This window comes from Lutibacter sp. (genome assembly GCF_030692605.1).
Classification (GTDB): Bacteria; Bacteroidota; Bacteroidia; order Flavobacteriales; family Flavobacteriaceae; genus Lutibacter.
On sequence record NZ_JAUYUD010000027.1, the window covers coordinates 1 to 57,671 of the forward strand.

The 57,671-nt window shown below is 30.3% G+C and carries 60 protein-coding genes and 1 pseudogene (1 of these 61 running past the window's edge); 33 read left to right on the top strand and 28 right to left on the bottom strand.

Annotated features, from left to right (window positions below; genetic code table 11):
- Positions 1–136: 136 nt before the first annotated feature.
- The gene (locus Q8S45_RS02280; RefSeq protein ID WP_305600852.1) at positions 137–325 is read right to left on the bottom strand and encodes a hypothetical protein; all 189 of its coding nucleotides are present in this window, start codon (positions 323–325) and stop codon (positions 137–139) included.
- Between the two features lie 213 nt (positions 326–538).
- Entirely contained in the window at positions 539–1,015 is a 477-nt protein-coding gene (locus Q8S45_RS02285) for an Hsp20/alpha crystallin family protein (RefSeq protein ID WP_305600854.1), read from the bottom strand.
- Between the two features lie 476 nt (positions 1,016–1,491).
- Between Q8S45_RS02285 and xdhC the strand changes: the two genes are divergently transcribed.
- Both xdhC and Q8S45_RS02295 read left to right on the top strand, forming a co-directional pair.
- Entirely contained in the window at positions 1,492–2,253 is a 762-nt protein-coding gene (gene xdhC / locus Q8S45_RS02290; protein ID WP_305600856.1) for a xanthine dehydrogenase accessory protein XdhC, read from the top strand.
- A complete protein-coding gene (locus Q8S45_RS02295) occupies positions 2,243–2,875 on the top strand; it encodes an NTP transferase domain-containing protein (RefSeq protein WP_305600857.1) in 633 nt (210 codons plus the stop codon). The genes xdhC and Q8S45_RS02295 overlap by 11 nt, the downstream gene beginning before the upstream one ends.
- Here Q8S45_RS02295 and Q8S45_RS02300 read toward each other — a convergent pair.
- Both Q8S45_RS02300 and Q8S45_RS02305 read right to left on the bottom strand, forming a co-directional pair.
- The gene (locus Q8S45_RS02300) at positions 2,835–4,472 is read right to left on the bottom strand and encodes a SulP family inorganic anion transporter (RefSeq protein ID WP_305600858.1); all 1,638 of its coding nucleotides are present in this window, start codon (positions 4,470–4,472) and stop codon (positions 2,835–2,837) included. The two genes, Q8S45_RS02295 and Q8S45_RS02300, sit on opposite strands and share 41 nt — an antisense overlap.
- A gap of 174 nt (positions 4,473–4,646) precedes the next feature.
- Positions 4,647–5,192 (bottom strand): NUDIX hydrolase, encoded by a 546-nt coding sequence (locus Q8S45_RS02305; RefSeq protein WP_305600859.1) that lies wholly within the window; start codon positions 5,190–5,192, stop codon positions 4,647–4,649.
- A gap of 43 nt (positions 5,193–5,235) precedes the next feature.
- Here Q8S45_RS02305 and pyrE point away from each other — a divergent pair, with 43 nt between their 5' ends.
- Together pyrE and Q8S45_RS02315 are read left to right on the top strand one after the other, a co-directional pair.
- Positions 5,236–5,877, top strand: coding sequence for an orotate phosphoribosyltransferase (pyrE, locus tag Q8S45_RS02310; protein WP_305600861.1), 642 nt, complete (start codon positions 5,236–5,238; stop codon positions 5,875–5,877).
- A gap of 12 nt (positions 5,878–5,889) precedes the next feature.
- A complete protein-coding gene (locus Q8S45_RS02315) occupies positions 5,890–6,279 on the top strand; it encodes an SRPBCC family protein (protein WP_305600863.1) in 390 nt (129 codons plus the stop codon).
- 16 nt (positions 6,280–6,295) lie between these two features.
- Here Q8S45_RS02315 and Q8S45_RS02320 read toward each other — a convergent pair whose 3' ends face one another.
- Positions 6,296–7,033 (bottom strand): biotin--[acetyl-CoA-carboxylase] ligase, encoded by a 738-nt coding sequence (locus Q8S45_RS02320; RefSeq protein WP_305600864.1) that lies wholly within the window; start codon positions 7,031–7,033, stop codon positions 6,296–6,298.
- 88 nt (positions 7,034–7,121) lie between these two features.
- Here Q8S45_RS02320 and rsfS point away from each other — a divergent pair, with 88 nt between their 5' ends.
- From rsfS to Q8S45_RS02355, 7 genes are all read left to right on the top strand, one after another.
- The gene (gene rsfS, locus Q8S45_RS02325; protein WP_305600866.1) at positions 7,122–7,493 is read left to right on the top strand and encodes a ribosome silencing factor; all 372 of its coding nucleotides are present in this window, start codon (positions 7,122–7,124) and stop codon (positions 7,491–7,493) included.
- 28 nt (positions 7,494–7,521) lie between these two features.
- On the top strand, positions 7,522–9,576 hold the full coding sequence (gene ftsH, locus Q8S45_RS02330) for an ATP-dependent zinc metalloprotease FtsH (protein ID WP_305600868.1): 2,055 nt from the start codon (positions 7,522–7,524) through the stop codon (positions 9,574–9,576).
- Positions 9,577–9,619: 43 nt separating this feature from the next.
- Positions 9,620–10,207: a hypothetical protein gene (locus Q8S45_RS02335; RefSeq protein WP_305600870.1), complete on the top strand. Its 588-nt coding sequence runs from the start codon at positions 9,620–9,622 to the stop codon at positions 10,205–10,207.
- Positions 10,208–10,210: 3 nt separating this feature from the next.
- Positions 10,211–11,026 (top strand): phosphatidate cytidylyltransferase, encoded by an 816-nt coding sequence (locus Q8S45_RS02340; RefSeq protein ID WP_305600872.1) that lies wholly within the window; start codon positions 10,211–10,213, stop codon positions 11,024–11,026.
- Positions 11,027–11,028: 2 nt separating this feature from the next.
- Positions 11,029–11,679: a phosphatidylserine decarboxylase family protein gene (locus Q8S45_RS02345; RefSeq protein WP_305600874.1), complete on the top strand. Its 651-nt coding sequence runs from the start codon at positions 11,029–11,031 to the stop codon at positions 11,677–11,679.
- Positions 11,680–11,688: 9 nt separating this feature from the next.
- Entirely contained in the window at positions 11,689–11,952 is a 264-nt protein-coding gene (locus tag Q8S45_RS02350) for an acyl-CoA-binding protein (protein ID WP_305600875.1), read from the top strand.
- A 113-nt stretch (positions 11,953–12,065) separates the two neighbouring features.
- The gene (locus Q8S45_RS02355; RefSeq protein WP_305600975.1) at positions 12,066–12,575 is read left to right on the top strand and encodes a YceI family protein; all 510 of its coding nucleotides are present in this window, start codon (positions 12,066–12,068) and stop codon (positions 12,573–12,575) included.
- A gap of 24 nt (positions 12,576–12,599) precedes the next feature.
- Here the strand turns inward: Q8S45_RS02355 and Q8S45_RS02360 are convergent, their stop codons facing one another.
- The 5 genes from Q8S45_RS02360 to Q8S45_RS02380 all read right to left on the bottom strand — a co-directional run bounded on the left by Q8S45_RS02360 (position 12,600) and on the right by Q8S45_RS02380 (position 18,702).
- Positions 12,600–14,501, bottom strand: a complete 1,902-nt coding sequence (locus Q8S45_RS02360) for a DUF349 domain-containing protein (protein WP_305600877.1) — start codon at positions 14,499–14,501, stop codon at positions 12,600–12,602.
- Positions 14,502–14,613: 112 nt separating this feature from the next.
- On the bottom strand, positions 14,614–15,360 hold the full coding sequence (locus tag Q8S45_RS02365; RefSeq protein ID WP_305600879.1) for a shikimate dehydrogenase: 747 nt from the start codon (positions 15,358–15,360) through the stop codon (positions 14,614–14,616).
- A complete protein-coding gene (locus Q8S45_RS02370; RefSeq protein ID WP_305600881.1) occupies positions 15,353–16,375 on the bottom strand; it encodes a DUF368 domain-containing protein in 1,023 nt (340 codons plus the stop codon). Before Q8S45_RS02370 ends, Q8S45_RS02365 begins: the two co-directional genes overlap by 8 nt.
- Before the next feature lie 3 nt (positions 16,376–16,378).
- Positions 16,379–17,320: a DUF368 domain-containing protein gene (locus Q8S45_RS02375; RefSeq protein WP_305600882.1), complete on the bottom strand. Its 942-nt coding sequence runs from the start codon at positions 17,318–17,320 to the stop codon at positions 16,379–16,381.
- A gap of 38 nt (positions 17,321–17,358) precedes the next feature.
- Complete coding sequence (locus Q8S45_RS02380) at positions 17,359–18,702, bottom strand: lipopolysaccharide assembly protein LapB (RefSeq protein ID WP_305600884.1); 1,344 nt, start codon at positions 18,700–18,702, stop codon at positions 17,359–17,361.
- 186 nt (positions 18,703–18,888) lie between these two features.
- Here Q8S45_RS02380 and pyrR point away from each other — a divergent pair, with 186 nt between their 5' ends.
- From pyrR to Q8S45_RS02405, 5 genes are read left to right on the top strand one after another with little or no spacing between them, the layout of a single operon-like run.
- Complete coding sequence (gene pyrR / locus Q8S45_RS02385) at positions 18,889–19,428, top strand: bifunctional pyr operon transcriptional regulator/uracil phosphoribosyltransferase PyrR (protein WP_305600886.1); 540 nt, start codon at positions 18,889–18,891, stop codon at positions 19,426–19,428.
- A gap of 4 nt (positions 19,429–19,432) precedes the next feature.
- Positions 19,433–20,365, top strand: a complete 933-nt coding sequence (locus Q8S45_RS02390) for an aspartate carbamoyltransferase catalytic subunit (protein WP_305600888.1) — start codon at positions 19,433–19,435, stop codon at positions 20,363–20,365.
- A gap of 2 nt (positions 20,366–20,367) precedes the next feature.
- Entirely contained in the window at positions 20,368–20,700 is a 333-nt protein-coding gene (locus Q8S45_RS02395) for a hypothetical protein (RefSeq protein ID WP_305600890.1), read from the top strand.
- 16 nt (positions 20,701–20,716) lie between these two features.
- Complete coding sequence (locus tag Q8S45_RS02400; RefSeq protein ID WP_305600892.1) at positions 20,717–21,076, top strand: T9SS type A sorting domain-containing protein; 360 nt, start codon at positions 20,717–20,719, stop codon at positions 21,074–21,076.
- Positions 21,073–21,990: a ribonuclease Z gene (locus Q8S45_RS02405; protein ID WP_305600894.1), complete on the top strand. Its 918-nt coding sequence runs from the start codon at positions 21,073–21,075 to the stop codon at positions 21,988–21,990. Before Q8S45_RS02400 ends, Q8S45_RS02405 begins: the two co-directional genes overlap by 4 nt.
- A gap of 120 nt (positions 21,991–22,110) precedes the next feature.
- On the opposite strand, the gene Q8S45_RS02410 is transcribed toward Q8S45_RS02405, so the two are convergent.
- The 10 genes from Q8S45_RS02410 to Q8S45_RS02455 form a co-directional block, all read right to left on the bottom strand.
- Positions 22,111–22,689: a hypothetical protein gene (locus Q8S45_RS02410; RefSeq protein ID WP_305600895.1), complete on the bottom strand. Its 579-nt coding sequence runs from the start codon at positions 22,687–22,689 to the stop codon at positions 22,111–22,113.
- 815 nt (positions 22,690–23,504) lie between these two features.
- Entirely contained in the window at positions 23,505–24,074 is a 570-nt protein-coding gene (locus tag Q8S45_RS02415; protein WP_305600897.1) for a hypothetical protein, read from the bottom strand.
- A 508-nt stretch (positions 24,075–24,582) separates the two neighbouring features.
- Entirely contained in the window at positions 24,583–25,221 is a 639-nt protein-coding gene (locus Q8S45_RS02420; RefSeq protein ID WP_305600899.1) for a hypothetical protein, read from the bottom strand.
- Positions 25,222–25,286: 65 nt separating this feature from the next.
- Entirely contained in the window at positions 25,287–25,754 is a 468-nt protein-coding gene (locus tag Q8S45_RS02425) for a hypothetical protein (protein WP_305600901.1), read from the bottom strand.
- Positions 25,754–26,293, bottom strand: a complete 540-nt coding sequence (locus Q8S45_RS02430; RefSeq protein WP_305600903.1) for a hypothetical protein — start codon at positions 26,291–26,293, stop codon at positions 25,754–25,756. Before Q8S45_RS02430 ends, Q8S45_RS02425 begins: the two co-directional genes overlap by 1 nt.
- A gap of 293 nt (positions 26,294–26,586) precedes the next feature.
- Positions 26,587–29,247 (bottom strand): hypothetical protein, encoded by a 2,661-nt coding sequence (locus Q8S45_RS02435; protein WP_305600905.1) that lies wholly within the window; start codon positions 29,245–29,247, stop codon positions 26,587–26,589.
- Between the two features lie 118 nt (positions 29,248–29,365).
- The gene (locus Q8S45_RS02440) at positions 29,366–30,148 is read right to left on the bottom strand and encodes a hypothetical protein (RefSeq protein WP_305600907.1); all 783 of its coding nucleotides are present in this window, start codon (positions 30,146–30,148) and stop codon (positions 29,366–29,368) included.
- Between the two features lie 50 nt (positions 30,149–30,198).
- Positions 30,199–30,915 carry a LytTR family DNA-binding domain-containing protein gene (locus Q8S45_RS02445; protein ID WP_305600976.1) on the bottom strand — a complete coding sequence of 239 codons (717 nt, stop codon included), beginning with the start codon at positions 30,913–30,915 and terminating at the stop codon, positions 30,199–30,201.
- Between the two features lie 67 nt (positions 30,916–30,982).
- Positions 30,983–31,696, bottom strand: a complete 714-nt coding sequence (locus Q8S45_RS02450; RefSeq protein ID WP_305600909.1) for an ATP-binding protein — start codon at positions 31,694–31,696, stop codon at positions 30,983–30,985.
- 10 nt (positions 31,697–31,706) lie between these two features.
- Complete coding sequence (locus tag Q8S45_RS02455; protein WP_305600911.1) at positions 31,707–32,120, bottom strand: response regulator; 414 nt, start codon at positions 32,118–32,120, stop codon at positions 31,707–31,709.
- Between the two features lie 218 nt (positions 32,121–32,338).
- Between Q8S45_RS02455 and Q8S45_RS02460 the strand changes: the two genes are divergently transcribed.
- Positions 32,339–32,821 carry a hypothetical protein gene (locus Q8S45_RS02460; RefSeq protein ID WP_305600912.1) on the top strand — a complete coding sequence of 161 codons (483 nt, stop codon included), beginning with the start codon at positions 32,339–32,341 and terminating at the stop codon, positions 32,819–32,821.
- Between the two features lie 115 nt (positions 32,822–32,936).
- Complete coding sequence (locus Q8S45_RS02465) at positions 32,937–33,893, top strand: tRNA-dihydrouridine synthase (protein WP_305600914.1); 957 nt, start codon at positions 32,937–32,939, stop codon at positions 33,891–33,893.
- A 2-nt stretch (positions 33,894–33,895) separates the two neighbouring features.
- Here the strand turns inward: Q8S45_RS02465 and Q8S45_RS02470 are convergent, their stop codons facing one another.
- On the bottom strand, positions 33,896–34,609 hold the full coding sequence (locus tag Q8S45_RS02470) for a hypothetical protein (RefSeq protein WP_305600915.1): 714 nt from the start codon (positions 34,607–34,609) through the stop codon (positions 33,896–33,898).
- Positions 34,610–34,739: 130 nt separating this feature from the next.
- On the opposite strand from Q8S45_RS02470, the gene ggt reads away from it, so the two are divergent.
- The 3 genes from ggt (at position 34,740) to Q8S45_RS02485 (ending at position 37,982) form a co-directional block, all read left to right on the top strand.
- Positions 34,740–36,443: a gamma-glutamyltransferase gene (gene ggt / locus Q8S45_RS02475; RefSeq protein WP_305600916.1), complete on the top strand. Its 1,704-nt coding sequence runs from the start codon at positions 34,740–34,742 to the stop codon at positions 36,441–36,443.
- 478 nt (positions 36,444–36,921) lie between these two features.
- The gene (locus Q8S45_RS02480) at positions 36,922–37,392 is read left to right on the top strand and encodes a DUF3667 domain-containing protein (RefSeq protein ID WP_305600918.1); all 471 of its coding nucleotides are present in this window, start codon (positions 36,922–36,924) and stop codon (positions 37,390–37,392) included.
- Complete coding sequence (locus Q8S45_RS02485) at positions 37,389–37,982, top strand: hypothetical protein (protein WP_305600920.1); 594 nt, start codon at positions 37,389–37,391, stop codon at positions 37,980–37,982. The genes Q8S45_RS02480 and Q8S45_RS02485 overlap by 4 nt, the downstream gene beginning before the upstream one ends.
- Before the next feature lie 192 nt (positions 37,983–38,174).
- Here Q8S45_RS02485 and Q8S45_RS02490 read toward each other — a convergent pair whose 3' ends face one another.
- Complete coding sequence (locus Q8S45_RS02490; RefSeq protein WP_305600922.1) at positions 38,175–38,537, bottom strand: CoA-binding protein; 363 nt, start codon at positions 38,535–38,537, stop codon at positions 38,175–38,177.
- A gap of 156 nt (positions 38,538–38,693) precedes the next feature.
- Here Q8S45_RS02490 and Q8S45_RS02495 point away from each other — a divergent pair, with 156 nt between their 5' ends.
- Positions 38,694–38,822: a hypothetical protein gene (locus Q8S45_RS02495; RefSeq protein WP_305600924.1), complete on the top strand. Its 129-nt coding sequence runs from the start codon at positions 38,694–38,696 to the stop codon at positions 38,820–38,822.
- 308 nt (positions 38,823–39,130) lie between these two features.
- Here the strand turns inward: Q8S45_RS02495 and Q8S45_RS02500 are convergent, their stop codons facing one another.
- On the bottom strand, positions 39,131–40,138 hold the full coding sequence (locus Q8S45_RS02500) for a 3-oxoacyl-ACP synthase III family protein (protein ID WP_305600927.1): 1,008 nt from the start codon (positions 40,136–40,138) through the stop codon (positions 39,131–39,133).
- Positions 40,139–40,319: 181 nt separating this feature from the next.
- Between Q8S45_RS02500 and Q8S45_RS02505 the strand changes: the two genes are divergently transcribed.
- A complete protein-coding gene (locus tag Q8S45_RS02505; RefSeq protein WP_305600929.1) occupies positions 40,320–40,847 on the top strand; it encodes a GNAT family N-acetyltransferase in 528 nt (175 codons plus the stop codon).
- Between the two features lie 214 nt (positions 40,848–41,061).
- Positions 41,062–43,516 (top strand): annotated as a pseudogene (locus Q8S45_RS02510) (prolyl oligopeptidase family serine peptidase).
- 33 nt (positions 43,517–43,549) lie between these two features.
- Here the strand turns inward: Q8S45_RS02510 and Q8S45_RS02515 are convergent.
- Complete coding sequence (locus tag Q8S45_RS02515; RefSeq protein WP_305600931.1) at positions 43,550–44,239, bottom strand: nitroreductase family protein; 690 nt, start codon at positions 44,237–44,239, stop codon at positions 43,550–43,552.
- A 10-nt stretch (positions 44,240–44,249) separates the two neighbouring features.
- Entirely contained in the window at positions 44,250–45,818 is a 1,569-nt protein-coding gene (locus Q8S45_RS02520) for a GMC oxidoreductase (RefSeq protein ID WP_305600933.1), read from the bottom strand.
- Positions 45,819–45,960: 142 nt separating this feature from the next.
- Between Q8S45_RS02520 and htpG the strand changes: the two genes are divergently transcribed.
- The 4 genes from htpG to Q8S45_RS02540 all read left to right on the top strand — a co-directional run bounded on the left by htpG (position 45,961) and on the right by Q8S45_RS02540 (position 50,082).
- Entirely contained in the window at positions 45,961–47,850 is a 1,890-nt protein-coding gene (gene htpG / locus Q8S45_RS02525) for a molecular chaperone HtpG (RefSeq protein WP_305600935.1), read from the top strand.
- Between the two features lie 140 nt (positions 47,851–47,990).
- Positions 47,991–48,677: a hypothetical protein gene (locus Q8S45_RS02530; protein WP_305600937.1), complete on the top strand. Its 687-nt coding sequence runs from the start codon at positions 47,991–47,993 to the stop codon at positions 48,675–48,677.
- Between the two features lie 6 nt (positions 48,678–48,683).
- A complete protein-coding gene (locus Q8S45_RS02535) occupies positions 48,684–49,067 on the top strand; it encodes an NUDIX hydrolase (protein ID WP_305600939.1) in 384 nt (127 codons plus the stop codon).
- Positions 49,068–49,347: 280 nt separating this feature from the next.
- Positions 49,348–50,082 (top strand): RluA family pseudouridine synthase, encoded by a 735-nt coding sequence (locus Q8S45_RS02540; RefSeq protein WP_305600941.1) that lies wholly within the window; start codon positions 49,348–49,350, stop codon positions 50,080–50,082.
- Between the two features lie 64 nt (positions 50,083–50,146).
- Here Q8S45_RS02540 and Q8S45_RS02545 read toward each other — a convergent pair whose 3' ends face one another.
- A complete protein-coding gene (locus Q8S45_RS02545) occupies positions 50,147–50,935 on the bottom strand; it encodes a S1/P1 nuclease (RefSeq protein ID WP_305600943.1) in 789 nt (262 codons plus the stop codon).
- A gap of 112 nt (positions 50,936–51,047) precedes the next feature.
- On the opposite strand from Q8S45_RS02545, the gene Q8S45_RS02550 reads away from it, so the two are divergent.
- The 5 genes from Q8S45_RS02550 to Q8S45_RS02570 all read left to right on the top strand — a co-directional run bounded on the left by Q8S45_RS02550 (position 51,048) and on the right by Q8S45_RS02570 (position 53,775).
- Entirely contained in the window at positions 51,048–51,908 is an 861-nt protein-coding gene (locus Q8S45_RS02550; protein WP_305600944.1) for an SPFH domain-containing protein, read from the top strand.
- A 78-nt stretch (positions 51,909–51,986) separates the two neighbouring features.
- Positions 51,987–52,154 (top strand): DUF4177 domain-containing protein, encoded by a 168-nt coding sequence (locus tag Q8S45_RS02555; protein ID WP_305600945.1) that lies wholly within the window; start codon positions 51,987–51,989, stop codon positions 52,152–52,154.
- 1 nt (position 52,155) lies between these two features.
- Positions 52,156–52,668 (top strand): hypothetical protein, encoded by a 513-nt coding sequence (locus Q8S45_RS02560; protein WP_305600947.1) that lies wholly within the window; start codon positions 52,156–52,158, stop codon positions 52,666–52,668.
- Positions 52,658–53,605, top strand: coding sequence for a carboxylesterase (locus tag Q8S45_RS02565; RefSeq protein WP_305600949.1), 948 nt, complete (start codon positions 52,658–52,660; stop codon positions 53,603–53,605). The genes Q8S45_RS02560 and Q8S45_RS02565 overlap by 11 nt, the downstream gene beginning before the upstream one ends.
- 2 nt (positions 53,606–53,607) lie before the next feature.
- Entirely contained in the window at positions 53,608–53,775 is a 168-nt protein-coding gene (locus Q8S45_RS02570; RefSeq protein ID WP_305600951.1) for an Arc family DNA binding domain-containing protein, read from the top strand.
- Between the two features lie 67 nt (positions 53,776–53,842).
- On the opposite strand, the gene Q8S45_RS02575 is transcribed toward Q8S45_RS02570, so the two are convergent.
- Together Q8S45_RS02575 and Q8S45_RS02580 are read right to left on the bottom strand one after the other, a co-directional pair.
- A complete protein-coding gene (locus tag Q8S45_RS02575) occupies positions 53,843–56,023 on the bottom strand; it encodes a S46 family peptidase (RefSeq protein WP_371132968.1) in 2,181 nt (726 codons plus the stop codon).
- Positions 56,024–56,049: 26 nt separating this feature from the next.
- Positions 56,050–57,671, bottom strand: the 3' portion of a protein-coding gene (locus Q8S45_RS02580; protein WP_371132969.1) for a S46 family peptidase. 583 nt of this gene lie beyond the right edge of the window; the window shows 1,622 of its 2,205 coding nt (coding positions 584–2,205); the start codon falls outside the window, past its right edge; the stop codon is at positions 56,050–56,052.

The window sequence follows — 57,671 nt, forward strand, 5'->3', positions numbered from 1 at the left end:
TTAGGGCTATTCCGATGAAGGTATTCCAATACCTCAATCTCTTCATTTTTAAGTGTTATATATCTCATAATGAGATAAATATACGAAAATTATTATATATACGCAATAAAATACGACATTATTTTATTCTTATTACTTAGATACTATCATATCTGATTAAATTTCCATTTTTATCAAATTCTTTGTTGACTTTCCAAGAACCTTTCGGTTGTTTGGCTATCGTTTTTTGGTTTTCTTCTACTTCTTCTTTCTTTATATCATCTTTTTGACCATTACAATTTAGGGCTAACAAGCCTATTATTAAAAATAAAATATATTTTTTCATTGTTTTATGCTTTTAGTTAAACTATATTAAGACTCTACTATTTTGCGTATCAGTCATAATTAATTCAAGCCTTATGCTTCAATCAATTTTATCTATTTATTTGGTTTTATAATTCCAATTAAAAAAATTATCAATTAAATATTGATTATAAGAGTGGAGGCTGGCTTTGCAGCCTCCACTCTTAATTAAATCATAAAAATTTAAATAAAACAATTAAGATATCTTAACTATTCTAGCTGGTTTTTGTTTTGCTTCTTCTTTTTTTGGTAAAAGAATACTCAAAATACCATCTTTATAGGTCGCATTAATCTTATCATCATTTACACTTTCAGGTAATGTGAAGGTTCTTTTGAACGAAGAATAACCGAACTCTCTACGAGTAAAATTTTCGTCTTTGTGTTCATTTTCTTCCTTCATCTCAGTAGAGATTGATAATAATAGATTGTCAAGGTCAATGTGGAAATCTGATTTTTTAAGACCTGGAACTGCCATTTCTACTAGAAAACCATCTGTAGTTTCTCTAATATTTACTTTTGGTAAAGTAATACCTGTATTAAAATTTGAAGTAAATACTGAAGGTAGGTCTCTGCTAAAAATATCATCTAACCAATTAGACCAAGTTGGGAAGTTTAAGTTCGAACTAGTGTTTGCTAAACCCCCGCTTTTAGGAACATTAACTAAATTGTTCATAATTACAAATTTTTAAATTAAACATTATTTCAAATTTGAAATCTTGATTGATTTCAAAATCAATTACACAAATGAAATGCCAAAATAAAAAAAACTTTATTTTTAAAAAAATCAATAAAAATGTCAGATTTCTTTTTTAATTAACAAACAATTTGACATTTTTCACTCCTATAAAATGTCAAATTGACATTTTATAAACTTTAATATTTAATAAAAAAAAGAAGATACGAATAGGTAAAAAGACTAAAAAAATCGAATAATAAATTTAATGAATCCATTTAAGATATTGAAAATCAATGCACACAACAGATTGAATATTTAATTGTTAGTCCTTGCCTACATACTTAAATTGTTACCAGTTCACCCCACCAGCATTTTACGGATTTTATGTTCGGTTTTTATTTACTAAATTAGTTGTTTAAACAAAAAACAAATCAAACACAAACCGTTAGAAGAATAAATAAATTAACGTTTTAATGAATAATTGGATAGAATTACTTCTAAATTTTAAACTTAAAAAGCAACCCATTGCATTAGTAACTATTACAAAAGTTTTAGGTTCTGCGCCTTGCAAAGTTGCTTCAAAAATGATTGTTACCAAGCAAAAAGAACTATTTGGCACCATTGGAGGCGGTAAATTAGAATTTCAAGTAATAGAGGAAGCAGTTATTGCAATTAACGAAAATAAAATTAAAGCATTTTCATACACTTTAGGTCCTGAATTTGAACAATGTTGCGGAGGTAAAGTGGAATTAATTATTGAACCTATGAATCAAACTCCTGAATTATTCCTTTTTGGCGCTGGACATATTGGCGTAGAAATTTGTCATATTTTAAAAGACACACCTTTCACTATTACCTTATTAGATACACGAAAAAACTGGAGAAATACTATTGAAATTGACAAAAGTATTACATTTAGTGATATTGAATTCGATTTGTACAAAAAATACATAAATTGGGGTTCCAATTGTTATGTGGTAATTATGACACACGATCATAAACTCGATTTTGAAATTACTGCTTTAGCTTTGCATTCTGAAACCAAGTATATTGGATTAATTGGCAGTAAAACCAAAAAGAATAAATTCAATAATATGCTTAAAAATGAATTGAATTTTGAAGCAGGAATTTCACCTGTGCATTGTCCGGTTGGTATAGATATTGGTGGATTTTCTCCAAAAGAAATTGCAATAAGTGTTGCTGCAGAATTACTGAAAGAATACTATGGAAAATAATACCGTTTTTGTACTGTTAGCTGGTGGAAAATCGGAACGTATGGGTGTTGCAAAAGGATTGTTGAAATACAAAAAAACGTATTGGATTTTAGAACAATTAAACAGCATTTCAAAAACAACTATTTCAGAAGTATTTATTGGGTTGGGTTATAATTACCAACATTATTTTGATGCTATTTCTTGGTTCGAAAAAGCACAATTTGGATTTGTTGATTTTCAAGGATTAAAGATAAAAGTTATTCTAAATAAAAATCCAGAATTTGGTTCATTTTCGACACTTCAAACTGTTTTAAAAAAAATAGATTCAACAAAAAATGTGGTTTTAAATCATGTTGATATTCCTCTTTTAAATACTTCAGAATTTGCTAAACTTATTTCATCTAAAAATGAAGTTATTATTCCAAATTATAAAGGTAAAAAAGGACATCCCATTAAAATGGAATATTCATTTTGGGAAAATTTGAAAAGCATTCATTATAAAGACAAAGATGCTCGATTGGATTTTCAATTAAAAAAAATGAATCCTATCAAAATTTCAACTATTGAAGTTTCTGATAAATCAATTTTGACTAATTTGAATACTAAGAAAGATTGGATTTCTTTTTTAAATGAAGGTGATTAAATTCTTCCGGATTTTCAGCCACATGATATCTTGGGTCATCAATAGCATTTATAATTACTTCCATAAATTTAGGATTACTTTTATGAAGAAGTATCTTACATTCTTCACTTAAATGTTTTAAATGAATTATTTTCCCAGCCAATTCATATTTTTCAACAATATTAAAAATAGCTTCTAAAGCGGAATGATCACTAATCCTAGATTCCATAAAATCTATTTCAACCTTATTTGGATCATTTTTTACATCAAACTTTTCATTAAATGCACTTATTGAACCAAAAAATAAAGGTCCCCAAATTTCATATACTTTAGTTCCATCTTCTCGTATTGTTTTTCGAGCTCTAATTCTTTTTGCATTTTCCCATGAAAAAACCAAAGCACTCACAATTACTCCTGAAATCACAGCAATTGCTAAATCGAAAATTACAGTAAGCGCTGAAACTAATATCAATACAAATAAATCAGTTCTTGGTATTTTATTTGAAATTCTAAAACTACTCCATTCAAAAGTTCCAATAACTACCATAAACATTACTCCAACCAATGCGGCTATAGGAACTTGCTCTATATATGTAGAACCAAACAAGATAAAAAATAACAACATAACTGCTGCAACAATACCTGATAATCTTCCTCTACCGCCACCTTTAATGTTAATAATAGATTGTCCAATCATTGCGCAACCTCCCATTCCACCGAATAACCCTGTAACAATATTTGCACTTCCTTGCGCTACACATTCTTTGTTTCCATTACCACGAGTTTCGGTTAAATCATCGATTAAATTTAAAGTCATTAAAGATTCTATCAATCCAATAGCTGCCAAAATTAATGCATAAGGCAAAATGAATTTTATCGATTCCCAAGTAAACGGAACTTTATAAAACGTTTCCAAATTTAAAGTTGGCAATCCTCCTTTTAGTCCTTGTCCTCCTCCATCACTAATAAATGAACCAACAGTAGCAACATCAAATTTTGATAAAATAGCAATGGTACTAACAACAAGTATTGCAATTAAAGCTTCTGGTAATTTTTTTAATTGTTTTATTTTTGGTAGTCCCCACATTATTAGCATTGTTAATCCAACCAAACCAATCATTAAATACAATTGATTGCCTTGTAACCAATCTTTCTCTCCATCAATAGTTTTTTTAAACATACCTATTTGAGAAAGAAAAATAACAATGGCTAAACCGTTAACAAATCCCATCATTACAGGATGTGGAATTAAACGAACAAATTTTCCAAGTTTTAAAACACCAGCCAAAACCTGAATAATTCCCATTAAAATTACTGTCGCAAACAAATAGTATAATCCCAAGTTTTCATCAGGATTTCCCATTGAATTTCCTCTGGCAACTAATGTAACCATTACTACAGCCAAAGCGCCAGTTGCTCCTGAAATCATTCCTGGTCTTCCTCCAAAAATTGAAGTTATTAAACCAACCATAAAAGCAGCATACAACCCAATTAATGGGTCTACGCCTGCCACAAAAGCAAATGCCACCGCTTCGGGAACCAAAGCAAGAGCTACTGTAATTCCTGATAATACATCGTTTCTAAAATTTGCCGTTTGCTTTTTAATAAATTCAGTCATACATAGTTAATTTCAAAAAGCGGCAAAGGTAGGTATTTAAATTTTATGGGGTAGCTGTTGCATTTTGTCTTGTTGTGAAATGCTAGGGAAATAAAAAATTATTTTATAATTTTAGGAATTCGTTTATTTACTTTGAAACTATTTCCAATTTCACTATAGCCATTTACGTATTTCCTAAAACAACAACTTAATATTTCTATAAGTGTTTTTTAGAGCTTCAATAGTTTCCTCTTCATTTTTAAAAACAACTTCTTTAATTCCTTCGTCAAGTTGTGGAATTAACTTACCCAAAAATGATGTGCTCATTAAAAACCAATGGGTAATTTTTAAAATTATTGTATCCTTTCTTTTAAAAATATGATAAGTAATTTCCAATTCTCTTTCAATCCATAAATCTGTAACACCACATTCTTCTTCAACTTCTCTTAAAGCACATTTTTCAATTGATTCACCTTTTTTTAGTTTTCCTTTTGGTAAATCCCATTTATTGAATCGGTAAATAAAAAGCACTTCATTTTTAGCATTAAACACTTTTCCGCCTGCAGCTTTTTCAATTTTAAAATTAGATCTAAATTGAGACCAATTAGCTTCTAAAGAGTTGCAAATCAAATGTATTTCGCTTAATTCACCGAGAAAAGCATTATTTACTAATTTAATTACATCGTTATTTTCAAAATTCACTCTTGGTAAATCTGTTAATATATTCTGGGTATCTGTCAAATTTATTAGACAGTCATTCACAAAAACTTTATACATTTGCATAATGATAAAGAACAAAGATACTGCAAAAAAAACGGCGGAGCTTTTAGTACAAATAAAAGCTATAAAATTACAACCTAACGATCCTTTTACATGGGCATCAGGCTGGAAATCTCCTATTTATTGTGATAATAGAACCACCCTTTCTTTTCCTGAAATAAGAAATTATATTCGAGAAAATTTAGCAAAACTTATTGAACAAGAATTTGGTAAACCAGATGTTATTGCTGGTGTTGCTACAGGAGCAATTGCAATTGGAGCTTTGGTTGCACAACATTTAAACGTACCTTTTATTTATGTTAGACCTGAAGCTAAAATACACGGTAGAAAAAATCAGATAGAAGGCTATTTAGAAAAGAATAAAAAAGTTGTAGTTGTTGAAGATTTAATTAGTACGGGGCGGAGTAGTTTAAATGCTGTTGAAGCTTTAAAAGAAGAAGGCGCTATTGTTAAAGGAATGGTTGCAATTTTTTCATATGGATTTGATGTTGCTGTCAAAAATTTTGAAGCTGCAGGGGTAGATTTAGTTACTTTAAGTGATTATGATCACCTATTAGAACAATCTATTGATACTAATTATATATCAGAAAAAGAATTAGAAACATTAAATCTTTGGCGCTCAAACCCAAGTGAATGGAAAAATTAAATTTAAAAAAATATGAATTTAGAAAGTAAAAAAACAATTATTAATAAATCTCAAAAAGAGTTTTTTGAATTTTTAAGTAATCTTGAAAATTTTGAACAATTAATGCCTTCAAATATTGATAAATTTGAAGTTGATGGCGATTCTTTTAAATTTAGTTTAAAAGGAATGCCTGAAATTAGATTGGTTGTAAAAGGGAAAAATGAATTTAATAAAATAGTTTTGGGAGCTGCAAGTAGCAAATTAAATTTCACCCTTACTGCAAATATAATTGCCATAAGTGATTCAACTTGTGAATCTCAATTACTTTTTGATGGAGATTTTAACCCAATGATGGCTATGATGGTCAAAAGTCCATTACAGAAATTCATAGACAATTTATCTGAAAGTGCAGCACTATTATAATCCAAAAAATTTCAATTTAAAAACTCGCAAATTTGATTTCTTTTAAATCAAATTTGCGAGTTTTTTCATTTTCAAGAAGCACTTCCAATTTACCTTCTTCGGTTATATCTATAATTTTACCCATAAAAATAAGCTTGTCCTTATCTTCAAACACCGTAGGAACATTAAATTTGTATAAATTGGATAAATAACTCTCTTTCAATTCAATATATTTCTTATTCTGAACCAAGTAAGAGTAATTTCTAATAGATTTTAAAATTTGATCTAATAAAAAATCTAAATCATATTCCTTTTTCGACAATAATTTAAGGGAAGTGGCATTGTATAAATCGTTCGGAAAAAATTGCTGATTAACATTTAACCCAATTCCTATAATCGACATACTAATTTCTGAACCTTTTATAACATTCTCTATTAATATTCCAGCAACTTTGTCTTTCTCTGCCATTATGTCGTTTGGCCATTTAACACTAAACTTGGTAACTAATATATCATTCAATACACTTACAATAGCTAAAGAAACAGCCATACTTATGTAAAATTGATCTACAATATTAAATTTTTTAAATTTTATTAAAGTGCTGAATGTTAGATTTTTACCTTCTTCCGATTGCCATGTTGTTCCCATTTGCCCCCTACCTTTCAATTGGGTTGTAGCAACAACGGTAGTAAAATTGTTACAATTTTCTAATAGTGCTATTTTTTTCAGGTAAACATTTGTAGAATCAATGGCATTAAGTTTGATTATATTCATATAGAAAAAGGAATTTCAACAAAGTTACTTAAAACTAAATTTATTCTAAAAAAATAATAACTTTGTAGCTTTATTTAAACAAAAATTAATGACAAAAAAAAATGTAGGAGCAGACGAATTAATTGCTACCATAATTAAAGCAATTGATGATGTTAAAGGGGTTAACATTCAACTATTAGACTTAAGAGAGATTGAAAATACGGTTTGTGATTATTTTATAATTTGTTCAGGTACTTCTAACACCCATGTTAATGCCATTGCTGGTATTATTCAAAAGCAAGTTGGTAAATTATTAAAAGAAAAGCCATGGCATGTTGAAGGTGAAAGCCAAGCCGAATGGGTTTTAATAGATTATGTAAATGTTGTAGTTCACGTTTTTCAAAAACAAATTCGAACTTATTACGATATTGAGAGTTTATGGGGTGATGCAAAAATTACAGCAATAGAAACAACAAAATAAAACAAATAAAATCGAAAAAGTTATTTAAATGGCTCCAGATAAAAAAAATACACCCAAACCAAATCTTAACACTCCAAAATTCAATTTTTACTGGATATATGGAATTGTTATCTTTTTATTTATAGGTTATCAGTTTATTAATAGTGGTAATTTAGCTTCAACAAATTTAAGTCAGAATGAATTTAAAACCATTTTAGCTGAAAATGATATTGACAAAATTATTATTGTTAATCGTTCTATGGCTCATATTTATATTAAAACAGAAGCTTTAGAAAAAGAAAAACATAAAAAAAATAAAGGATCTTTATACAGTGCCAATTCATATATGTATACTTATTCATTTGGAGATTTACAAAACTTTGAAAAGGAATTAAATGCTGACAAAACAGCTAAAGAATTAGATTTTGACGTTAGAAATGAAGAAAAAACAAACTTATTAGAACAATTTTTAGTGTATCTGCCTTTTATATTTTTAATTGGCTTATGGATATATTTTATGAGAAGAATGTCTGGTGGTGGTAGCGGAGGCGGACAAATATTTAGCATTGGAAAATCAAAGGCTAAATTATTTGATCAAGATCAAAAAATAAAAACCACTTTTAAAGATGTTGCTGGATTAGAAGGAGCAAAAGAAGAAGTTCAAGAAATCGTTGATTTCTTGAAAAGTCCAGATAAATATACGTCATTGGGTGGAAAAATACCAAAAGGTGCTATTTTAGTTGGCCCTCCTGGAACGGGTAAAACACTGTTGGCTAAAGCGGTAGCCGGTGAAGCAAATGTTCCTTTCTTTTCATTATCGGGTTCAGATTTTGTTGAAATGTTTGTTGGTGTAGGAGCTTCACGAGTTAGAGATTTATTTAAACAAGCACAGCAAAAAGCACCATCTATTATTTTTATAGATGAAATTGATGCAATAGGTAGAGCAAGAGGGAAAAGCAATATTACAGGAGGAAACGACGAAAGAGAAAATACGCTAAATCAGTTACTTACTGAAATGGATGGTTTTGGAACCGATACCAATGTGATTGTTATTGCTGCAACCAACAGAGCAGATATTCTAGATAAAGCATTAGTGCGAGCTGGACGGTTTGACCGTCAAATTTATGTTGATTTGCCAGATTTAAAGGAACGTGAACAAATTTTTAGAGTTCATATTAAACCTTTAAAACTGAGTAAAGACGTAAATATTATGTTATTATCACAACAAACACCAGGTTTTTCAGGAGCTGATATTGCTAATTTATGCAACGAAGCAGCTTTAATTGCGGCGCGTTTTAGTAAAACTGCTGTACATCATCAAGATTTTTTAGACGCTGTAGATCGAATTGTTGGAGGTTTAGAAAAAAAGAATAAAATAATTAGTCCTAAAGAGAAAAAAACAATTGCTTTTCATGAAGCTGGCCACGCAACGGTTAGTTGGATGCTCGAACATGCCGCTCCTTTGGTAAAAGTAACCATTGTCCCTAGAGGTCAATCATTAGGTGCGGCTTGGTACTTACCAGAAGAAAGACAAATTGTTCAGGCAGAACAAATGCTAGACGAAATATGCGCAACATTAGCTGGTAGAGCTGCTGAAAAACTAATGTTTGATAAAATTTCTACAGGAGCCTTGAACGATTTAGAAAAAGTAACTAGGCAAGCAAGGGCTATGGTTACCATATACGGATTAAACGAAAAAATTGGAAATTTAACATATTATGATTCTTCAGGTCAATCTGATTACAATTTTACAAAACCATATAGCGAACAAACAGCTCAAATCATTGATAAAGAGATTTCGTTAATTATAGAAGCTCAATACCAACGTGCTATTTCAATTCTAGACGAGAATAGGGACAAATTAATATTATTGGCTGAATTATTACTAGAAAAGGAAGTGATTTTCAAAAAAGATTTACGCGTATTATTTGGTAAAAGACCATTTGGTAAAGATGAAGAAAATGAAGTTGAAGTATTTGAACCTTCTGCAGAAGAAAAAGAAGAATTAAAAAATGCTGAGGAAGAGAAAAATGAAACAATAGAAAATGCAAATAAAGAAGAAACAAATGAAAATGTTGATAATTCAACAGAAACTAAGGAATAGTTTGATTTGTTTTTTATAATTTTGGAATTATTCAAAAATTAAAATGAATTTTTTCAAAAAGCTTTTTAACCCCGACAAAAAAGAAGAACCGATTGAACCTTTTGATAATACAGAAGACCTTTCGTTAGATCAACTTTTCGTTCAAAATTTTATTCAAAGAAATGGTAAATTCCTATACTGCACTTCATTAGAGGAAGTCACCATTAATTTGTGTAATATTGTTCAAGAGAATACTTGGAATCGTGTTGTTTGCTTGGACCACGACTTAATTAAACTCATCAAAACAGTGCCTGTAACAATCTCAGATACATTATCAAATGATATTCCTTTTTTTGTTGATTGTGAGCATCTTATTGCAGAAAATGGAAGTATTCTATTTTCTTCAAATCAACTTAAAGATTATAAAATATCAGAACTTTCAGAAAATTTTATTGTGTACGCCACTACAAGTCAATTAGTAAGAACTAAAGGAGAGAGTCTTACAGGAATCCGAACACATTATCAAGGTAATATCCCAAGTAATATAAGTGCTATAAAAAATTACAATCCAAATATAGCAGATAGAGATTCTGTAAGTTTAGGTAATACTAATGCAAAAAACTTATATTTGCTCTTGTTTGAAGATCTTTAACCTATGAGAAAACTTTCGAAACGTGTAATTTCAGGTGTTATTTTTGCAAGTGTATTAGTATTTTGTATCCTTTTTAGTAAAATAACATTTATTTCATTATTTTATATTTTAATGATGTTCTGCTTGTACGAATTCAAAAAAATGATTCAATTAAAAAGTACTTTCCCATACACAATTGGATCACTTCTATTTATTTATGGAAATATTTTAAATGTTGATGATTTCCCTTCAAGATTAATTTTTGAATATGTTGGGGTAGCGTTATTTTTAAGCATATTTTTTACATTTGTATCTATTCTATTTGCAAAAAAGGAAGAAGTAATTAGCCATTTAGGTAAAATATTTTTATCAATTATTTATATTGTTGTTCCTTTTACTTTAATGGTTCAAATTCCATTTCTAGATACTATATTCAATTATGTAAACACTACTATTTTAGGAGTATTTATTTTGATTTGGACCAATGATACTTTTGCTTTTTTTGTTGGAAAAAATATTGGAAAACATAAATTATTGGAACGGATATCTCCAAATAAAACAATTGAAGGATTTATTGGAGGTATGATTTTTACATTTATTGCAAGTCTAATTTTAACACAAATGTTTACAACATTATCCCTAACAAAATGGCTGGTAATTGCCGGAATAGTTAGTGTTTTTGGTGTTTTAGGTGATTTAATAGAATCTATGTTCAAGAGACAAGCAGGAGTTAAAGATAGTAGTAATTTTATTCCAGGCCACGGTGGTTTTTTAGATCGATTTGACAGTGTTATATTTGCCGCCCCATTTATTTTTATTTATTTACAATTAGCTCATTAATTATGTTTCATAAAGAAGGTTTTAAAATTATATTAATTGCGACATTAAGTGTTGGATTGGGAATTATTTTAATTGATAATTTTGTAACAAGTAGTTTATTAAACAAGATAGCATCGCTTACTTTACTTCTTTTTTATGTAATAATTCTACAATTTTTTAGAAACCCCAAAAGGCATACTATTTTAAACGAAAATGCTATAATTGCACCAGTAGATGGTAAAGTAGTTGTTCTTGAAGAAGTTTTTGAAAAAGAATATTTCAAAGAAAAACGAATACAAGTTTCAATTTTTATGTCTCCTTTAAATGTTCATGTTACAAGATATCCAATAAGCGGTGAGGTTTTATATAGTAAATATCATCCGGGTAGATATTTAGTCGCTTGGCATCCAAAGGCATCAGAAGAAAATGAGCGAACTTCTATTGTAGTGAAAAATAATACTGTTGGTGAAATTTTATACAGACAAATAGCTGGAGCCCTTGCTAAACGAATCATTAATTATGCAAAACCAACACATAAAGTAATTCAAGGTACGGATGCGGGTTTTATAAAGTTTGGTTCAAGAGTAGATCTTTTTTTACCTTTAAATGCCAATATACAGGTTAAACTAAATGAAAAAGTTAAGGGTGGTGAACAAATAATTGCCCTTTTATAAAATATTTTTGTGTTAAAAGAAAATTTAAATACAGAATTTGAAAAAGCATATTTGAAAGTTTCAAACACTTTGTTGAAGCTTCCGCCTGATGTTATGCTAAAATTTTATGCATATTACAAACAAGCAACCTTAGGAAATAACTACGAAAAATCTTCTGGCGCCATTGAATTACGAAATGCGTTTAAACTAAATGCATGGGTTCAATTAAGTCATATCTCTGAAGAAGATGCTAAAAAAGAATATATTAATTTAGTTAATAAGTACTTAAAATAGACCATTCAATTATAAAAAAATTAATACTACTATCTTTATTTTTTGTAACACTAATTTCTTTAACATCTTGTAAAGAATCAAAAAAAGATAAACTTAAAATTGAAAAAGGATATATAGTTGAAGCAAAAAATACAACAATTAATTGGGTCGCTTATAAAACTACAAGTAAAATACCTGTAAAAGGTCAGTTTACAAAAGTGTCTTTTGAAAATGCACAAAAAGCTACAACTATTTCAGAAGCTTTAAACGGATTAAAATTTTCTATTCCAGTAACCAGTCTAATTACCAATGACACTATTAGAGATGCCAAATTAAAGAAATTCTTTTTTGGAACGCTTAAAAATACAGATGCTATTATTGGTGAAATAAAGATGACCGATGAAAAATCTGGAACAGTAAATATTATGATGAATGGTATTACCAAAAAACTACCAATAAATTGTATTATTAACCAACAAATGGTTACTATAAAAGCTACTATTGATTTAAATAATTGGCAAGCGCAAATAGCCATTGAAGCCTTAAACAATGTATGTTTAGATTTACACAAGGGTCCCGATGGTATTTCTAAAACTTGGACTGATGTTAAAATTGAAGTCCAAACTATTCTAAATTATAAATAGTAAAAAAGCCTGCAAATGCAGGCTTTAATAATCAATTTTCTTCAAATACTCTAATTTATTTTTCCAAAGTGCAAGTTTGGATTTAAAGGTATTTATTTGATCTCGAACATTTTTAATTAAAGGATTATCTTCTTTAACGTTAGAAATAAAACCAATATTATTTTCCAACTGATGAATTTCTCTTGTGGTCTCATCAATTTTCTTTCTTACAAAAAGCTGTTCCGAATCTAATTTTCTATAATTTTTTTGCGATAAGTAACTGTTAATCAATGTCTCAAATTTAATCATTTCAACATCTTTTGTATCTATATCACTTTCATCAACAATTTTATCAATTAGTTTATTAAATTTAGCCTCTATGTGCTTCATTTCTTTTGGAACATCACCTAATTCTCTCCAATCATTCACATATTCTTTTAAAGAATCCAATGAGATATCTTCATTGCTATCCGACACTTTTTTAATTTCTTTTAACAACTCTTTTTTCTCGTTAAAAACCTCCAATTGCTCTTCCTTTCCAGCATCGAGTTTATTATGTAATCTATCAAAGTAATGGTTACAAGCATCTTTAAAATCTTTCCACAATTTATCGGAATATTTTCTAGGAACATGCCCAATATTCTTCCAATCAGATTGTATCTTTTTCATCACCTCAGTAGTTGAATCCCATTCTTCACTATCTTTTAATGAATCTGCCTGAGCAATCAATAATTTTTTCTTATTTAAATTATCTAAATGATCATTTTTAATATTCTTATAAAAGTCATTCTTCCCAGAATTAAATTTATGGCAAGCATTTTTAAATTTTGTCCAAATTAATTCATTTTTAGATTTAGGAACCTGCCCAATTTTAAAAAATTTATTTCTTAATTCTTCAATTTCGTTCATACTTTTTTGCCAATCAATCCTTGTTTTTTTATTTGAATCATTTATTTTTTCAATTTCAGAAATCACAGCCAATTTTAAATCAATATTATCTTCATTTTTAGATTTAAGTTCTTGGTATAAATGATGTTTTTTATCATGAATTATTTTTGTAGCTGCGCTAAATCGATTCCAAATTTCTTCTCTATTTTCACGAGAAACGGGTCCAATATCTTCCTTCCAAAGTTTATGCAATATTTGAAGTTCTTTAAAAGCAACATTAATATCGGATAATTCAGTTAAAGCTTCAGCCTTTATAACAAGGTTAAGTTTCTCTTCATAATTATGTTTAAAATCAAGGTCTCTTAAGTCATTATTTAAATGCAATAAATCATAAAAACGTTCAACATGATGTTGGTAGGTTCTCCAAGTATCATTATATTTTTCTTTTGGAACAGGACCAATAGCTCTCCATTTATCTTGAATAATTTTAAATGCATTAAACTTAATTTCACCCTCGGTTCCATCAACTAAATGCTTTAACTCTTCAATAAGTGCAGTTTTTAACTTTAAGTTTTCGCTTAATTCATTTTCTTGCTTTGTGAAATATTCACTTTTCTTGATCTTATAATCATATAATAAACCATTATATTTTGCTTTTACAGGATTTTCAAAGTGAAAATCTAAGCTATTCCCTCCCGCATCAATAAAGAGTTTTTTTTCATTTCTTAAAAGTTCTCCAAATTTAACATTGAATGCACTTTTGATTTTTGCAACATTACTGTGAATACTCTGAACAGAATTTTCATTTAATAATTTATCCAATTCAGCCACTAAATCTTCCAGAGAAAAATTGTTATAAGTACCTAATTCTAAGGCTTTATGAATTTGTTTTTCAGAATTTTCAGCTAATTTACTTTCAATTTCATTTACAGCTTCGTTTGAAATCTGAACAGGAATCTCGGAAGTTTCCTCAAGTTTCTCTTGTGATAAATTTTCGACAATTGGTTGAGAATTATCAGAATTCTCTTCTTTGGATGCATTATTGTTTGCGTCTAACATATAAAAATGTTTAAGGTTCGTAATTTATTTGTAAAATGATAAAATCAATTTTACAATCTTACTTAAAGATGATAACTCTAAATAAAAGTTGCGTAAATTTAGTCAATTCTTTTTATGAATTCCATATTTCCCAAGACTTTTCGGCTTGCAAATGCAACATTTGACTTCCATTTTTTATAATAGTCCCTCTTTTTTTACCTTCGTTCAAGAATTTAGTTTCTTCAGGATTATAAATAAGGTCGTATAATAAATGTTTTTCCGTCAAAAATTTATAAGGAATATTTGGAGCTTCATTAAATTTCGGGGAAGTTCCTAAAGGAGTACAATTTATAATAAGTGTATGCTCTAAAATATGTTCTTTCTGCAATACAGAATACAAAAAAGAATCATTCTGCACTTTTCTTGAAACAAATTTAAATTCGATATTTAATTTATTCAAAACAAATGAAACTGCTTTTGATGCTCCACCAGTACCCAATATTAACGCCTTGGTATGATGTAGTTTTAATAAAGGCGTTAACGAATGTTCAAAACCATAAACATCAGTATTATAACCTATTAACTCATTTTCATCAGAAAATTTAATGGTATTAACTGCTCCAATTTTTAAAGCATCTGGATCAATTAAATCCAAATATTTCATCACAGATTCTTTATAGGGAATCGTTACATTTAAACCTTTAAAATCTTCCTTTTTTTGATACATAATAAATGGGAATTCATCAATTTCAGGAATGTCAAAATTTAAGTATTTGTAATTATCCAAACCCAATTTTACAAATTTTTCGGTAAAATATTTTTTAGAAAAAGAATAAGAAATATCTTTTCCTATAATACCAAATTTAATACGATTATTCATTGCTGTATTCTTTACGTTCATATCCAAATTTATCAATTAACAAAACCAATCCGGCTCCAATTACAATAAAGAAAATGGCAATCCAGGTTTCCAGTTGTGAAAAATCAGGCATATATCTTTTATAATTTTCAATTACCTTATCGCCATTGATATCGAAAACTGTTATACCATCCACAATTTTATGCACTTCCATTTTCCATGGCCAAACAATGCCTAATGAACCCGCTATAAAACCAATAATTAAGGAGGTAACTATTTGATGCCATCGTTTTAACACATAACCTAAAATATGGGAAGTGACCACCAAACCAAAACCTGAGCCGAGTGTAAATACCGCAATGATTTTAAGATATCTTATACGCACTGCACTGTCCATAAAACTAAAATCACCTGTAAAAACATCAATAATGGTTTTATATAACATGGTCACAGAATCTACCAGGAGCAATACATAATTACCCATTAAAATTAAAATAAACGATCCCGAAAGACCTGGTAATGTCATTCCTATAACCCCAATTATTCCGCAGAAAAACACAAACCATAAGTTATCATTTTCTTTGGCCGGACTCATAAAGCTAATGGCGATCCCAATTACAATTCCTATTACCATAGAAATTATATTGCTTCTCCTCCAGTCATTAAAATCTTTTGAAATATAATAGATTGAACCAATAATCATCCCAAAAAAGGAACTCCAAACGTACAGTTCATAATGTCTTAAAAAATAATCCAACAACAACGAAACGCTAAAATAACTAAAAACGCTTCCGCCCATAACAAGCAATAAAAAAGTTCCGTTTACATAATAATAAAAGCTTTTAAACCGCCTATTGTAAAGCAATAAAAACGCTTTATAATTTATTTTTCTAAACGAATAAATTAACTCTTCATAAAAACCGAACACAAATGAAACCATGCCACCGGAAACTCCGGGAACTTTATTTGCTAGTCCCATGGAAAGCCCTTTTATAAAAAGAAAAATCTTGTCTAAAAAACTGCGGTTTCTTGCCATAAATTAAACCTTATTTGAAATGTTAGCCAGTTTTTCTAAGAGTATAATCAATAAAAAACCACCTATTAACAAAATGATGGCCATCGTTAATTGTGGGTCTCCCTGATAGGAAAAAGGCGAAACACTTTGTTCATTAAATGGAATTTTCACACCGTGAGAATCCACACGCCAAGTAAGCGTTTCTTTCCAAGGCCATATTTTGTTCAATGAACCCAAAATAAAACCTGTCAATACCGCCAATGTATTATTTTTATGATGGTCAAACAACCAATTCAACAATTTTGAAAAAGACAATATCCCAACAATAGCCCCAAATGCCACAACAGCAAGTAATTTAATATCTCTATACTGAAGTGCATCTAACGCTTTTAAAATAGGTTTATAAGCACCTAACAGAACCAGTATAAATGAGCCTGAAATACCTGGCAAAATCATAGCGCATATTGCCAAAGCTCCAGCAAAAAAGTAAAATAAAAGTGAGGAACTTTCTGAAATTGCAGGATGTAAAATGGTGATATAATAGGCGGCAAAAGCGCCTATTATAAACAAAATTATCGCAGGGGCATTCCATTTTGTAATTTGTTTACTGACAAATAAAATACTGGCCAAGACCAGTCCAAAAAAGAAAGACCAAACTAAAATTGGTTTGTTTTCCAACAACCAAGTAATAAGTTTGGCCAATGAAAGGATACTAATTAAAATACCGGACAATAAGGCCAGCATAAAATTGCCGTTGACGGCTTTCCATGCGGCTTTAACGCCTTCATTTTTTAACAATTTTAAATTGGCTATATTTATGGCACTAATTGATGATAGCAACTCTTCATAAATACCTGAAATAAACGCTATTGTACCGCCAGAAACTCCTGGCACCACATCGGCGGCGCCCATTGCTATTCCTTTAAATGTTATAATTAGATAGTCTTTTAATTTTCGAGATTTCATTTGTCTTTTTAAGTGATTTTTGACAAATGTAACATTTTTTAAGAAGTTCTATTAAAAATATTTATGAGATGGGTTACTTTTTCAATTTTAAAAATATCTGGGAACAATTCCTTAATTATGAAATGATATTCAAAGTCAATTCTTAAACCATTTAATAAATGCTTTTCAGCTTCTTTACTTTTCTTAAGAATAAATTTAAGCACGCTTAATCTATATTCTATTTCAGCAAAATTGGAAAAATAAACTTGACTTTTTCTTAAAACCTTAATTGCATTTTTATATTCTCCTAAAAAACATAAAACATCACAAAGTCCAAGCCAAATTTCGAGTGCTACATCTTGATATTTAATGCATTTTTCAAAAGCTACTACAGCTTCTTCAAAAAAGTCTAATTTAAGATTTACTTCGGCAAATTTTCTCCAATAGAGTGTATTATATTCATCAATATCTATTGCCTTTTTTATAAAAAATAAGGCTTTATTGTATTTTTTATCATTTATATAAAGATTAGCAATAGACAACCAACCCTTTTCTAACAATGGATCTTCATTTACAGCTTTTTTATAAAATTGAACAGCTAACCCATTTTTTCCTAATAGTTCATAACATGTTCCAATCCGTAAAAAAACAAATGAAGTGGGATCATCTAATTTTATAGTTTTTTTATAATTTTCAATAGCCTCTTCATACCTTTTAAGCTCTTCTAACGTTTTTGCTTTTTCTAAATAACCCCCAACAAAAAATTCATCAATTAAAACAGCATAATCAAAGGCTCTTAGAGCCTCTGTGTAATTTTCAATAATAAAGTATTGCCTTCCCAATTGATGCCATGCAACTTCGCTATAAGGATCTTTATCTATATGTTTATTTAAATATTTAATGGATTCCATATGTTTACTTTCCATATCAAAACAATAAATAACATTGTAAAGAGAAGAGTAATCTTCAATATCAACTTCCAAACAATTTTCAAAATTTATACGAGCAGCTTCAAAATCTTCCAAATAAAGGTATTCCATCCCAATTAAGGCAAAAACATCTGGTTCATCCTCGCAAAGGGTCAATGCTTTTTTTAATAATCTTATTGCACCTATATGATCATCATTTTTAGAACATATATTTGCCTGTTGTATGTATATTTCTTCGTTAGTTGGCTCAATTGCTTGTAATTCCTTCAATAATTTAGTGGCAATGTCCATTTCATCATCAAAAATAAAAAGTTCGGCTTGAAGCAATTTAAGCATTACCGAATTTGGATGTTGTTTTAATCCAAGACCAATAGCCTTTTTAGCCAATGCATTTTTACCAGAATCTAAATAATAATGAATAATCTCCTCAAACTCTACTGAATCAAAAAAATAAATGCTGTTAGTTTTTAGCATTGATTCAAATTTTGATAATGGAATATTATTTTCTTTGGGAGTTAACGGCATGTGCAAAAGTGCATTTATATTATGGTTAAAAGTAAAAAACTATAAAGAGCAATTAATTTTAACTTCTAAATCTTTTTAACAAATTAATTAACAAAATGCTTTATATTTGTATTCCAAACAAGGTTTGGTAAGGAAATGAGTAAAAAATCGCTCCTTAATTCTAAGGAAATTCATATAATATTACATCGATTAGCGTGTCAGCTAATCGAAAAACACAATTCTTTCGAAAATACAGTTCTTATTGGTATTCAACCAAGAGGCGTTCATTTAGCCAATAGATTAGTTTCTATTTTACAGGACGAATATAACATTCCAACTATAAAATATGGTTTGTTAGACATCACTTTTTTTAGAGACGATTTTAGAATTAGACAAGAACCAATAGAAGCTAATAAAACTCACATTGATTTTATTGTTGAGAACAAAAATGTTGTTTTTATAGACGATGTATTATTTTCAGGTAGAAGCATTAGAGCTGCTCTTACTGCAATTCAATCTTTTGGTAGACCCGAAGAAATTGAATTGTTAGTTTTAATAGATCGAAGATTTAGCAGGCATTTACCTATTCAACCGAATTACAGAGGCAGACAAGTTGACGTTATTAACAAAGAAAAGGTAATTGTTCAGTGGAAAGAAAATGAAGGAAAAGATGCCGTTTATATAATAAATAAATAATTTCATGAATCAGTTAAGCGTTCAACATCTCTTAGGAATTAAGCATTTAAACAAAAACGATATTGAATTAATATTTAAAACTGCTGATCATTTTAAAGAGGTTATTAACAGACCCATTAAAAAGGTTCCTTCTTTGAGAGATATAACTATTGCCAATCTATTTTTTGAAAATAGTACAAGGACAAAACTTTCATTTGAATTAGCTGAAAAAAGGTTATCTGCCGATGTCATAAATTTTTCTTCAAGTCAATCATCCGTTAAAAAAGGTGAAACTTTAATTGATACTGCTAACAACATATTATCTATGAAAGTAGATATAATTGTAATGCGACACCCAAACGTTGGAGCTTGTGATTTTTTAGCAAAACACGTGACTGCCAAAATAGTAAATGCTGGTGATGGAACACATGAGCACCCAACACAAGCACTTTTAGATTCTTATTCTATTCGTGAAAAATTAGGAAGCGTTGCCGGTAAAAAAGTTGTAATTGTTGGAGATGTAATGCATTCTAGAGTTGCATTGTCAAATATTTATGCCTTAAAACTACAAGGCGCCGAAATAAAAGTTTGTGGTCCAAAAACATTAATTCCAAAATATATTACGAGTTTAGGAGTTGAAGTTTGTCCTAATTTAAACGAAGCTTTGCATTGGTGCGATGTTGCCAATGTGTTGAGAGTTCAAAATGAGCGAATGGATGTTAATTATTTTCCTTCCACTAGAGAATATTCTCAATTATTTGGAATTACAAAAAAAATCTTAGACTCTCTTAAAAAAGAAATTGTAATCATGCACCCTGGACCAATAAATAGAGGTGTCGAAATAACGAGTGATGTTGCAGATTCTAGTCAATCCATCATTTTAAACCAGGTTGAAAATGGAGTAGCTATTAGAATGGCAGTTATATATTTATTAGCACAACAAATAGAACGAAATTAAGAATGGATATTACAAAAACAAGGGTCTTTACCCACCTTAAAATTAATCACAAGTCTGTTTCTCAATTCTTTGAAGAATTCGAAATTCTTTATCCTGAATTTGTTAATCAACATTTAATTATTGATTTTTCTGAAAAAATTAACATAGAAATCCAAGAAATTGTATTATTTTTGAGTTTAAGTGTTAAGCACCGTAAAAGTGGCAAGAGTTTTGTTATAATATGTGAAAACATTAATTTAGATAAAATTCCTGATGAAATTAATATCGTCCCTTCGTTTACAGAAGCCATTGATATATTGGAAATGGATGCTATTGAAAGAGATTTAGGATTTTAAAAATATTTGCTTATTGATGAAAAAATTACTTTTAATAACTTTTATTTTTTGTATTCATCTTTCGTTTGCACAACAAATTGAAAGAAGTAATGATATAATTAATAGTAACGATTCTAGAACTACTATTTCAGAAATATCAGCATCTCCAAATCCATGTACTGTTCAATCTAGAATTAATTTTACCTCTGTAAAATCGCAACTAATTGAATTTTCAGTAAAAAATTTATTGGGTAAAACCGTTTATTCTGAAAGAATAAATTCAAAATCAGGTACAAATTCAATTATTTTTCAACGAAACAACTTACCTAATGGGATGTATATTTATTCATTACAAACTGAAAACGAGATTATTTCAAAGAGGTTAGTGATTAAATGAGTTTAAAACTCACAATTTTAGGCTGCCATTCTGCCACTCCAAGAGTAAACGCACACCCAACTTCTCAATTATTAGAAATTAAAAATCATTATTTTTTAATTGATTGTGGTGAAGGTACTCAAGTTCAATTACGAAAATACAAAGTAAAATTTGCTGCAATAAAACGTATTTTTATTTCACACTTACATGGAGATCATATTTTTGGTTTAATTGGTTTAATTTCAACTTTTCGTATATTAAATCGTGAAAGTGAATTACATATTTATGGTCCAAAAGGAATAAAAGAAATTATTACAATTCAATTAAAATTATCAAATTCTTGGACACATTATCCACTACTTTTCCACGAATTAACATCATCAGAAAGTGAACTTCTTTATGAAGATGATAACGTTGAAGTATATACTATTCCGCTAGATCATAGAATTTATACCAACGGGTTTTTATTTAGAGAAAAAAAGGGTGAACGCAAATTAAACATGAATGCCATTTTAAATTGTGAAGAAATTGAACGCTGCGATTATCAAAATTTGAAAAACGGAAAAGACTTCATTTTAAAAAATGGAAAAGTAATTAAAAATGAAGATCTTACAAGCAATCCTCCAAATCCATTAAGCTACGCTTTTTGCAGCGATACTTGTTTTTATCCCAAAATTGTTCCACAAATAAAAAATGTTTCTTGCCTTTACCATGAAACAACTTTTTTAAACGATAAAGAAGCGCTTGCCGCAACAACAAAACACTCAACTGCACAACAAGCTGCAACAATTGCACTTCAAGCAAACGTAAAACAATTAATAATTGGCCATTATAGTGGTCGCTATAAAAATATTGAAGCATTTAAAACTGAAGCACTAGAAGTTTTTGAAAATATCCATTTGGCTTTGGAGGGAACTGTTTTTGAGATATCTTAATTAATCATAAGAGCACTTTCTATAAATAGCCATCTTATTTTCACCAAAAATCAGAAACATTATCGCATAAAAAAACCTCCCTTTTACAAGGGAGGCTTTTAATATTTTGTTATTTACCGATTAAATATCTGTAAGTGTGTAAGTAATTGTTAATGGCGCAGCTGTGTCAACAAATCTTAAAGCTCCATAATTAGCTGCTGCATCAACTGCATAACCAAGTTGGTAAGTTAAGTTACGGCCTTTGTTTGCTCCGTCTTCGGTGTAAGCACTTCCAATTGCTGTAACAATATTTTGTGCAGTACCTGTTAAAATAAGCTCAGTTGAAGCCGCTCCCAAAGTACCAGCACCACCTGCTGCTGCAGAAGCAAGGACTGTTAATTTTAATCCGGTTGGAACAGTACCATTAGTAATGGCAACAGTTACATTTCTTAACAATGCACCTTTAACAATAGAAGAATAGTTCATCCAAATGGCTGAGTTAGTTGCTGCAGCTCCAAAAGTCATTGGCAAACCAGCTTCTGATGGCGCTGTACCGGCTAAAGTAACATCTGTTGTACCTGATGCAACTTCAAGATCCAATAAGGCTACTTGAGGAATAGTAATGGTTACTAAATGATTGGCTGTTTTAGTGTCTTGTGCGAAAGCAGCATTGGCAGATAAAACGATTACAGCGGCGAAAAATAATTTTGTTAAATTCATGAGGTTTGTTTTTTTGTTGTTATTGTTATTTATTTTTTTGTTATTATTTCTTTTTGATGGTACAAATGTAAGTCGGCTATTAAGCATAAAAGTCGAAAAACAGGCAGATAAACGTTAAGTGTCGATGAATGGTAGGTTTCTTAAGATGAATAAACTTACAGGAAGAAAATAAAGGTGAAATGTGGGAAGTTATATGTTGAATCATTGTTGTTTGATAAAAATTCATAAAAAATGATTAATCTCAGTGTAAATGGGACATCATAAACAGGTCGCCCCGATGGGGCTTGTTTTCAATGAAAATCTATTTACTAGAAACAGGACGTCCCGATGGGACTAAAACAGCTCCGTAGGAGCGAAATGTTTGTAGAATATTTTGAAAAGTCAGGTTTAAAGCCCCATCGGGGCGACCTGCTTGTTTTGTGAAATTTAACCGAACAACAATGATGTTGAATATGATAGTAGATATTAGTAGTTAGATATTAGCTATTAGCTATTAGAAGTTAGCTATTGAATATTGGACATTGGAAGTTAGCTCAAGTGATGAATTGTCAATTTTTAATTAATTATTCATTCTTCATTATTAATTCAAGATGGTTAAGGATAGAGTGGCCTGTTTGAGCTCTCCCGTTTTTACGGGAAGCGAGTAGCGATAGCCTGACCCGCCAGCTGGCGGGGAACGCCCACCGAAAAGGCAGGCAGGCCCAAAACATATTAAACATAAAATTTTAGCCAATTGCCCAAAAAATGAATTCAAAAAAGCACCATCCTGAAAAATGGCTTTGGGAAAGGTGTTTTTTTATTGGGAAAAAAATAAATTAGTTGTCGGATAATGTGTAGTTAATCACCAAGGTATTGCTTTGGTTGAAATCTAACTTTGCATAAGCGTTTGGCTCATCGCTAAGTTTTAAGGTAAAATGTACATTGTTTCCTTTATGTGTGCCTACGCCTGTATAAGCGCTTCCTATATCGGTAATAATGGTAAGCGGATTAGCCGTAAGCTCCTGTGATGTGCTGATAGGTCTCCCCATTTTACCGGCTCCGGCGCCCATATCTTTCTCTACTTTAACATAAAGCTTCACGCCATTAGGAATGGTGCCTTCAGCTATACGAATGCTAATATCGCGGCTTGGTTGTGTTTGTGAGCCAACAATGGAAGAGTAGTTGATCCAAACGCTGTTGTTTGTTTCTTCCATATTTAAGGCATTTCCGGCTTCAACAACAGAATTGTTTCCCAATGAAATGGCTGAGTTTGAATAAACATTGATTAAGGCAACTTCCGGTATTGTTATGTTTATTTTATGGCTGCCATGACGCTCTTGGGCGCCTAAATTGCCAAACACTAATAAAAATAAGAACATGGCTATATTTTTGTAGGTTGTGGTCATTTTTTTGGCTTAAGAAATAATAAGTTTATCGGTTTTTATGTTTGTTTAACTAAAAAAATCAATTGCTCTATTTAGATTTATTCTAAAGATACAAACAAAAAGTCATTAAGCAATTAAATAAATGAATTATTTTACCATTTGTTGTAAAAAATATGCTATTCATTATAATTTATATGCCATTTATATTTTTAAACATCATTTTTGAGGCGTTGAAAAATAGCAAAAAGGGCATATAACCGCCTCTTTTCATTTAAAGTTACCGTTTTATTTTGAAAAATTTACGAGAGATTGAAAAAAAACAAGTTTGTATTCGGAACTTTTAATTTTAATGGAAAAATGGTGCAGAAATCTATTCAAAATATATTTCTATACACTTGCAGAAACTTTGCAACAGTAAAAGGAGGGGAATTTTCTAAAAAAATGTAATTAATTTCAAAAGACCCAACGTTTTGATAAAAAGCGCGGTGAAAAATTTAGCAATACAAAAAAATGAAATAAAATTTTCGGTTTACTTTAGATGCGTCAAAACAATTTCCACATCCACTAATATACATTTCATATTCTCTTTTTGCTTTTCGGCATCATTTAAAATATGGACATAAACTTCTTTGCACAAGCGTGCGGAAAGCGGCAAATCCAGCATCGTAAATTTGCTGCTCATTTGGTGCGCCCTGCTTTTTAACTCCAATAAATTGTTGGATTCAATCAATGCCGGAATTTCTTCCAAATTAAGTTTGAACTCGGTAATCATTAATGATTTTATTTGCTCAAAAAATTCTTCATCATCCATTGCATATTCTTCAATGGCCGTGTAAGAAATGGGTGTGCTTCGCCATAAAAAATCAAATAATGCCGAATAACTTAAAGGTGATTTTACGCTTGGATAAGAAGTTTCCGACAAATCCAATTCGGCATCATTCACAATCAACAAAGGAAGTTGAATTAAATTGCCAAATGCCAAAACCGATTCATTTTTAATAACGGATTGAGATACCAAATGTGTGTAAGTGTTCGCATTTAAAGCAGCATCCAGCCCATTAAAATCGGCCATTATTTCATACTGAATTCCTGTATTATGGTTTAGGCACAATTTTAAGGCTTCTTGCTTTATTTCAGTTTCTTCAATAAAAAGTATTTTTACGGGCATTGCGCTTGAGTTTAATTATTTTGTTTTTTTAAGTTCTATCTCTTTTACCAATTATAACCTCATTATTAGTGAATCACTGTGTATGTAATTGTAGTTGAATAATTTTGCACCGGCAACACAACGCTAATACCCGAAATTTCATATTGTAAAGGTACAAAATTATGGGTACCTGTGCAGGTGAAAAAGTTAGCATCAACGCTTGTAATTGTCTGAAAAATTAAACCGCCACTTATGTTGGTATTCCCATTGGTGCCGTTTGCGGTGCGCTTAACTTTAAGATTCAAATTATTGTGCCAAGCAATATTATCTCTGCTGACTAAAACGTTAATCAATTTATTATTATTATTTGGGCTTATTGTCATTAAAGTTTGATTGAGGTTGCTGACATAAGCGGCTGGGTAATCATTCCCTGCTTCACTGATGTCTGATGCAGCAATGGTTCTTGTCCAATTGCCGGTGACAGAAATATTAATATTTTGACTAAACAGCATGTTGCCTATAGCCAAAAAAGCGATGAAGATTAATCTTTTCATTATAAATCGGTTAAGGTTAAACTAATGGACAATGCTGCTGCCTGGTTGAAATCCAATAATTTGTAATCGTAAATTTCCAAATAATAGGTAAGTTCATATCCGTTATTGATGCCGTCACCTGTAAATGCGCCCCTTATGTTAGAGATAATTGTTTGTGGCGTGCTATTTAAAGTTAAAATTCCTGAAGGTGAACCTAACACGCCTTTACCAATACCCATATAATTTGACGTGCTCAGTTTTAAGTAAATTCCCGGAGGCACTTGCCCGTCATCAATTTTAATTAAAATGCTTCTGGGGGCCGCCGTGCTTGTAACAGCTGAAGAAAAATTAATCCATTTTTTGTTATTCGCCATCACAACTACAGCCTTTTCACCAGCTTCAGTAGATGCCGCTAAATTTAGCGTTACCGTTGTGTAGTTTGGTTCTAAATCCAACATTGCCACTTGAGACAGGTTAAATGTTGCGTTAATACTCCCTGTATTTTGGGCGTAATTTGAAATTACGCAGAAACCGCAAATGATGTAAATTAGTTGTTTCATCTGTTTAATTTTTATTTTTTAGCGGTAACAGATGCTGTTCGCCATTAATCATTCCTTTGTGTGTCAAAATTTGTCTTGCTCGTTTCATCTGTTTAAATTTTATTTTTTAGCGGTAACAGATTGCTGCCTGCCTGCCGGCTGGCAGGTTCGCCATTAATCATTCCTTTGTGTGTCAAAATTTGTCTTGCTCGTTTCATCTGTTTAATTTTTATTTTATTAGCGGTAACAGATGCTGCCAGCCTGCCGATACGGATTAACCATTCCTGTGTGCGTCAAAATTTGTTGTGTTTGTATCATAACTTAAATATTTTATCGCTTTTTTTAATCTCTCTATTTTTATTGCTGGCTTTAAAAACGGCCTTAAATTCTTCATTAGATATAATAACCGCTGTTTTTTGCGTTTCGCTAAAGGTAAAGTCGTTCAATAAATTCTTAACAATCAGTTCAACGTTCCATTCTCCGGGTGAAAGCTCTTTAAACCAAAACTTGCCGTCCTTGTCGGTTTTCGTGTAATAGGTTTTATCTCCCTTGGTTATTTTCACGATTAAGTTAGGCATTTTTTTTATATATTGTGAAGATTGCATCAATGTTGTTTCTTCAAAAATAATTTGCCCAAATAAAGCGCCTGTGTTTCCCATTTCAAGAAACACTTCCGTTTCTTTATTAGGCAAAATGTCTATATCAATAGGCTGTTGCATAATAATAATTTTATTTTTTGGCAAACTCGATTGTTTGACGTACAAACGATAGGTTTTGGGCTTTAAATTATAAAAGTGGAACACTCCTTTTTCATTGGTTATTGCAATATGGTCGTCCAACAAAACAAGGATGCCTTCTAAATTTGTTTTTTCGGCAGAAATTATTTTGCCAATTAAAGAGCCCACCGTTTTATTTTTTGAAACTGGCACGTTCATTACCAAACTATAAGATGCCGTAATTAAAAGTTCCTTTTTTATGGGAAAAACCGGCAAACTCGTTTGCGAAACGGCAACACTTAACAAGTGTTTTTTCTGATAGTTGTAATTTAATTGCGCCTGTAAATAATTTTGGGCATCATCCAATTCATCAAAATCGTAATTTTTTTTATAAAATACATTCAGATTTAGGTACGATTTTAAATTGTAAATTAAATTTCCGCCATAATAAAATGTTTTAACAATTTCATTTTCTGCGGATTGCTTGTTGCTTTGCTGGTAATCACCATTTAAGCCCAAAATTAAATCTTTAAAAACATTTCCCGAAATACTTAAAGAACTGAAAAACGTGTTTTGGGGAACGGTGCTTTCCGCCAAGAAATTGGTGGTTTTTCCAACCCGGTTTTGCCAACTTAAATTGTATTTAAAAGGCATTCTGCTATAAAATGAAAGCGTTGCCAATTTTTCTTCAAAATTGTAAGACTGTAAACTTAACTGATCTTCCTTGTTTCTGAAATAACCACCTACTCTAATAGTATTGTTTCTGTTCACATTATAATTGAAATACGCCTCATATTTGGTGATTATTGGCGAAGCGCTGTAATTAATGGTGTCTTTAACTGGATTTATAGCGCGATAATCCACGCCAATCTGCATATCGATTTTATGGTTAAACCGGTAATTTGCCAATGACAACAATTGTTTGCTGTTTCTTATATAACCTTTATAGTCTTTATCTGAATATTGAACAGAATTAATCAAATCCAGTTTCTTCAAATTTAAATATGCGGCTAAAGAATAGGCAAGTCCGTTTGTTTTATAATTGCTTTCATACGCCACTTCCCCGTTAATTTTAAATCGGTCAATGGCATAAAAAGAAGCGATATTAAAAATTTGGGAATTAAATTCTTCGTTGTCTTCAAAAAGGGTTCTGTTTATAAATCCCGCTTCAACATACGCTTTATCGGATAAATCTTGCGAAATTTTACCGCCATAGGAATCGGATATTTGTTTTGTGAATTTTGGTTGCACATAAAATAACGAAGCCGTTGTTTTCCCAAAATCATAGCTTACAATACCGCCTGTTCCATAACGCGATGTTTCCGTAATATTTGAAAGTGAAAAATTTACATGCCCTAAAAGCGCTTCCATTTTTTTATTTTTGTAAAGCACGCTGTACCTTTCAAATTCCCCAAACCTCACAATATCACTTTGACTTGGACCAGAATATTCAAAATTTAAATAATGCTCATTTCCCCTATCCAAAAAACCTTGACCGCTCACTTTAAATTTAAAAACATTTAAGGTATCTAATCCTTTTAAAGAATTAAAAATGGTTGAAAAAGTGATTGGAAACCGATGGTACAAATCGGGTTTTTTTGTGTTATTTGGATAAAGCGTTACCGCCACCCTATTGGAAAACGCCAAGTCTTTTGAAACAATATAGGCTTTTAAGTTATTTAAAACCATTGTTTTGCTGCTAACGTTTCCCTGTACTTGCTGAAAAACGGCGACAACCATGGAAGAATCCGGTTTCAACAAAGCATTTGCGGGCACAATTTTAAGCGCGTTGCTCGATTCAAAAGTGATTTTTTCTTCGCTGTTTCCGTTATTTGTCACCAAATATTCACAATAAAATTCTTTTTCAAGCCTCAAATATTCAGGTGCCATTATAACTTCAACAGCCAAATTGTATAATTTAGGCACGTTAAGGAATACTTCCTGGGTAGCCACTGGCCTATTGTTTATATTATCGGTAATTTTTAGCAACGATTTATAATTGCCGGCTGGGTTATGGTTGTTAACGCCAAAGGTAAATAGCACAATTTTTTTATTATTTGCCTCAACAACCACCTTTTTATTGTTATTTGTCAAATAAAACTGATTGGAAACCTCAAATTCACAATTTAAATTTAGTGGATTGTCGGTTTTATTTGAAATTTCGAATACAATGGTGTAATTTTTTCCGGGAACTAAATTTTCAGGAATATTTTTTGTTGAAATTTCAACAGCATTAGTTTGCGCTTTTACTTCAGACATTGACATAACTATCAATAAAAAAAGAAAAAAAGAAGTTATTGGTGCTATTTTTGGGATATTTCTCAAATTAAAACTGAAAAAAAACAGTGATTTTTAGTGTCATTTTATATTTATACCATTATTTATTTTCAAACTCTAAATCGATGGAATAAATGTTTTTGCCGTAATCGGCAACCAATACAGCCGTGTAAGCGCCTTTTGGCAAGCCAGAAATATCAAGCGCAAATGCTTTACAGGAATTAGGATACACCTTTTTAAATTTAACTTCCACCTTTTTTTGTTGTTCACCGTTGACATTAAAAACTTCAAGTATTAAAGTAGGTTCCACATAAAATGTCCCTAAATTTTTAATGTCAACATTAATGAGTTTATTCCCGTCTTTTTCCTCAATTTTGATGTCATAAAATTCGAGTTCAGAAGGCGTTCTTTCATTAATGTCGGCAATAATTTGAATTCCGTATCTAACTTTTGATTCCAGCTTTACGCCAAATTCAAGTTCATCTTCTTTAATTGGTTTTTCAATCTCAACCATTAAAACGCCCCAATAGGAACCGTCAAACTCAACATCATTGGGCACATTGATGGTGTAAATAAGTTCATATTCTTCATTTGCCTGAAAAACGTGCTCATTTACATTAGTTGACAACCAATTTTTGATTGAATTTTTGTGGGTGACATCAGCCGTTAAAACAGTTTCTTTGCCGCATTCTTGTGTTAAATCGTTAAAATAAATAATGACACGCTCCTCCGTTTTACCGTTATTTTTTATACTGATAACCCCGGTAATTAATTGTCCGGAAGCTGTTTGGTGCACATGCGTTAAGCCATTTAAAATAACGATGTTGGCATTTGAGAACTGAAAACTTAAAAATAAGAAAAGAAATAGTAGGGATTTTTTCATTTTTTAAAAATTTATTTTATGAGTAAAACAAGGTTTATAAGCTATATAATTTACAGCAAATTAAGACGTTTCATTAATTCGGGTTTGCTGGACCTGCTGACGGGAACAACATTTTTTCCAATTAACACGCTGCTGTCTTCTATATCAACAATCTTTTTTATGTTGATGATAAAAGACCTGTGCACTTTCAAAAACACGGCATCCGGTAATTTGTCTTCTATTTTTTTTAGGGTTGAATGCACCGTGTAATTTTCCTTGTCGGTTTTAATCAAAATATAATCGCCTTTTGCTTCAATTAAATTGATGCTGTCATAACTAATTTTCACCAGACGTTTATAAATATTGACATACAAATCACTTTTAGAATCTTCGTTGGCCGGAATTACCGGCAAATCTTTAATCTCTATTTTTGAATTGAAAAACAACTTAGCCTTGTCAACGGCCTTGTCAAAGCGAATTTGGTTGATTGGTTTTTCCAAAAAATCCACCACACTATTGTATTCAAAAGCCTCTAAGGCAAAATTTGCGTGAGAACTGATTAAAATAACTTTAGGCGGATTTTTTAAAGTTTGCAATAAATCAAAACCAGTAAAAGCTGGCATGTGAATATCTAAAAAAAGGAGATCAACACTGTTTTGGTTTAAATATTTAAGCGCTTCAATAGGGTTGTTAAAACTGTTAACCAGATCTAGGTTTTTATTGTTTGAAATTAATTTTTCAAGTATTACTCTTGCAATCTCTTCATCATCAATAATAATACACTTCATGGGAGTATGTTTTAGGTGATTTACAACTGTAAAGATACCCTTTTTTGATTCATTAAAGTACAATCTTTTAGGCTTCATTCGCCTTATTTTTCGGCAACGTAAAATAAAATGTGGTTCCTTTTAAAACTTCACTTTCCAGCCAAATTTTCCCTCCGTAGAGTTCAATAATTCTTTTTGCCATGGGAAGACCTATACCCGTAGATTTTTCATGATACCCAAGCGTTGTAAATATTTCAAATATTTTTTCATGGTATTCTAGTGGAATTCCACTACCATTGTCTTTAATTGAAAAAACGTAAAAATCTTCAACTTCATTAACAGCAACCTCAACCAAGCCTTCTTCTTTATCATTGAAGTTAACAGCATTGCTTATTAAATTCTGAAAAACTTGTCTCAATCTTCTTGCATCAGCCTTTAAAACAGGCAATTTATCCTTTACAACCACTTTAATATTTTTGGGGATATCAATGCTGTCTAAAATTTTATCCACCTTTTTATTCAGATCTATGGTACTGGTTTTTAGGCCAGTTACCCCAATCTCCGAGTAATTTATAATGTCTTCTAAAAATTTATCCATCTTTTCAATTTTCTCCTCCATAAGGTTTAAATTGCCAACACTTTCTTCACCAATTTTTTCACTGCAATCCTCCTTCACCCAAGTTAACAATGCCGAAAGGCTTCTTAAAGATGATTTTAAGTCGTGCGAAACCAAATGCGCATAGTCATTTAACTGCTCATTTTGGTTTTTCAATTTTTGAAGCAACTGTTTTTTTTGATACATTACACTATTATTAAGCTGTTACAAACTCATTATAACACCAGTAATCCAATACTCTTTTTATTGATTCAGAATAATCGGTGAATTTTAAAGGTTTTACCAAATAACCCGCAATACCAAGTTGGTGACAATCTGATACATCTTTATGGTCATTTGATGAAGTTAAAATAATGGTTGGAATATATTTTAAATCGTTATTCTTTCTTATGATGGTTAAAAATTCGAGGCCATTTATTTTTGGCATATTTAAGTCCAACAAAATAATATCTGGCAATGACTCATTTTTATATAAAATATTCAAAGCTTCTTCCCCGTTTTTAGCTTCAACAATGTTGTGGGGACACGCCAATTTTGAAATTGTTCTGTTAAATTTCATGATTTCTATCATGTCATCTTCAACAAGCAAAATGTTTAGGCTTTTTTTCATTAGTAGTTTTTTTAAAATTATTTCATATATTTTTAATGTTAGTGATTAAAAATAATCATCAAAGATCATAAGAATGCATTATTTTTATGAAATTATTCGATAAGTCTTAATTAAGTGTCGATGAGCTGTAACTTATTGTCGATGAATGAAAAAGGAAAACAAACTAAATACTTAGCAACAAATTAAAATTAATTCGTTCTTTTGCCTAAATTGGTTAAATGAAAGCGGTCACCGTAAAAGAAATAAAAACAGAATTGTCGCATTATTCCCAAAAAGAATTGGTGGAACTTTGTTTACGTTTGTCGAAATTTAAAAAGGAAAATAAGGAATTACTTACCTATCTTTTGTTTGAATCCTCCAATGAAGAAGGCTATATCAGCAGCATAAAATTAGAAATTGATACACAGTTTGAACTTATAAATACAAAAACGTATTATTTTATTAAAAAGAGTGTTCGTAAAATTTTACGAATGGTTAAAACGACTATTCGTTATTCAAAAAACAAAGAAACTGAAGTAGAACTCCTCCTCTATTTTTGTATAAAATTAAAAGATTTTAAACCTTCCATAAATAATAATAATGTGCTTAAAAATCTATTTATCAGAGAAATAGAATCCATCAAAAAAAAGATATTGCTTTTACATGAAGATTTACAATATGATTATGAGTTGGAGATAGAAAAGATAAAGGGTAAAGAGTAAAGAGTAAAGAGTAAAGGGTAAAGAGTAAAGAGTAAAGAGTAAAATTAAAAAATCTGAAAACGTAATTCAAATTTCGTAAACCGAAAGTATTATCTTAGTGCACAACTTTACTCATATGACTTACAAATTACTTTCTTCACCACTTCAAGGATTTACCGACTTTCGGTTTCGGAATGCTTTTAATGAACAATTTGGGGGGATTGATACTTTTTATGCACCTTATATTAGATTAAACGGAAAACTGGAAATTAAACCATCATATAACCGAGATCTTATTCCAAAAAATAATGTTGACTTAGAATTGATTCCACAAATTATTACCAATGATGCTGACGAGTTTTTATTTGTTTCTAAATATGTTCAACAACTTGGGTATAATGAATTAAATTGGAATTTAGGCTGCCCATACCCAATGGTTACAAAATGTGGTATGGGATCAGGACTCATAAATCACCCCGATAAAATAGATAACATTCTTAATAAAGTACATTCAGAATCTGATATAATTGTTTCTATAAAAATGCGTTTGGGTTATGAAAATAGTAATGAAATTATTTGTGCTTTACCAATTTTAAATAAATATCCACTAAAAAATATAGCAATACATGCGCGATTAGGAAAACAACTTTATAAAGGAAATGTAGATTTAGATGCTTTTCAATGCTGTATAGAAAATACAAATCATAAATTATATTACAATGGTGATATTACTTCTGTCGCAAAATTTAATGAAATGCAAGAACGTTTTCCAACAATAGACCATTGGATGATTGGTCGAGGTATAATTGCCGATCCTTTTTTACCAAGTATGATAAAAAATAATACATTAGAGTATCCATCCAATAAAATTGAATTATTTCAAAAATTTCACGATACGCTTTATCAACAATATAGCGAATCACTTTCAGGATCAACTCATATACTATTGAAAATGTATCATTTATGGGAGTACTTTTCTATACTTTTTTCAAATTCTCAAAAAGCATTAAAGAAAATTAAAAAGGCCAAAAACATTAGAAATTACGACCTTGCAGTTAAAGAAATTCTTCAAACAGAGCGTAACTTCATATAATATTAAACTGCTTTTCTAGTGCGTTTTTTCAGTTTAACAATTCGATCGTTATAGAATTCTTTTAACTCGTCAATAAAACTTAAAGGATTTGGATATTCTAATAAAACTTTATAAGTGTGTCTTATTTTGGCTAATTCTATATTTTTATTAAGTAGTTCAATTTCCTTTTGTAAAAAAGTGTCCTTTACTTTATTTTCAATAGAATCAATTGATTGCATTAATGCGTTTCCGCTAAATATATGAGTATGAAACAATTGAAGTTCTTCTAAATTTCCAGTTTGATAAATTTCAATGAGTTTCGTTGTAACTTCTGTAGCCAAATCGACTTTCAGGTCATTCATCAAAAATTTATCAGGATGTACTTGAAGCATTGCTTCTCTGTATAGTTGTTTTAATTTTTTTTGATTGTCAATAGAATTTAAGCTACCTCTTTTAGTAGGAATCACTTTTAAACCAACCGTTTCCTTATAATTTTTCCCTTTCTGTTTTTGGGATAATCGTTTTTCTTTTTTTGCTAGTTTTAGTTTTTTGTACAGTACTGTAAGTTCCTGTACTTCAATGATTTCATTTGTTAGGTGATAACGCAATGTATTTTCAAAATCTTTGGTTTTTTGCTCAATTTCCTCCAATTCATGTTGCAGTAATTTAATTTTAGCCTTCAACAATAACTGTTCTTCGTTATTATTAGTTAAACTAATTTGGTTTCCATCTTTCATTAAAAATTAATTAATTTTCAAAGTTGCAAAAAAATATATAAAGATTAAATTTATGAAATTGAAAATCACTTTTTTTGATAAGATCTTTAAAATAATTATCTTTAATGTTTGTTACCTAAAAACATTTACCATGAACATTCACCATAAATCAATTCAACTTTTAAGCATCGTTTTAGTTTTTTATTCTTCTTTTTTATATTCACAAGATAGAATTAACGGTCGAAATTTTGCAACTCGTTCTGAGGTTATTGCTCAAAATGGAATGGTTGCAACTAGCCATCCTTTGGCAACACAAATTGGAATTGATATTTTAAAAAATGGCGGTAATGCCATTGATGCTGCAATTGCTGCAAATGCTGCTTTGGGATTAATGGAGCCAACAGGTTCTGGTATTGGAGGCGATTTATTTGCTATAATTTGGAGTGCAAAAGACAAAAAATTATACGGACTTAATGCTAGCGGAAGAAGCCCTGAAAATTTGACATTACAGTATTTTAAGGATAAAAAAATGACAAGTATTCCAGCTTATGGACCATTGCCTGTTTCGGTTCCTGGTTGTGTAGATGGTTGGTTTGAAATGCATTCCAAGTTTGGAACAAAAAAAATGGATGAAATTTTAGCTCCAGCTATTAAATATGCCAAAGAAGGATTTCCAGTAACCGAATTAATTGGGTATTATTTGTCTGGAACCTCTCGAAGATTTAAAGAATTTCCAAATTTTGCAGATACTTATATGCCAAATAATCAGCCTTTAGAAAAAGGAATGGTATTTAAAAACCCTTACCTAGCTTCTACCTATGAAAAAATTGCAAAAAATGGAAGAAATGCATTTTATAAAGGAGAAGTTGCAAAAACAATAGCCAATTTTATACAATCTCAAGGTGGTTTTTTATCTGAAAAAGATTTAGCCAACCATACCTCAGAATGGATTGACCCAATTACAACCAATTACAGAGGGTATGATATTTGGCAATTACCTCCAAACGGACAAGGAACTGCTGTGCTACAAATTTTAAATATTATGGAAGGTTATAATGTAAAAGAAATGGGATTTGGTAGTGCAGATTATATTCATTTTTTCACTGAAGCTAAAAAATTGGCATTTGAAGATAGAGCAAAATACTATGCTGATCCTGTTTTTAATAAATTACCAGTTAAGCAGCTTATTTCAAAGGAATATGCAAATAAACGAAGAGAACTTATAAATCCGAATAGAGCGGCACGTACTTATGATGCTGGAGAATTAGAACAAGGAAATACTATTTATATGACCGTTGCAGATAAATTTGGAAATATGGTTTCATTAATACAAAGTAATTATAGAGGTATGGGTTCTGGTATGGTTCCTCCAAAATTAGGATTTATGCTACAAGATAGAGGTGAAATGTTTTCATTAAAAGAAGGTCATTTTAATGTTTATGAACCAAAAAAGCGTCCATTTCATACCATCATTCCAGGATTTATCACAAAAGATGGTAACCCATATATTAGTTTCGGGCTAATGGGTGGTGCCATGCAACCACAAGGTCACGCCCAAATTGTAATAAACTTGGTCGATTTTGGAATGAATTTACAAGAAGCGGGCGATGCCCCACGTATGCAACACAACGGCTCCTCAGAACCAACTGATGAAAAAATGACCGATGGTGGTGAAATTGTACTTGAATCTGGTTTTGATTATGAAACCATTAGGGCTTTATTACAAAAAGGACATAAAGTTGGCTATGAATTAGGTAGCTATGGTGGATATCAAGCCATTATGTGGGATGCTATAAATAAAGTATATTATGGTGCTTCCGAATCTCGAAAAGACGGACAAGCAGCTGGATATTAAATAAGTTGAATTAATAAAGATAAATATTTTAACATTTTCAAGCACATATACAAAGTCAAATTAATTTGTGGGTTCACAAATTTTAAATTGTAAGGTAAATTTGCTGATACGATGATGCTATCGTTAATTCCCCCCTATTCTCATCAAATAAATAAAAAGTAAGATACAGTATAAAAAGGCACTTTTTAAACCTTTTAACTGGATTCTATCTTGTGCGAGTTTGTTCGCAGATATCGCAAGTAAAATGTTGTATTCTGTGATACTAATTTATTTAAAATCGAAGATAAAAATCCCTATACGTGTGAATGATGTAACTTTTTTTAATAGTTATGTAACACCTTCATATATTTAAGTTACGAAATTTACACTTTTAAAATTTATAAATTAAGTAACCTTAAATTTATCTAAAACAATAGAAATTGGTAGTTAAATAAATTTTAGAAACATTCATTACTTTTTGAATAAATTAAAAAAACTTATGTCAAAAGAAAAATTACGATCGGAAACCAACTGCCTAAACTGCAATCATATGGTTGAAAAACGCTATTGCCCTAATTGTGGGCAGGAAAACAGCGTGATTCATAAAAGTTTTTATCATTTATTTATTCATTTCTTTGAAGACTTAACCCATTATGACAATTCTTTTTGGAGAACTATTACTTATTTGCTCTTCAAGCCTGCCGCAGTATCCAAAGCCTACACATCGGGACAGCGATTGTCTTTTTTACCACCTATGCGACTGTATATTTTTACAAGTTTTATTACCTTTTTTCTCATATCACTATTCCCTTCTGAAAATAACAAAACCAGCACTACACCTATTAAAAAAAAGATAGAAAATGTAGCCCCAACATTAGACTCATTGCATATTGAAGAGAAAAGTGTTGATGGCCTTGCCAAAATGGGCTTAATTTCTCAAAAAAACAACGATACCCTAAAAAAATATTGAAGAAAACAAACATTGATCCAGATAAAATCACAGATTTTGGCTATAATGGCACCAAACAATTGGATTGGGTACAAAAAAATAGTAATAAAAAAGAAAAATTAGGCAAAACGGAATACTGGTTTCTTAAAAAATGGCTTTCCGTAAAAGAAGAAAATACCAACGAAGAAATTATCGAAAAATTCAGCCAGTCATTTGAACGTAATCTACCTAAAGTATTATTCATATATATGCCCATTTTTGCTCTACTTTTATGGGTTTTTCACAATAAAAAAAGATGGCATTTTTATGATCATGGTATATTTACATTGCATTTCTTTTCATTCCTGTTGATGGTGATTTTGCTACTCTTTTTCATCGACAAACTTTTTGCATTATCTGACTGGGCAGTTTTAGGCTGGGTGCATCTTATTATTAGAGCCACTGGTATTCTTTGGATGTTGTTTTATTTTTTTCCCGCACACCGTCGTTTTTATGGTGAATCTCATATGGTTTCCGCTTTCAAAAGTAGTTTAGTGTACGTCATCAATATAATCATTATCACTATATTGATTGTGATGTACGGATTATACACCTATATTAATTTGCATTAAAACTATTATTCGAAAAATTTCTTTATAATTTATACATGTCAACTCTGGCAAATGACCAAAAATGCATGAATGATATAAATTATTACTCAATTCGTGCGATGGTGGGTTAACAGAATTGGTCGGTGGAAATTATCCCAATTTTAATGGGCTAATTGAAAAAATATTTCTTTGGAAAGATAACAGAAAGTAAAATTAATATTGCCCAATACTCAACAATACCAACGTACAAGATCTTTCAAAAGCAATATTGTTTGAAGAGAGAATTTTTTCGAATTCTTCATTTTCAGTACCAGGATTAAAAATAACCCTCCTTGGTTTTAGTTTTAAAATATAATCATAAAACTCCTCTTGGTTGGTTTTATTTAAGTACAAATTAACCGTATCTACATTTTTAAACATTCTTTTTTCGGTGTGAATTTTCACACCTTTAACAATTCCTTCTTTTTTCCCAATAGCTCTAATATCTTCTTTTTTTTCAACAAGACGTTGAAGTGCAACATATGCGTATCTGTTGGGTTTTGTTGAGGCTCCTATAACTAACGTTTTCTTAATCATTTGTTAAAATTAAATAAAAAAAGTTAAATATGGTAACATAATTATAAATGTAAAGTCTATTATTAGTGATAAGAAATTTTTTTCTGTATTTTAATATATTTTCCAAATACGTGTTAAATTATAAGTTTGCCATATCAAAATATAAAACAACAAATTATGAAATCAATAAACACTACAAAAATTAAAACTATTCAATCTACATATGAATTATTAAACGCAACAAAACGGATAGGTTGGAATGAAAAAAGACGGTATTCAAATTCACTTCAAATAAGATTTATTTAACTTAAAAAATAGTATTACTAGCTTAAACTAAAATAAAACAAAAAGAAGAAAAAATAGAGACAATAATGAAATTGAAGAACCTAGTGGATTTATATAAAAAAATTATGAAATCTTTTACATTTAATTAACCAATTATTAACAAGTTAAAAAACTTAAAATAATAATTTTACAACGTAAATTAATAACAAAAAAAACCTTAAATAATAAAAGAATATTATAATTATTTGAATTAGTTACTTAATAATCTTTTTAATAAAGCCTCTAAACTTGCATTTTAGAGGCTTTCGATTTTATGTTTTTAACTTAATTTACCATCTAATAATAACACTTCCCCAAGTAAATCCACTACCAAATGCTGCCAAAACAACAATATCATTATCTTTTATTTTTCCCTTTTCCCATGCTTCAGAAAGGGCAATAATTATAGAAGCGGCTGTGGTATTTCCATATTTCATAATGTTGTTATAAACCTGATCATCGCGTAAACCAAATTTTTTCTGCACAAATTGCGAAATTCTTAAATTTGCTTGATGTGGAATTAGCATATTAATATCTGATGCTTGCAAACTATTTGCTTGCAATCCTGCAACAATAGCTTCAGAAAAACGAACAACCGCATGTTTAAAAACAAACGTTCCATTCATATATGGAAAATAAGATTCATCACTTTCATCATTTGCAGCTAATATAGCAGGAACCCAATGTTTAATACTTGGTGAAATTACTGTTAATTCTTGGGCATGTTTTCCTTCTGAAAAAAGGTGAGACGATAATATTCCTTTGTTATTATCTTCACATCTCGATAAAATAGCTGCACCTGCTCCATCACCAAAAATCACGGTAACACCTCTACCTCTATCTGTTTTATCTAAACCTCCTGAATGAAATTCAGCCCCAACTACCAATATGTTTTTATACATTCCTGTTTTAATAAATTGGTCCGCTACAGAAAGTGAATAAACAAACCCTGAGCATTGATTTCTAACATCTAATGCACCAACAGTTTTTAAATCTAACATTTCTTGCAATTGCACCCCACCACCAGGAAAATAATAATCAGGACTAAGTGTTGCAAAAATTATAAAATCAATATCATCTTTTGTTAATCCAGCTCTTTCAATTGCAATTCGAGAAGCTTTAGCACCCATAACAGAAGAAGTGTCTTCACTTCCTTCAACAATCCATCTTCTCTCTTGAATACCAGTTCTTTCTTGAATCCACTCATCAGAGGTATCCATCATTTTAGTCAAATCAGCATTTGTTACTATATTGTCTGGCACATAGTAACCCAAACCTGTAATTTTAGAATTATACATATTTATTTATTTTTACCATTTAAAATCAAACATACTAAAAACTTCATATTTTTACAACTATATTTTTATTGATTCCATAATTCGAACATAAATTGTAACTTTTATTACATAGATTGTAAAATATTGATTATCAGTTTAAAATGCACCAAAAGTTACTATTTTTTTTCTTAATATTAAAAAAATGCCAAAAACATTGAATTTTAACCCTTTCCCATTTTTAAAAAGTGACAGATTATTGTTAAAAAATTTAAGCAACAATTATTTAAACGAATTATATTTGCTTAGATCTCATCCTGAAATTGTACAATTTGTAGATAAAGAATGTGATAAATCCGAGGAAGAAACCACTGCATTTATAAAAAAAATAAGTGATGGAATTTCTAATAATGAATTTATTTATTGGGCACTTATTTTAAAAGAAACCAATAAATTAATTGGAACTATATGTTTATGGTGTTTTAATCCCGATTTAACCTCTGCTGAAATTGGCTTTGAATTACACCCCAATTATCAAAAAAATGGATATATGACTGAAGCCTTAGAACAAGTTTTAAATTATGGGTTAGAAGAATTAAAATTGAAAAGCATTACAGGATTTACACATACTAAAAACGAACCTTCCATAAAATTAATGCAGAAGTTAAATTTTCAATTTTCTAAATCAATGGATAAAAACGTGATTTACAAATTAACTAGTTCAAATTATTAATTTTAACCCAGCTTTGCATCAAATTTTTAGTTTTTTTTCTTTGAAAAACATTGTTGAGAATAAAAAAATTAATAGTAAAAACTATTTTTACGTTTCAATTAGTTAAACAAATAATTATTCTTCCTTATAAAATTATTTTAACCCTATTTTGGTTAAAAAAACATTTTTGTTTCTTATTTTAGTACCTTAATTCTATTCACTTAATTCGTTGTAAATGAAAAATATTCTATTTCTAATCGTTATTTTTTTGGTTCGTTTATACACTCTCAAGAAAACTTAACCTATCAAAAACCTCCAAAAGAAATTCTCGAACTAGTTAACGCTCCTTTGGCTCCATTAATGAGAATGGACAATAAAGGTGAGAACTTTGTGTTTTTGTACCGTTCTAATTTTAAAAGTATTGAAGAACTTTCTGAAACAGAAATGCGTTTAGGTGGCCTTCGCATTAATCCAATAACCAATATTAGCAGTAGAGAACGTTATTACACTTCCATAAAAGTTCGTGTTGGTAGAAATAATAAGGACGAAGCTCCAATAGGATTGCCATTAAACGGTCGATTTTCAAACTTCTCATGGTCTCCCAATCAAAAAATGATGGCTTTTACCAATACAATAAGTACTGGAGTTGAATTATGGATTATAGATATTGAACATAAATCGGTAAAAAAAATAACAGAAGCAAATGTTAACGCAAATACTGGACAACCTTTTTCTTGGTTTAAAGACAATAATGCTTTATTAGTTAAACTAATTTCAAAGGATAAAAAATTACTTATCAACACTAAAACAGCTGTTCCTACTGGACCCACAATTTCTGTAAGTGAAAAAGGGGTAAAAGCTCAAAACAGAACCTATCAAGATTTATTAAAAAACGTATCCGATAAGCATAATTTTGAACAATTAACGCTTTCTGAAATATATAAAATTACACTCGAAGGTCAAAAAACCATTTGGAAAGGAAATGCAATGTACGATGAGTTATCGTTTTCACCAGATGGAAATTACATAATGATTACAACTGTTGAAAAACCATTTTCATATTTAGTACCTTATGATAGATTTCCTTCAAAAACAACCATTTTTGACACTAATGGAAAACTTATAAGTACCATTCTTGAAGTACCTTTAATTGAAGATTTACCACAAGGTTTTATGGCTGTAAGAAAAGGAATGAGAAACCTATCGTGGAGAGATGATAAACCTGCTACGATAATTTGGTGTGAGGCATTGGATGAGGGTAATCCTGAAAACGACGTTACACATAGAGATGAAATATTTGAACTAAACGCTCCTTTTAATGGAAATGCAACGTCTTTATTAAAAACAATAGGTCGTTTTGCTGGAATTGAATGGGGTACTAATGAAATAGCAATAGCCAATGATCGTTGGTGGAATACAAGAAACACTAAATCCTATATTTTTAATCCTTCAAATAATAACATAAAACCAATTATTATTTCAGACAGAAATTATCAAGATACTTACAGTGATCCTGGCAGGTTTGTAACTAAAAGAAATGAATATGGACGTTACACGCTAGACTTAGTTAATGAAAATGCTTATTTAATTGGTGACGGGTTTAGTGAAAAGGGGAAATTCCCTTTTGTTGACGAAATAAACCTTAAAACTTTAAAAACTACCCGGCTTTACCAATCTAACTTAACCAATAAAATTGAAGATCTTTCCTCAGCTTTAGACATGAAAAAGGGAGAATTAATTGTAAGAATTGAATCTAAAAATGAATACCCAAATTATTACATTCGAAATATTAAAAAACAAACTGGTTTAGTTCCTTTAACAAAATTTGAAAATCCTTATAAAAGTATTCAAAATGTTTACAAAGAAGTTATCAAGTACAACAGAGAGGATGGTTTAGAATTATCTGGAACCTTGTACCTACCAACAAATTATATAAAAGGAAAAAAATATCCAATGATAATGTGGGCATATCCACGTGAATTTAAAGATAAAAGTAGCGCCGGTCAAAGCACTTCAAATTCTAATGAATTTACCTATCCAAATTATGGATCGCCTATCTATTGGGTAACTCGTGGCTACGTAGTACTAGATGATGCCTCTTTCCCAATTGTAGGTGAAGGTAATGATCAACCTAATGATACTTTTATTAAACAATTAGTCTCAAATGCAAAGGCAGCAATTGACGTCGTTGATAATTTAGGGTACATAGACCGAACTAAAGTTGCTGTTGGCGGACATTCATATGGTGCATTTATGACCGCTAATTTATTGCACACTCTAATTTATTTGCTGCAGGTATTGCAAGAAGCGGTGCTTATAATAGAACACTGACACCTTTTGGATTTCAAAGTGAAGAACGTAATTATTGGGAAGCTCCAGAAGTTTATAATACTATGTCGCCGTTTATGCACGCACATACTATGAAAACTCCATTATTGCTCGTACATGGTGAGGCAGATAATAATTCAGGTACTTATCCTTTGCAAAGCGAAAGATATTTCAATGCATTAAAAGGACTTGGAGCACCAGTTCGTTTAGTAATGCTTCCAAAAGAAAGTCATGGGTATAGCGCTGAAGAATCTGTGTTACATATGCTTTGGGAACAAGATCAGTGGTTAGAAACCTATGTGAAAAATAAAGAAACAGTTGAAAAACCAATTCTAAAAAAAGAAGTCGAAATAAAACATTAGTTTATTAAAAAAGGCAGTTTTAAGCTGCCTTTTTTAATATAATTCCATAACGTCATTTAGAGCTTTTCGCTCAATATCAGGCACATACGTTTTTTCTGCCTCATACCCAACAGGTAACACTAAAAAAGCACGTTCATTTGATGGTCTGTTTAATATTTTTTCTAAAAAACGCATTGGACTTGGAGTATGTGTTAATGTAACTAAACCTGCATTATGAATGGCAGAAATCAAGAAACCGCAAGCTAAACCAACCGATTCATTTACATAATAATTTTGACATTTTTCACCATTACCATCAACTTCATAAGGTCTTTTAAAAACAATAATTAAATAAGGAGCCTTTTCCAAAAAAGGTTTATTGGCATCTGTGCCCAAATGTTTTAAATCGTCTAACCATTCATCACTCATTCTTTCTTCATAACTTTTTTGTTCTTCTACTTCAGCAGCTATTCTGATTTTCTTTTTAATTTCTGGGCTTTTTACAACACAAAACGTCCAAGGTTGCTTATTAGCACCTGAAGGTGCTGTAGATGCTGTTTTAATGATATTTTCAATAATTTCAAAAGGAACAGGTTTATCAGAAAAATCGCGAATAGATCTTCTTTGGTTATTATAATTGAAAAAATCAGATGCTCTTTTAATCATTTCATTTTCATCAAATTTTTTTTGAATATATCTTATATGTTTATAGCCTTCTATTAATATAAAGTCTTGTTTTTCCATTAAGTAAACGTTAAATTTTAGTGTTTTTTATTGGGATGTTACTCATTGCATATTCAGTAATTGCTGTTATTGTCAATGACGGATTTACTCCAGGATTAGCAGAAATAATACTTCCATCACAAACCATCATATTTTTATAGCCAAAAACGTTACAATTTTTGTCAATTACCCCTTTTGAATTATCTTCTGCCATTACTGCGCCTCCTAAAATATGCGCGGTTGTTGGTATTCCAAACAAAACATCGGTAAAATTAGCGTATGGAATTCCATTCACTTGTTTTGCGAATTTTTTAGCCAATTCTTGAGCTTCCTTAATAAAAGCAGTCGGTGCTTTACCCTGTTCTTTTACCGATTTAAGCTTGGTTATTGTCCCTAATTTAAGTCGTAATGTGCTATCTAAAGTCTGCATAAACAATAATATCGTAGATCGTTTAGCATAATTTTTAGCAAAAATAGTTTTGAAAAGCATAATAGGTTTCACAAAAAATAATCCAAAAATTCCAAAAAATCTGAATAATGCATATTTTGAATACACAAATGGCACCGTTAATAATCTAAAAAAATGTGAATCATCTCCGTAACGTACCACCTCTAAATGGCTATTTTTATCGGCGTGTAAAATAGAACCAATGGCAATTCCTTTATTGTAGTTTGTAGCATTTTTATTAATAGAAGTAACACCTAATAACGATTCGTTATTTGTTCGAACATTACAACCAACCATTTCTGATAGCTTTGGAAGAGATTTTTGTTTTAGTTTTAATAATAAAGGAACTGTTCCTAAAACACCACCAGCAAAAATAATAGCTTTTGTTGTTACTGTATACTTCTCCCTTTTATTAAAACTAGATTTATAATGAATTGTATAACCATCCTCACCATTTAAATTATCAATAGGAATAACATCAAAAACTTCTTTTTCTGCGCTAATTTGTGCTCCAAGTTGCTGGGCTAAATGTAAATAGTTTTTATCTAAGGTGTTTTTTGAGTTAAATCTGCAACCTGTCATACAAGCACCACAAAAAGTACAACCCGATCTGTCTGGTCCTTTTCCACTAAAATAAGGATCTTTTACCTTAACTCCTGGCTCACCAAAATATACCGCTACTTTGGTTGCTTCGAACTGATTTTCTATACCAATTTCTTTTGCTATATTTTGCAATGCTTTATCAGCTTCAAATAAAATTGGATTGACAGACGCTCCTAACATTGAATATGCTGAGGCGTAAAAAGGTGCTAAAATCTGTTCCCAATTATTCAATTTTCCCCAACTTCCACTATTAAAAAACTCCTTCTTTGGTACCGGTAACGTATTGGCGTAGGTTAGGCTACCTCCACCTACACCCACTCCGGACAAAGCCGTCACATGATTTAAAAAGGTCATTTTAAAAAACCCTTTCATTTTAAGTTTTGGTTCCCAAATCCATTTTTTTACTTCAGTATTATTTTTTGGAAAATCTTCTGCCTTAAACCATTTCCCTTTTTCAATAACCAATACTTTATATCCTTTTTCAGACAATCGCAATGCGCCAACTGAGCCTCCAAAACCACTACCTATAATAACATAATCAAATTCCATTGAAAAAAAATTAGCCAAAATCAAATTTTAAGATTGAAAATTAATGTTTTTATTTTAAAAGAAGTGTCAGTTTGTCATAATTTAGTTTTTGGTATTTTTTTTGACAAGTAATCATGTAAATAAAACTTAAAAACTAAAATATATGACTACTGGAAGTATTAAAGTAACTGCTGAAAATATTTTTCCCATCATTAAAAAATTCTTGTATTCTGATCACGAAATATTTTTACGTGAGCTTATTTCGAATGCAACAGACGCAACCTTAAAGTTAAAACATTTATCAACCTTAGGTGAAATTAAAGGAGATATTGGAACTCCTATGATTGAAGTGAAAATTGATAAAGACAAAAAAGAAATACGAATTATTGACCAAGGTATTGGTATGACTGGTGATGAAGTTGAAAAATACATTAATCAAATGGCCTTCTCAGGCGCTGAAGAATTTGTAGAAAAATACAAAGATAAAGTTGAAGACACAGGAATTATTGGCCATTTCGGTTTAGGATTTTACTCTTCTTTTATGGTGGCTAGTAAAGTTGAAATTTTTACAAAATCATTCACAAAAGGTTCAAAAGCAGTTCGTTGGGAATGTGATGGAAGTCCGGAATATACGTTAGAAGAAACAAAAAAAAAAGATAGAGGAACTGAAATTGTATTACATATTGACGATGATTCTTTGGAGTTTTTAGAAAAAAGCCGAATTGAGCAACTTTTAAATAAGTACAATAAATTTATGCCTATTCCAATTAAATTTGGAACTCGTGAAGAAACATTACCATTGCCAGAAGGAGCTGAAAAAGATGCAAAGCGAGAAAAAATTACGGTTGATAATATTGTAAATAATCCTACACCAGCTTGGACTAAAAACCCAACCGATTTAAAAGACGAAGATTATAAAGATTTTTACAGAGAACTGTATCCAATGCAATTTGAAGATCCTTTATTTAATATTCATTTAAATGTAGATTATCCATTTCATTTAACGGGTATTTTGTATTTTCCAAAATTGCATAAAAACTTAGATCCAACCAAAGACAAAATACAATTATATCAAAATCAAGTGTTTGTAACTGATAATGTAGAAGGAATTGTACCAGATTTTTTACAAATGCTTCGTGGAGTTATAGATTCACCAGATATTCCTTTAAATGTTTCCAGATCTTATTTACAAGCTGATGGAGCTGTTAAAAAAATAGCAAGTTACATTACCAGAAAAGTAGCAGACAAATTAATAAGTTTATTCAACAATGATAGAAAATCGTTTGAGGAAAAATGGAACGATATTAAAATCATTATTGAATACGGAATGCTTTCAGAAGATAAATTCTATGAAAAAGCAGATAAATTTGCATTGTATCCAACGGTAGATGGAAATTATTTTACGTTTGCCGAATTGGAAGAAAAAATTAAACCACTTCAAACAGACAAGGATAATAAATTGGTAATTCTATATGCATCTAATGAGAAAAATCAACATAGTTATATAGAAACTGCAAAAGAAAAAGGATACGAAGTTTTATTACTTGATTCGCCAATCATTTCTCATTTAATGCAAAAAATTGAAGGTTCTAAAGAAAACATTCACTTTGCACGTGTTGATGCAGACCATATTGATAATTTGATTAATAAAGATGAAACAAAAATAAGCAAGTTGTCTGATGAACAACTAGATGTTTTAAAACCGTTAATTGAAGAAATTGTGCCTAAAGAAAATTACAGCGTTCAATTAGAGGCATTAGATTCTTCAGCAAGTCCGTTTATTATTACCCAACCAGAATTTATGCGTAGAATGAAAGAAATGCAAGCTTCTGGTGGTGGAGGATTTATGGGAATGGGTAATTTTCCAGATATGTACAATTTAGTAGTAAATACCAACAATGAATTAGTGGTTGAAATTTTAAATACTAAAACCAAAAAGAAACAAGAAAAATTAATTAATCAAGCGTTTGATTTAGCAAAACTTTCACAAGGTTTATTGCAGGGTGAAGCGTTGACTCAGTTTATAAAACGAAGTTTTGAAATGATTAAATAGTCATTATTAAAAAGTTAATTAGATAGTTTAACAAACAATTAATAAAATGCCTCAATAGTAATTGAGGCATTTTTTATTACTTTTACCCAAGAATATTAGCATTTGGCATTTTTATTGTGATATTTTTCAAAATGAATTATATGAAACTTTTTAATTTTAAAAATTTACTATTTACACTTATCCTTTTTGGTACTTTTTCTGTGTACAGCCAAGTAGATACCTCCAAAATTAAAATACTAGATGGAGAAAAAAATATCAAAAAAGGAAATATTCAAATACCAGCGTCTTCTGCAAAAATGAAAATTACTCCTCCTATAGATTTCGATTTAAATATTGACAATAAGATAAATCCAGAAGCTATTTCAAAGTCGTTAAAAAGTACAAATCCAACTATTAAAAATCATAATTTTTTAATGGAAACATTACCAGAAAATAAAGATATTATTGTTAAAAAATATTGGGAAGGAAAAGATGTTACCAACAAAAAATTAGAAAGTAATATGAGTTTAGGAACCATCTCTAGTACTTCTAAAACTGTTCGAATTGAATGTAGAGATCATAGCTATGTTGATGGAGATCGCATTCGTATTTTTCAAAATGAACAAATAGTTAGCACAAATATTGGATTAAAAGGAAACTATTACGTGCTCTATTTAACTTTGGTTCCTGGTTATAATAGAATAGACTTTCAAGCTTTAAATCAGGGACTATCAGGTCCAAATACAGCTGAATTAACAGTTTATGATGAAAACGGAACTGTAATTTCTTCCAAAGAATGGAATTTACCAACTGGCTATACTGCAACACTCGGAATAATTAAAAAATAGTTTAACATGATTCTTGCTGCATCGGGTATTATTTTACAAGATAAAAAGATTTTACTATTACAACGTTCCACATACACACAAAATTACCCTAGTTTTTGGGGTTGCCCTGGCGGAAGAGCAGAAAAAGGGGAAACAGCTGAGCAAAATGTTATTAGAGAAGTTAAAGAAGAATGTAATCTTGAATTTCTACCAACCGAAATTATTAAAACAGGTGTGTGGCAAGATAGAAATTATTACCGTTTTTTAGGCAATTGGTCTGGTACCATTAAAATTCAAGTGGAAGAAGTAACCGATTTTAATTGGTTTACTTATAGTGAAGCTATAAAATTAAATTTTTCTTTTGACTATAAAGAAATTGTGGAACTATTGAAATTTAAAAACCTTCTTTAATCTTCGATTTTAAAACATACCTTTTCATTTTTAACGTTAAAGAAATAAATAAAAAAATTACCTTGTAACTTTATGGTACTTTAAAAGTCTCTTAAATAGACCCTAACCAAAAAATAAAACTATCAAAACTATATCGTCACATACAGCCTCAAATATTGAAAGTTACATTCGATTACAAGATTATGCGACTATTATCTTTAAAGATTTTATTCCTTCAAATAGCGGTATCAAAAAAGCAATTAAAAGAGGGCAAATTCTTGCAAATGGAAATGTGGCACAAATGGGCACGTGGGTTCAAAATGGTTTTGTTTTAGAACTTTTAGAAAGTCCGCAAAAACAACCAAAAATATTTGAGTGCATACTTCCAATTATTTTGGAAGATAACCATATTGCAATAATTAACAAACCTGCCGGATTAATTGTGAGCGGCAATTATTTTAAAACAGTTTACAATGCTTTGCCATTTAACCTTGAAAAAAGCAACTGCATTGACGCGCTCCCCTGGCCAACTCCATTGCATAGATTAGATAGTCAAACATCTGGTTTACTATTAATTGCAAAAACAAAAACAGCCCAAGTTGAGTTACAAAATCAATTTAAAAATAACAGTATTCAAAAAAAATATTGCACTATTGTGGTTGGAAAAGTTCTTACAAATCAAAAAATAACTACCCCAATTGAAGAAAAGGAAGCTGAGACTACATTTGAAATAATAAAAATTATAAAATCTTTAAAATACAACGATTTATCGTGCTTAAAAGTGAGTCCAAAAACAGGAAGAACGCATCAAATAAGAATTCATCTATCATCTATTAATTATCCCATTTTTGGTGATAAACTATACGGAAATTTAGAAAATGTACATGTTGGAAAAGGACTTTTTTTAGCAGCCACCGAACTGACTTTTTTACACCCAAAATCGTTTGAAAAAGTTCATATTAAAATTGATACTCCTCCGAAATTTTTATCCCTTTTAAAAAGAGAAGAAAGACGTTGGAATACGTATAATAAATAGCAAGGTAAAAGGTAAATAATCTTAAAACTACCTTTACATTATATTTTGTTTGAATAACAAGATGTTAAGAAAACAAATCATTCAAAACTTTTGCTAATCTAATACCACTAATTTGTAATTGTGTTCTAGCTAATTCGAAGTTTTCGTACATATAATTATAACCCAATTTTTCGCCAACCTCTACCGAACCATATACTTTTATAGTTTTCAATTGCATTTCGTTCACCCAATCTACAACGGTTCCTTGTTGCAAAAATTTGACTTGAGTTTTGCTTATTTTATTTGTGTTATTTGCTAATTCTGTATATGTCATTTTATAATGGTCAATCATTTGGCTATCCCATAACCTGTGTAAATTTGTACCATCGCCAAACCATTGTAATTGAATGGTATTACCTCCTTTATCTTCTGCTCTACCAATATGCATAGGTTGGTGTAAATCTCCAATTAAATGCGTGAGTATTTTTAAATGAAAAGCTTTATCTTCCTTAGTCGCATTTTTATCCAATAATACTTGTTTACATTTTTCTATTCCAGTAACTAAATCTCCTTTTTCGTTTTTCTCAGAGTCTTCATATTTTACATTAAAAGGCATATTTATATAATGCCAAGTGTCTATATAATTATACTGTTTATCCGATTTTATATCATCACCAAAAGTTGCTATTATCGCCAAGCTTTGTCCGTCTAATAGTTCAGCAATTTTGCGTTTTGTTTTACTATTAATGTAATTTTCAGCAATTTCTCCAACGGTTCTATGTCCTGTTGAACCCCAATCTGGCGAAGCTGAATTTATATTTATTTGAACACTAAAAAAAGCAATAATGATACAAACAAAGCGAATAGTTTTCATGTTTTAAATTTTTGCTAAGATAAAAAATATTGTTTGAGAAAAATTAGGAAATATCAAAATTTTATATATATCTTTATGATATCAATTTAATATCATTTTTAAAAATAAAATCATGACACAAGAAAAATTAATTAAAGTAACAAATGGCTTTATTATGTTATTTGTTTTAGCATTATTTGTAGCTGGGGGTATATTTGCAATAGTAACTTCTACTATTTTTTTATTTTTTATTTTACTATTTTTAACAATTCTAACAATGCCCGGATTCTTTTTAGTAAACCCAAACACTTCAAAGGTGATTCTCCTTTTTGGTAAATACATTGGTACCGTTAAAGAAAATGGTTTTTTTTGGGCAAATCCATTTTATACTAAAAAAAGCATTTCATTAAGAGCTAGTAATTTCGACAGTGAACGGGTTAAGGTAAATGATAAATTAGGAAACCCAATTATGATAAGCACTATTGCTGTGTGGAAAGTAAAAGACACTTATAAAGCAGCTTTTGATGTTGATAATTACGAGAATTTTGTTCGCGTTCAATCTGATGCTGCCGTAAGAAAATTAGCAAGTTTATATCCATATGATAATTTTGAGGATGATGGGCAAGCTGAAGAAATAACTTTAAGAGCTAGTGTAAATGAAGTAAGTGAAGCTTTAGAAAAAGAACTTTCTGAGCGTTTAGATATGGCTGGTATTGAGGTTTTAGAAGCACGAATAGGTTATTTGGCTTATGCACAAGAAATTGCAAGCGCCATGTTAAAACGTCAACAAGCTACCGCTATTATTGCTGCACGGCATAAAATTGTGGAAGGTGCTGTTAGCATGGTAGAAATGGCGTTGGATAAATTGAGTAAAAATAATGTAGTTGATTTAGATGAAGAACGAAAAGCTGCAATGGTAAGTAATTTAATGGTTGTATTATGTTCTGATAAAGATGCAACACCAATTGTGAATACAGGAACTTTAAACCACTAGAAAATGAGCTTATACATTTTGCATTTAGTAATAACGTTAATAGAATCATTGATATCAATACTTTTTTAATACTCTAAAATGAAAGAATATAAATTCATCAATCAAAAATTCAGCTGGACAGATAGTCAAGAAAAATTTGAAAAAGAATTAAACACATTTGGTAGTCAAGGATGGCGTGTAGTAAACATTTATGGAAGCCAGACTACTCAAGTAACTGCATTATTGGAAAGAGATAAAAACAGGTAAAATGAAAGTATTTATTGAAGAGCAAAAAATGAATCAACCTTTAGTAATTATAGGTTTATCCATTGGGTTTATTGTAGTTGTTGGCTCTCTATATAAAGAATTGGAGCAACTCAAAAGTGCTAACTCTGGAGAGCAAATTGGTGCATTTAGTGGTATAATTGTTTTATCACTGGTGATTTTCTTGTTTGTTTTATTAAAATTAAAAACTAGAATTGACGAAAAAGGAATTTACTATAAATATTTTCCTTTTCATCTTAAATATCAATTTATAGCCTGGAACAATATTTCTAAAATTTCTATTAGAAATTATGATGCTATTTCAGAATTTGGAGGTTGGGGAATAAAATTTAGTTTCAGAAAAAAAAGAGGAAAATCATTTACAACAAAAGGAGATGTTGGATTACAATTAGAGCTAAAAAACGGTAAAAAAATTTTAATTGGGACCCAAAAAAAGGAAGAAATTCAAAGAACAATTGATACTTATAAAGACAAAGTCGCAGTAAATGAATATTAAATTAACATTAATACTAACATTTATTTCAACTTTTGCTGTTGCGCAAGAGAAGTATTATTCTGAAACAGAATTAAGTATTCCCACTAATTCAGTTACTATAAACGGCACCCTTTTAACACCCAATTTTGTAAAAAAAAGTGTATTGTTAATTTTAATCCCTGGGTCGGGCCCAACAGATAGAAATGGAAACTCATCTTTAACAAAAAACAATTCGTTAAAGTTTTTAGCAGAAGGCTTGGCTGAAAATAATATTGCGACGTATCGTTTCGATAAAAGCGTGCTTTCTTACACAAAAGACAATAAAGAAAAAATAGATTATTTAACTTTTGATATTTTTATTGAAGAGATCAAAACTGTAATTCAGCACTTTAAAATGGCTACTACGTATTCAAAAATAATTGTGGCTGGCCATAGTCAAGGAAGTTTAGTTGGAATGATTGCTAGTACAACTGATGTAGATGGTTTTATATCTATTGCTGGAGCTGGAAGAACAATTGATGAAATATTAGTAGAACAAATTTCAAAACAAGCTCCCTTTTTAAAAGATGAAACTGTTAGAATTATAACTGAACTTAAAAAAGGAAATACGGTTGATGAATTTAATCCAATGTTAATTTCCATTTTTAACAAATCTGTTCAACCATTTTTAATATCTTGGATGAAATACAATCCACAAGAGGAACTAAAAAAATTAAGGATTCCTATTTTGATTATAAACGGAACAAACGATATCCAAGTAAGTGTTACAGATGCTGAATTATTGCATGCAGCAAAATCAACTTCTCAACTTCAATTAATCGAAAATATGAATCATATTTTTAAGGAAATTAAGGGTGACTTAAATGAAAATATGCAGTCTTATTACAATCCGGATTTACCAATTATGGATGAATTAACTTCAACTATTTTAAAATTTATAAGTGAAATTAGAATTTAATTATGAGTAAAAAAAAGGCATTTGCCCTACGCATCAATGAAGATATGCTTAAAACTATAGAAAAATGGGCTGCTGATGAATTTCGTTCCACTAACGGTCAGTTAGAATGGATGTTAAACCAATACCTAAAAGATGCTAAAAGATTACCCAAAGATAAAACGCCTGAATAATAGTGTGATAACAAAAAACTCCAAATGAAAATTTGGAGTTTTTTGTTAAAAGATTGTGAACTCTAATTTATTTCTTTTTTGGATGAACCAAAGTCATTTCATCAATTAAGTTTTTAGCACCCGCATATTTATCAATAATAAATAAAACGTATCTAATATCAACTGAAATACTTCTAACTATATCAGCATCAAAATGCAAATCACTCATAGTTCCTTCCCAAGTAGTATCAAAAGCTAAACCAGTTAAATTTCCATGTGCATCTATAACAGGACTTCCAGAATTACCACCAGTCATGTGGTTGGTAGATAAATAATTCACAGGCATTTTTCCGTTTTCGCCGTATGGTCCGTAGTCTTTTGCATGGTATAAATCTTGTAATTTTTGAGGAACATCAAACTCATAATCACCAGGAATATATTTTTCCATCACACCATTTAAATATGTTTTTTCAACATATGTAATTCCATCTTTTGGACTGTAACCTTGCACCAAACCATAATTTACTCTTAATGTACTGTTAGCATCAGGATAAAATCGTTTACTTGGAAAGACTTCCATCAAGGCTTTCATATATTCTTTTTGTACCGCTTCAATTTGAAGATTTAACTCCTGAAACTTTGGCTCAATATTATTGTAAAAAGAAGCATGTAACTCTTTTCCAAAAACATATCCTTTATCTTTATTTATTTTTTTAATAACTTCTTCAGGCGTTCCTGACAATAATTCACTAGCTCCTTGGAAAGTAGTAAGTTTTGAATTTGAATAAATGTCATTTGTTAAGGTTGCAAAATTTACCCCAATAATGTTTTTAGGCAAATAAGCTTTTGGCGATTTATCTGCATATAATTTTACTAATTTTTCAAAAACAGGCTTATCAACCACTGCACTATAATCTTTATAAGTTCCTTCAAAACGACTTATGGTTGATTTTCTAGCATTTTCAAATGCGCTTGCACCACCTTTTATAAAGGCTTGTTCCAATTGATAAACTCTAAAAGTGATACCTAATAATTCAACATTTCGCATAGCTACTTCAGACCAATAGTCACGAGCCAATGAAACGTTTTCAATTTCTTTGTAAAGTCTTTCAAAATCTGATAACAAGGTTTTATAACCTACTAAATCTTTCTCATTAACAATTTTTGTAAAATCTTTTTCAGCATCTCTTTTTAAAGAAACTGCTTTTGTTTGATGAATTCCTTGATTTTCACCAATCCACTTTTTCCAATAATTTGCTATTGAAGCATATTTTGAAGCATATTTAATTTTTATATCGGCATCTTTACGCATATAAGAATCAACTATTTTAAGTGCGTTTTCTCTAATTTCAATTTTCGCAGGATTCAATACATTTACTATTTGTTCAACTCCAACAGCAGGTAAATATTCATTTGTTCTCCCTGGAAAACCAAAAACTAAAGAAAAATCATCCTTTTCAACTCCATCTAATGAAATTGGGAAATAATGATCTGGTTTGTACGGCACATTATCTTTTGAATAATCTGCAGGCTTATTAGCTGCATTGGCATAAATTCTAAATATAGAAAAATCACCAGTATGGCGTGGCCACATCCAGTTATCCGTATCAGCTCCAAATTTTCCAATTGCCGTGGGTGGTGCACCAACCAAACGAACATCCGTAAATGTTTCTGTAACAAATAACATGTATTGATTTCCTTTAAAAAAAGATCTTACAAATGAGTTTTGCCATTCTTCCTTTTGAGCAGCTTTCGCAACTTTTAAAATATTTTGATTGATCAATTTCATTTTATCAGCCTCACTCATTTCCAGAGTAACTCCTACAAAAATATCAACAGTTACATCGTCAATTCTTTTAATAAAAGTGGCACTTAAACCTTCATTGGGTAATTCTTCGCTGTAATTTTTCGCCCAAAAACCATTTTTTAAATAATCATTTTCAACAGATGAATGTGCCTGAATTTCACCAAAACCACAGTGGTGGTTGGTTAATAACAAGCCGTTTGGAGAAATCATTTCTGAAGTACAACCTCCTCCAAAATGAGCAATTGCATCTTTTAAACTTGAATTGTTTACATCATAAATATCTTTTACAGACATTTTCATTCCTAGCTGCATCATCTCATTTTCATTCATTCCTTCTAATAATGAAGGAACCCACATACCGCCTTGAATTGATTTTGTATCGACTTTAGTTGATACTTGTGCTTGCATTTGAAGCGTTAAAAACGCTATGGCTATTATTATATAAAATTTTATTATTTTCATTGGTTTAAAATATATTTAGATTCGGATTATTTTTTTGGGTGAACTAGTTTCATTTCATTAATTAAATTGGTTGCTCCTGCATATTTATCAACAATAAATAAAACATATCGGATGTCTACCATAATATTTCTACAAATATCAGGGTCGTAATTCATATCACTCATCGTTCCTTCCCACACTCTATCAAAATTTAATCCTATTAAATTTCCATGAGCATCAATTGCTGGACTGCCAGAATTACCACCTGTGGTATGGTTTGTACCAATAAAATTAACAGGCATTTTACCATTTTCTGCATATGGCCCAAAATCTTTAGCATTATATAAATCAATTAATTTTTGAGGAATACTAAACTCATAATCCCCTGGAATATATTTCTCCAATACACCATCTAAGTATGTTGTTGAATTGTAATATATACCATCTGCAGGCTCATACCCTTTTACTTGCCCGTAAGTAACTCTCAAAGTGCTATTTGCATCTGGAAAAAATCTTTTGGTTGGAAATACTTCCATTAATCCCTTCATATATTTTTTCTGAATGGCCTCTATTTCCAAATTTAGCAATTGAAATTTAGGTTCAACGGTAGTATAAAACATAGTGTGCAATTCCTTTCCAAAGGCATATCCTTTATCTGCATTTATTTTTTTAATTACTTCCTCTGGCGAACCTGTTAGTAATTCCTGAACACCTTTTAATGACGTTAATTTAGATTTTGTGTAAATGTCATTTGTAATAGTAGAAAAATTCGATTTCAACATAGTTGCCGGCAAATATTCTTTTGGAGATTTTTGAGCGTAAATAGTAACCAATTTTTCAAAAACAGGTTTATCAACTGTTGGACTATAGTCTCCATACATAGCTTCAAATCTCGATAAGGTTGCTACTTTAGATTTTTCGAATGCTGCTGCTCCGCTCTTCTCAAATACTTGTTCAAGCTGATAAAGTCTAAATGAAAAACCTAATAATTCAACATTTCTTAGGGCAACTTCCGACCAATAATCACGTGCTAAGGAAACATTTTCAATGTCTTTGTAAAGTTGTTCAAAATCAGACAACAATGTTTTATAACCTGCTAAATCCTTTTCCTCAACAATTTTTAAAAATTCTTTCTCCAATGCTCTTTTTTGTTCCACAGCTTTGGACTTTTTAATACCTTGATTTTCTCCAATCCATTTTTTCCAATAATTTGCTGTAGATGCGTATTTAGAAGCATATTTAATTTTAATTTCTTTATTAGTTCTCATGAAAGAATCTGCAATACCAAGTGCATTAGCTCTTAGTTCAATTTTTGCTGGATTCAATAAATCTACAATTTGAGCAACACCAACAGCAGGTAAATATTCGTTTGTTCTTCCTGGGAAACCAAAAACTAATGTAAAATCACCTTCCGAAACACCATCTAAAGAAATAGGTAAAAAATGATTTGGTTTATAAGGAATATTCTCCTTAGAATAAGCTGCTGGTTTATTATTTATATCGGCATAAATTCTAAACATCGAAAAATCCCCAGTATGTCTTGGCCACATCCAGTTATCTGTATCAGACCCAAATTTACCAATTGACGACGGTGGCGCACCAACCAACCTAAGATCATTAAATGTTTCCGTAATAAATAATATGTATTGGTTTCCTTTATAAAATTCTT

Excerpts from the sequence above, each read along its gene's own strand:
- Q8S45_RS02550 (WP_305600944.1), top strand. The coding sequence starts at position 51,048 with ATGACACAAGAAAAATTAATTAAAGTAACAAATGGCTTTATTATGTTA.
- rsfS (WP_305600866.1), top strand. The coding sequence starts at position 7,122 with ATGACAAAAAAAAATGTAGGAGCAGACGAATTAATTGCTACCATAATT.
- Q8S45_RS02390 (WP_305600888.1), top strand. The coding sequence starts at position 19,433 with ATGAATCAGTTAAGCGTTCAACATCTCTTAGGAATTAAGCATTTAAAC.
- Q8S45_RS02340 (WP_305600872.1), top strand. The coding sequence starts at position 10,211 with ATGAGAAAACTTTCGAAACGTGTAATTTCAGGTGTTATTTTTGCAAGT.
- Q8S45_RS02410 (WP_305600895.1), bottom strand. The coding sequence starts at position 22,689 with ATGAATTTAACAAAATTATTTTTCGCCGCTGTAATCGTTTTATCTGCC.
- Q8S45_RS02560 (WP_305600947.1), top strand. The coding sequence starts at position 52,156 with ATGAAAGTATTTATTGAAGAGCAAAAAATGAATCAACCTTTAGTAATT.
- Q8S45_RS02375 (WP_305600882.1), bottom strand. The coding sequence starts at position 17,320 with ATGAAATCTCGAAAATTAAAAGACTATCTAATTATAACATTTAAAGGA.
- Q8S45_RS02365 (WP_305600879.1), bottom strand. The coding sequence starts at position 15,360 with ATGAATAATCGTATTAAATTTGGTATTATAGGAAAAGATATTTCTTAT.
- Q8S45_RS02380 (WP_305600884.1), bottom strand. The coding sequence starts at position 18,702 with ATGCTAAAAACTAACAGCATTTATTTTTTTGATTCAGTAGAGTTTGAG.
- Q8S45_RS02280 (WP_305600852.1), bottom strand. The coding sequence starts at position 325 with ATGAAAAAATATATTTTATTTTTAATAATAGGCTTGTTAGCCCTAAAT.
- Q8S45_RS02300 (WP_305600858.1), bottom strand. The coding sequence starts at position 4,472 with ATGACTGAATTTATTAAAAAGCAAACGGCAAATTTTAGAAACGATGTA.
- Q8S45_RS02495 (WP_305600924.1), top strand. The coding sequence starts at position 38,694 with ATGAAATCAATAAACACTACAAAAATTAAAACTATTCAATCTACATAT.
- Q8S45_RS02295 (WP_305600857.1), top strand. The coding sequence starts at position 2,243 with ATGGAAAATAATACCGTTTTTGTACTGTTAGCTGGTGGAAAATCGGAA.
- Q8S45_RS02480 (WP_305600918.1), top strand. The coding sequence starts at position 36,922 with ATGTCAAAAGAAAAATTACGATCGGAAACCAACTGCCTAAACTGCAAT.
- Q8S45_RS02540 (WP_305600941.1), top strand. The coding sequence starts at position 49,348 with ATGGGCACGTGGGTTCAAAATGGTTTTGTTTTAGAACTTTTAGAAAGT.
- Q8S45_RS02435 (WP_305600905.1), bottom strand. The coding sequence starts at position 29,247 with ATGTCTGAAGTAAAAGCGCAAACTAATGCTGTTGAAATTTCAACAAAA.
- Q8S45_RS02500 (WP_305600927.1), bottom strand. The coding sequence starts at position 40,138 with ATGTATAATTCTAAAATTACAGGTTTGGGTTACTATGTGCCAGACAAT.
- Q8S45_RS02505 (WP_305600929.1), top strand. The coding sequence starts at position 40,320 with ATGCCAAAAACATTGAATTTTAACCCTTTCCCATTTTTAAAAAGTGAC.
- Q8S45_RS02570 (WP_305600951.1), top strand. The coding sequence starts at position 53,608 with ATGAGTAAAAAAAAGGCATTTGCCCTACGCATCAATGAAGATATGCTT.
- Q8S45_RS02445 (WP_305600976.1), bottom strand. The coding sequence starts at position 30,915 with ATGAAGTGTATTATTATTGATGATGAAGAGATTGCAAGAGTAATACTT.
- ggt (WP_305600916.1), top strand. The coding sequence starts at position 34,740 with ATGAACATTCACCATAAATCAATTCAACTTTTAAGCATCGTTTTAGTT.
- Q8S45_RS02535 (WP_305600939.1), top strand. The coding sequence starts at position 48,684 with ATGATTCTTGCTGCATCGGGTATTATTTTACAAGATAAAAAGATTTTA.
- Q8S45_RS02565 (WP_305600949.1), top strand. The coding sequence starts at position 52,658 with ATGAATATTAAATTAACATTAATACTAACATTTATTTCAACTTTTGCT.
- Q8S45_RS02285 (WP_305600854.1), bottom strand. The coding sequence starts at position 1,015 with ATGAACAATTTAGTTAATGTTCCTAAAAGCGGGGGTTTAGCAAACACT.
- Q8S45_RS02460 (WP_305600912.1), top strand. The coding sequence starts at position 32,339 with ATGAAAGCGGTCACCGTAAAAGAAATAAAAACAGAATTGTCGCATTAT.
- Q8S45_RS02315 (WP_305600863.1), top strand. The coding sequence starts at position 5,890 with ATGAATTTAGAAAGTAAAAAAACAATTATTAATAAATCTCAAAAAGAG.
- ftsH (WP_305600868.1), top strand. The coding sequence starts at position 7,522 with ATGGCTCCAGATAAAAAAAATACACCCAAACCAAATCTTAACACTCCA.
- Q8S45_RS02545 (WP_305600943.1), bottom strand. The coding sequence starts at position 50,935 with ATGAAAACTATTCGCTTTGTTTGTATCATTATTGCTTTTTTTAGTGTT.
- Q8S45_RS02425 (WP_305600901.1), bottom strand. The coding sequence starts at position 25,754 with ATGAAAAGATTAATCTTCATCGCTTTTTTGGCTATAGGCAACATGCTG.
- Q8S45_RS02520 (WP_305600933.1), bottom strand. The coding sequence starts at position 45,818 with ATGGAATTTGATTATGTTATTATAGGTAGTGGTTTTGGAGGCTCAGTT.
- Q8S45_RS02395 (WP_305600890.1), top strand. The coding sequence starts at position 20,368 with ATGGATATTACAAAAACAAGGGTCTTTACCCACCTTAAAATTAATCAC.
- pyrR (WP_305600886.1), top strand. The coding sequence starts at position 18,889 with ATGAGTAAAAAATCGCTCCTTAATTCTAAGGAAATTCATATAATATTA.
- Q8S45_RS02530 (WP_305600937.1), top strand. The coding sequence starts at position 47,991 with ATGAAACTTTTTAATTTTAAAAATTTACTATTTACACTTATCCTTTTT.
- pyrE (WP_305600861.1), top strand. The coding sequence starts at position 5,236 with ATGATAAAGAACAAAGATACTGCAAAAAAAACGGCGGAGCTTTTAGTA.
- Q8S45_RS02555 (WP_305600945.1), top strand. The coding sequence starts at position 51,987 with ATGAAAGAATATAAATTCATCAATCAAAAATTCAGCTGGACAGATAGT.
- Q8S45_RS02405 (WP_305600894.1), top strand. The coding sequence starts at position 21,073 with ATGAGTTTAAAACTCACAATTTTAGGCTGCCATTCTGCCACTCCAAGA.
- Q8S45_RS02440 (WP_305600907.1), bottom strand. The coding sequence starts at position 30,148 with ATGAAAAAATCCCTACTATTTCTTTTCTTATTTTTAAGTTTTCAGTTC.
- Q8S45_RS02420 (WP_305600899.1), bottom strand. The coding sequence starts at position 25,221 with ATGCCCGTAAAAATACTTTTTATTGAAGAAACTGAAATAAAGCAAGAA.
- Q8S45_RS02450 (WP_305600909.1), bottom strand. The coding sequence starts at position 31,696 with ATGTATCAAAAAAAACAGTTGCTTCAAAAATTGAAAAACCAAAATGAG.
- Q8S45_RS02515 (WP_305600931.1), bottom strand. The coding sequence starts at position 44,239 with ATGGAAAAACAAGACTTTATATTAATAGAAGGCTATAAACATATAAGA.
- Q8S45_RS02430 (WP_305600903.1), bottom strand. The coding sequence starts at position 26,293 with ATGAAACAACTAATTTACATCATTTGCGGTTTCTGCGTAATTTCAAAT.
- Q8S45_RS02345 (WP_305600874.1), top strand. The coding sequence starts at position 11,029 with ATGTTTCATAAAGAAGGTTTTAAAATTATATTAATTGCGACATTAAGT.
- Q8S45_RS02490 (WP_305600922.1), bottom strand. The coding sequence starts at position 38,537 with ATGATTAAGAAAACGTTAGTTATAGGAGCCTCAACAAAACCCAACAGA.
- Q8S45_RS02415 (WP_305600897.1), bottom strand. The coding sequence starts at position 24,074 with ATGACCACAACCTACAAAAATATAGCCATGTTCTTATTTTTATTAGTG.
- Q8S45_RS02470 (WP_305600915.1), bottom strand. The coding sequence starts at position 34,609 with ATGAAAGATGGAAACCAAATTAGTTTAACTAATAATAACGAAGAACAG.
- Q8S45_RS02400 (WP_305600892.1), top strand. The coding sequence starts at position 20,717 with ATGAAAAAATTACTTTTAATAACTTTTATTTTTTGTATTCATCTTTCG.
- xdhC (WP_305600856.1), top strand. The coding sequence starts at position 1,492 with ATGAATAATTGGATAGAATTACTTCTAAATTTTAAACTTAAAAAGCAA.
- Q8S45_RS02320 (WP_305600864.1), bottom strand. The coding sequence starts at position 7,033 with ATGAATATAATCAAACTTAATGCCATTGATTCTACAAATGTTTACCTG.
- Q8S45_RS02575 (WP_371132968.1), bottom strand. The coding sequence starts at position 56,023 with ATGAAAATAATAAAATTTTATATAATAATAGCCATAGCGTTTTTAACG.
- htpG (WP_305600935.1), top strand. The coding sequence starts at position 45,961 with ATGACTACTGGAAGTATTAAAGTAACTGCTGAAAATATTTTTCCCATC.
- Q8S45_RS02465 (WP_305600914.1), top strand. The coding sequence starts at position 32,937 with ATGACTTACAAATTACTTTCTTCACCACTTCAAGGATTTACCGACTTT.
- Q8S45_RS02455 (WP_305600911.1), bottom strand. The coding sequence starts at position 32,120 with ATGAAAAAAAGCCTAAACATTTTGCTTGTTGAAGATGACATGATAGAA.
- Q8S45_RS02370 (WP_305600881.1), bottom strand. The coding sequence starts at position 16,375 with ATGGCAAGAAACCGCAGTTTTTTAGACAAGATTTTTCTTTTTATAAAA.
- Q8S45_RS02335 (WP_305600870.1), top strand. The coding sequence starts at position 9,620 with ATGAATTTTTTCAAAAAGCTTTTTAACCCCGACAAAAAAGAAGAACCG.
- Q8S45_RS02360 (WP_305600877.1), bottom strand. The coding sequence starts at position 14,501 with ATGTTAGACGCAAACAATAATGCATCCAAAGAAGAGAATTCTGATAAT.